Raw genomic sequence first — 55998 nt, forward strand, 5'->3', positions numbered from 1 at the left:
TCCCCCGCCCCACCCCCGACCCCGCCTTCTCCTGGAGCGAGCCCCTGCACCCCGGCGAAGGACGCCCGGTCGTGTCGTTCGGGGAACCCGAGGGGTACGACGAGCGGGCGCGGCCGCGGCCGTTGGGGGCGCGGATGCGGTCGCGTACCGCCGCTGTCGGTGTCTGTGTCGTGCTCGGTCTCGGGCTCATCGGCGGTGCGGTGACCGGGAGTTGGCTGACCGGGGACGACGGAGCGGACAGCGGCGCCACTTCCTTCGCCGCCGCCGGGCAGCTGTGGCACAGCGTGCCCGTCGACCAGCTGTTCCCGCCCACCGTGGAAGGGCAGGGGGCCGGCCCCGGCGGCGCCGACCGCACCTGGACGCGGATCGCCGTCGCCCCGGACACGGGGTGCGCCGGTGCCTTCGACCCGCTGCTGAGCGACGTGCTCGCCCCCGTCGGCTGCCAGCGGCTCCTCCGCGCCACCTACACCGACGCCACCCAGAGCTACGTCACCACCGTCGGCATCCTCTTCACCAAGGGCGACCTCGCCGCGATGACCGCCCTCTCCACCCGGTTCAAGAACGAGAACCTCGGCAACCGCACCGACCTCATGCCCCGCTCGTACGCAGCCAAGGGCACCCTCGCCGCCGCCTTCGGCGACAAACAGCGGGCCTCGTGGACCGTGTCCGTCCTCACCGACGCCCCCGTCGTCGTCTACGCCGTCTCCGGCTGGGCGGACGGCCGCAAGGTCGACGTACCCGAACCCGCCGACCAGGCCGTCACGTCCGGCGGCACCGAAGCCCCCGCCCAGGCCGGTCTCGGCAACGAGGCGCAGGGGCTCGCCGACCGCGTCGAGCGGAGCCTGCGCAAGACCGTCGACTCGCCCTCGGGGGCCTCGACGACCTCTGAGAGCTCGGAGAAAAAGACCTCATGAGCGTCATCGTCCGCCGGGCCGGTCTGCTGAGCGGTCTCCTCGCCGCCTCCCTCGCCCTGGTCCCGTCCACCGTCGCGCACGCCGACGGCATACGCGCCCAGGAGTGGGCCCTGGACGCCATGCACACCCAGGAGGCCTGGCAGACCACCAAGGGCAAGGGCATCACCGTCGCCGTCCTGGACACCGGCGTCGAGGCCGACCACCCCGACCTCACCGGCAACGTCCTCGCAGGCAAGGACATGGTCGGCTTCGGGGCCAAGCCGGGCGACCGCGCCTGGGCCCGGCACGGCACCGCCATGGCCGGGATCATCGCCGGCCACGGACACGGCCCCGGCGACACCGACGGAGTCATCGGCATCGCCCCCGAGGCCAAGATCCTCCCCGTCCGCGTGATCCTCGAAGACGGCGACTCCGCCCGCGGCAAGGCCCGCACCACCCGGGGCAACGCCCTTGCGGACGGCATCCGTTGGGCCGCCGACCACGGCGCCGACGTCATCAACCTCTCCCTCGGCGACGACTCCGCCTCCGCCCACCCCGAGCCCGCCGAGGACGAGGCCGTGCAGTACGCCCTGAAGAAGGGCGTCGCCGTCGTCGCCTCGGCCGGCAACGGCGGCGAGAAGGGCGACCACGTCTCCTACCCGGCCGCCTACCCGGGCGTGATCGCCGCGACCGCCGTGGACCGCTTCGGCACCCGCGCCTCCTTCTCCACCCGCCGCTGGTACGCCACGGTCAGCGCCCCCGGCGTGAACGTCGTCATCGCCGACCCCGACCACAAGTACTACGAGGGATGGGGGACCAGCGCCGCGTCCGCCTTCGTCTCGGGCGCCGTCGCGCTCATCAAGGCGGCCCACCCTGGACTGACCCCGGCCCAGATCAAGAAGCTCCTCGAGGACACCGCGCGCAACCCCCCGGCCGGCGGCCGCGACGACTCCCGCGGCTACGGCTTCATCGACCCCGCCGCCGCCATCAAGGCCGCCGCCGCCCTCAAGCCCACCGGCCTGCGCTCCGCCGCCTACGGCAAGAAGTACTTCGGCTCAGGACCGGACGTCGCCAAGACCGACAGCAGTACGTCCGACTGGGCGGCCCCCCTCGCGGGCAGCGTCGGCGGAGTCCTCCTCGTCGCCGCGGTCGTCCTGTGGCGCGGACGGCGCCGACGCCCCGCGGCCTTCTGAACACAGGGGTGAGCAGCGGGAGTTGGCCGCGGACGTCAGACGGCCACTCAGTCGGTCGCCGACGCCGAAGCCGCCGTAGACGAACCGCTGTCCTCGCCGAACGCCGCGACCCCCGCCTTCGCCGCCGCCTCGATCAGCGTGATGCCCTTGGTCTGTGTCGTGCTGCCCTTCGACAACACGGCGACCAGGTACGTGTCGCCGTCCGTGCCGGTCACCCGGCCGATGCTGTTGACGTCCCACAGTCCGGTCGTGCTGCGCGCCAACCACCCGTTCTTCAACGCCCACTTGGAGCCGTCGGCCGCGGCCGACACCCCCCACTGCTGGTCGGCCTCTATCTCCTTCATCAGACCCTGGATGTACGACTGCGACGCCGAGCTCAGCTTCGAGTCGTCCCCGAACACCTGCTGGAGCAGGGTGAGTTGGTCGGCGGCCGTGGTCTGGGTCAGGCCCCAGAGCGGGCCCGCGCCACCCGTGGTGCCGGTCAGTCCGAACGTCTTGTTCGCCTTGCCGAGCCCGTCCGCCGTGCCGATGATGTTCCACAGCGCCGTGGCGGAGTCGTTGTCGCTGTTCTGGATCATCGTGGTGGCGTGCGACTTCTCCGTCGCCGTCAACTGCCGCCCCGCGTCCTGCGCTTGGAGCAGCAGTGTCGCGAGGATGTCGACCTTGACGATGCTCGCCGTGTCGAAGGCGGCACTGCCGTACGTGGCGCTCTCGCCGGAGGTCAGATCGAGCACCGCCACCGACACCTTCTGGTCGCCGGTCGGAGTCACCGAACCCATCGCCTTGGCCAGCAGCGCGTCGTAGTCGACCGTCGGCTGCGTCACAGGTTCCACCGTCGCCTCCTGGCTGCCCGACGCCGACGCCGAGGCCGACGGTGCCGCCGACGAGGATACGGCGCCGGAGTGAGCGTGTGCCTTCACATACACCGTGCCCGCCGCCGTAGCACCCACGACGGCCACGGTGGCGAGGGCGATGTAGGGGAGCGGGCGGCGCCGGGAGGGACGCGCGCGGTGGTTTCGGCGGGCGGCTCTGGAAGACTCCATGCCCGCGATCGTGGTGGCGGCGACTGTGCGACACGTGAGATGAAAGTTAGATGTCTGTCAACTGTGTCTGAGAAACGTGTGAAAGCTGTGTCCTCCGCGTTTCAGGACCCGCACAAGCCCTGCAGCATCCCCCCGATAGGGTCGGTCACCGTGGCGAACAAGAACATTCCCGACTCCGGCTACTCCGACGACGACGGCACGGCCGACCCCGCACTGAGCGCGGCGCTCGCCGCCTGGGCCGAGGACCGCACTGCCGTAGGGCCCGTCCTGGCGGCCCTCAAGGGCGCCCGGCTGCTCGTGCCCGTGGTGGCCGTCCTCGGTGAGGTCGAGGAGGACGAGAACGGGCTGCGCCGCGAGAAGACCAGCGACATGGCCGTGCCGACGCTGAAGGCCGGCGGCCGTACCGCGCTGCCCGCCTTCACGTCCACCGAATCGCTGGCCCGCTGGGATCCGGCGGCCCGGCCCGTGGCCGTACCGCTGCACCAGGCCCTCCAGGCCGCCGTGCACGAGAAGGCGGACACGATCGTGCTGGACCTCGCCGGGCCCGTGCCGTACGAACTGAGCGGGTCCGCGCTGCTCGCGGTGGCGGAGGGGCGCACGACCGCCGATCCGCTCACCGATCCGGCGGTGGTGGAGGCGGTACGGACCGCGGTCGCCGCCGAGCCCGCCGTGCTGCGCGCCCACCTCGGTCCCGGCCAGGCCGACGGCACCCTCGCCCTCGTGCTCGACCCGGCCGCGCCCGCCGCCGAGGCCGCCCGCGCGGTGGCCCGGCGGCTCGCCGACGACGAGACGCTGAGGGCCCGCCTGGTGCGCGGCCTCGACCTGGCACTGCTGCCGGCCGGGGCGACGCCTCCGGGCGAGCCCTTGTACGTACGTATGGGGTGAGCTGCTAGCCGTAGATCGGGCCCGTGTACTTCTCGCCCGGGCCCTGGCCCGGCTCGTCGCGGACGAGGGACGCCTCGCGGAAGGCCAGCTGGAGGGACTTCAGGCCGTCGCGCAGCGGGGCCGCGTGGAACGAGCTGATCTCGGTGGCGCTGGCGTCGAGGAGGCCGGCCAGGGCGGTGACCAGCTTGCGGGCCTCGTCCAGGTCCTTGTACTTGTCGCCCTCCTCGGTCAGCCCCAGCTTCACGGCGGCGGCGCTCATCAGGTTCACGGCGACCGTCACGATCACCTCGACCGCCGGGACCTCCGCGATGTCGCGGGCCATGGCGTCGAAGTCGGGGGCGTCAACATTCGGGGACTCGGGAGGCGTGTCACTCATGCCCCACACGATAGGGCCCGGTGTACGGCGGTTCGCACCACCCCCGGGGAGCTGCTAACCTTGTGTGATGACCGGCCAGGCACTGTGGTGCCCGGCCAACAAGTGGAGGCTCCGATCTCCCACCTGACTGTCCTCACGGACGGCGGGTCACCCCGGTCAGGCGGTCACCATCGTTCCGTACGGACGATGGAGTCGCCCGAAAGCGCGCCCCGCGATCATCGCGGCGGTGCTCCGGCAGTGTTTTGGAGCCCCGTCTTGTGATCGTCCGGGGCATTTTTTGTGTTCCGGCGCGGTTAGGTCTGTCTACCGAAGACAAACGCGGCCGTCCGCCAGATGGCCGTGTTGGTGCTAACCGAGGAGGATCCATCAGCACCGAGCCCCGTATCAACGACCGGATTCGCGTTCCCGAAGTGCGACTTGTCGGTCCGAGCGGCGAGCAGGTCGGAATTGTTCCGCTTGCCAAGGCCCTTGAGCTTGCGCAGGAGTACGACCTGGACCTGGTCGAGGTTGCGGCGAGTGCACGTCCGCCGGTCTGCAAGCTCATGGACTACGGGAAGTTCAAGTACGAGTCGGCCATGAAGGCCCGTGAGGCGCGCAAGAACCAGGCGCACACGGTCATCAAGGAGATGAAGCTCCGGCCGAAGATCGACCCGCACGACTATGACACCAAGAAGGGTCACGTCGTCCGGTTCCTCAAGCAGGGCGACAAGGTCAAGATCACGATCATGTTCCGTGGTCGCGAGCAGTCCCGGCCGGAGCTCGGCTACCGACTGCTGCAGCGTCTCGCGGAGGACGTGGCCGACCTCGGGTTCGTCGAGTCGAACCCGAAGCAGGACGGCCGAAACATGATCATGGTGCTCGGCCCGCACAAGAAGAAGACCGAGGCGATGGCCGAGGCCCGTGAGGCCCAGGCCGCCCGCAAGGCGGAAGCGAAGGCCAATCCGGGCAAGTCGCAGAACGCCGCGGAGTCCGAGTTCGACGACGAGAACCTCGTGGACGAGGACACCGTCGACGAGGTCGAGACCGTCGAGGCCCCGGCCGAGGCTCGCGCCGACGCCTGATCCCCGGACGCCAGTCCAGGGAAGTAACCGATACAAGAGCGACGCTCCACCTGTGCCCGGTTTCACGACCGGGCACCGGAGCGCCACCGACGAGGAGATACGGCGCTATGCCGAAGAACAAGTCGCACAGCGGTGCCAGCAAGCGCTTCAAGATCACCGGCTCCGGCAAGGTGCTCCGCGAGCGTGCCGGCAAGCGCCACCTGCTCGAGCACAAGTCGTCCCGTGTGACGCGTCGCCTCACCGGCAACGCCGAGATGGCCCCGGGCGACGCCAAGAAGATCAAGAAGCTTCTCGGCAAGTGACGTACGCGGCGCTCCCGTCGAGCGCCGTACGTCTGGACCGGGACCCCATCGATTCCGGGCCGTGTGAGTCCAACCACGGCCCCGCTACAAGGAGTTAAACAAGTGGCACGCGTCAAGCGGGCAGTCAACGCCCACAAGAAGCGCCGGGCGATCCTCGAAGCGGCCTCCGGCTACCGCGGTCAGCGTTCGCGCCTGTACCGCAAGGCCAAGGAGCAGGTCACCCACTCGCTGGTCTACAACTACAACGACCGCAAGAAGCGCAAGGGCGACTTCCGTCGGCTGTGGATCCAGCGCATCAACGCCGCTGCCCGCGCCAACGGCATCACGTACAACCGCTTCATCCAGGGTCTGAACGCGGCGAACATCGAGGTCGACCGCAAGATCCTCGCCGAGCTGGCTGTCAACGACGCCGGTGCGTTCGCCGCGCTGGTCGAGGTTGCGCAGAAGGCTCTGCCGAGCGACGTCAACGCGCCCAAGGCCGCGTGACGCTGCGCTGGTTTGAGCGGTGACTTGAAGGACCCGCAGGTTTTTGCCTGCGGGTCCTTTGTTGCTGGGGCGGCCCGGTTCGTTGTCGGGTGCGGGTGCGTTGTGGCTGGTCGCGCAGTTCCCCGCGCCCCTAAAAAAACACGGTCGGCCTGAGATTGAAGGTGAAGCGGAGTATGTCCCCGAACGGTCCCGAGCTTATTTCTCCCCGTTCCGCTCGTGTTGCCGCTGCTCGGCGGCTCGGCAAGCGGAACTTTCGGAGCAAGGAGCGGCTGTTTCTTGCCGAGGGGCCGCAGGCTGTGCGGGAGGCTGCCGGGTACAAGGACACGCTCGTTGAGTTGTTCGCGACCGTTGAGGCTGCCGAGCGGTATGCCGACATCGTCGGTGAAGCCCGTGAGGCCGGTGCCCGGGTGCATCTTGCGGACGAGCAGGTCATCGCCGATATCTCTACGACGGTCACTCCGCAGGGGCTCGTCGGGGTCTGTCGGTTTCTCGACACTTCCTTCGAGGAGATTCTCAAGGCGCGGCCCAAGCTCGTTGCCGTGCTTGCCAATGTGCGCGACCCCGGGAACGCCGGCACCGTTCTGCGGTGTGCTGATGCGGCCGGGGCCGAGGCCGTCGTACTGACTGACGCTTCTGTCGATCTCTACAACCCGAAGGCTGTACGGGCGTCCGTGGGCTCCCTGTTCCACCTTCCCGTCGCTGTCGGGGTGCCCGTTGAGCAGGCCGTGGCCGGGCTCAAGGGGATCGGGGTGCGGATTCTTGCCGCTGATGGGGCCGGGGACGATGACCTCGATGACGAGTTGGATCAGGGGACCATGGGTGGGCCCACCGCCTGGGTGTTCGGGAACGAGGCGTGGGGGCTTCCGCAGGAGACTCGGGGGCTCGCGGACGCCGTTGTGCGGGTTCCGATCCACGGGAAGGCCGAGAGCCTGAACCTCGCCACCGCCGCCGCCGTATGTCTCTATGCGTCGGCGCGTGCACAGCGCGCCTCCGGAGGGTGCCGCTCTGTCACCGGCAGCTAGTAGGGTGACCAGCTCGGGGGCCACCTGCGCCGTATGAGAAGAGGTGGGGTACGGGGATGACTGTCGGCACGAGCAGCGCGCCGGGAGCACGGGGTGTGCCCCGGCCGTCCGAGGCCCGGCACGACGACCTCGGCATCGATCCCGACGAGCTGGCCGACGGTCTCGTGATCGCCGATGAGCACGGGCATGTCGTCTGCTTCAACGCCGCCGCCGAGCGCATCACCTCCCTCGCCGCCTCCGACGCCCTTGGGCAGCGGTTGGAGAAGGCCCTTCCGTTAGAGGACCTGGAGGGTCGCCGGTGGTGGCAACTGACCGATCCGTATGGCGGGTTGGCCATCCGGGTGCGGCAGCCCGAGCGGAACTTGCTGTTGCCGGGCGGGCATGAGGTTCTTGTCACCGCGCGTTACGTCCGTACCGAGCCTCTCGGGCCTGTTCGGCGGGTTGTCGTCTCCCTTCGTGACACCGAGGCCCGGCGTCGTACCGAGCGCAGTCACGCCGAGCTGATCGCCACCGTCGCGCACGAGCTGCGTTCTCCGCTCACCTCCGTCAAGGGGTTCACCGCGACCCTGCTCGCCAAGTGGGAACGTTTCACCGACGACCAGAAGCGGCTGATGCTGGAGACCGTCGACGCCGACGCCAACCGCGTCACCCGGCTCATCGCCGAGCTGCTCGACATCTCCCGCATCGACTCGGGGCGGCTGGAGCTGCGCCGCCAGCCCGTCGACATGGGGGCGGCCGTCGGCCGTCACATCCAGGCGTACGTCGCCGCGGGGCAGACCGCCGACCGGTTCCTGCTCCGGGTGGAACAGCCGCTGCCCGATCTGTGGGCCGACCCCGACAAGGTCGACCAGGTGCTGAGCAACCTGCTGGAAAATGCGGTGCGCCACGGCGAGGGAACCGTCACCATCGACGTCACGGCCTCCGCGTCCCCGCGCGAGGGCGAGGAGACCGGCACCTCGGTGACGGTGAGCGACGAAGGCCCAGGCATCCCGGAGGAGTCCATGAACCGCGTGTTCACCCGCTTCTGGCGGGGCAGCAAGCGCGGCGGCACCGGCCTCGGGCTGTACATCGTCAAGGGCATCGTCGAAGCCCACGGCGGCACCATCACGGTCGGCCGCGCCCCGGGTGGCGGCGCCGAGTTCCGATTTACGTTGCCCGTGGGCACCCCGGCGTATCTGCAGTAGCCCTGCAGCAGTCGCCGACGAGGGCCCACGGGCGAGGTCACCTGCCTCACCCCCGTTAGACTCGGCCTTTGGCACCTTTGCGTCCCCGTTTCAGGGACGACGACGCGTCCCCCGAGTCGAGTCGGGACGGGGACCATCCGCCAGCCAACCGGAAGCACGGGAAGAGATGTCGGCACCGAATAAGTCGTACGACCCTGTAGAGGTCGAGGCCTTGAAACCGGAAGAGATCGAGCGCATGCGGGACGAGGCGCTCGCCGCCTTCGCCGCCGCCGGTGACCTCGACGCGCTCCAGGAGGCCAAGGTCGCCCACACCGGCGGCACCTCGCCCCTCGCCCTCGCCAACCGCGAGATCGGCGCGCTGCCCCCGCAGGCCAAGGCCGCGGCCGGCAAGCTCGTCGGCCAGGCCCGGGGCGCGGTGAACAAGGCCCTCGCCGCCCGCCAGGCCGAGCTGGAGGCCGACCGCGACGCCCGCGTCCTGGTCGAAGAGGCGGTGGACGTCACGCTGCCGTACGACCGCGTCCCGGCCGGCGCCCGGCACCCGCTCACCACGTTCATGGAGCGCGTCGCCGACGTCTTCGTGTCCATGGGGTACGAGATCGCCGAGGGCCCCGAGGTCGAGGCGGAGTGGTTCAACTTCGACGCGCTCAACTTCACCCCGGACCACCCGGCCCGGCAGATGCAGGACACCTTCTTCGTCCAGGGCCCCGAGGGGACCGAGGGCGACGAGTCCGGTGTCGTGCTGCGGACGCACACCTCGCCGGTGCAGGCCCGCGCCATGCTGGACCGTGAGCCGCCGGTCTACATCGTGTGCCCCGGCCGCGTGTACCGCACGGACGAGCTGGACGCCACGCACACCCCGGTCTTCCACCAGATCGAGCTCCTCGCCATCGACGAGGGCCTGACCATGGCCGACCTCAAGGGCACCCTCGACCACATGGTCCAGTCGCTCTTCGGCGCGGAGATGAAGACCCGGCTGCGGCCGAACTACTTCCCCTTCACCGAGCCGTCCGCCGAGATGGACATGCTCTGCTACGTCTGCAAGGGCGAGTCCGTCGGCAACCCCGACCGCCCCTGCCGTACCTGCTCCTCCGAGGGCTGGATCGAGCTGGGCGGCTGCGGCATGGTCAACCCGCGCGTGCTCGTCGCCTGTGGTGTGGACCCGGAGAAGTACAGCGGATTCGCGTTCGGGTTCGGCATCGAGCGGATGCTGATGTTCCGCCACAACGTCGAAGACATGCGAGACATCGTCGAGGGCGACGTCCGGTTCACCCGGCCGTTCGGGATGGAGATCTGATGCGCGTCCCGCTTTCTTGGCTGCGGGAGTACGTCGACCTGCCGGCGACGGAGACCGGCCGAGACGTCCAGGCCAAGCTCATTTCCGTAGGCCTTGAGGTAGAGACTGTCGAGCAGTTGGGCGACGGCCTCAAGGGCCCGCTCGTCGTCGGCAAGGTCCTCACCATCGAGGAGCTGGAGGGCTTCAAGAAGCCCATCCGCTTCTGCACGGTCGACGTCGGTCAGGCCAACGGCACCGGTGAGCCCCAGGAGATCGTCTGCGGCGCCCGCAACTTCGCCGTCGGCGACAAGGTCGTCGTGGTCCTCCCCGGCGCGGTCCTGCCGGGCGACTTCGCGATCGCCGCGCGCAAGACGTACGGCAAGACCTCACACGGCATGATCTGCTCCGGCGACGAGCTGGGCATGGGCGACGACGGCTCGCACGGCATCATCGTGCTGCCGCCCGAGCACGAGGTCGGCACCGACGCGATCGAGCTGCTCCAGCTCGTCGACGAGGTCCTCGACATCGCCGTCACGCCCGACCGCGGCTACGCCCTGTCGATCCGCGGCGTCGCCCGCGAGACCGCCACCGCGTACGGCCTCCCGCTGCGCGACCCGGCGCTCCTGGACGTCCCGCAGCCGAACGCCTTCGGCTACCCGGTCCAGGTCTCCGACCCGATGGGCTGCGACCGCTTCACCGCCCGCACGGTCACCGGCCTCGACCCCGACGCCCGCTCCCCGCTCTGGCTCACGCGCCGCCTCCAGAAGGCGGGCATGCGCCCGATCTCGCTCGCCGTCGACATCACCAACTACGTGATGCTGGAGCTGGGCCAGCCCCTGCACGCCTACGACCGTTCCCGCGTCCAGGGTCCGATCGGCGTGCGCCGGGCCACGCAGGGCGAGAAGCTCACCACCCTCGACGGCGCCAAGCGCACGCTGGACGCCGAGGACCTGGTGATCACCGACGACCGGGGCCCCATCGGCCTCGCGGGCGTCATGGGCGGTGCCAACACGGAGATCGACGACACCGAGGGCACCACCACCGAGGTCGTCGTCGAGGCCGCGCACTTCGACGCGCTCTCCATCTCGCGTACGGCCCGCCGCCACAAGCTGGCCTCCGAGGCGTCCAAGCGCTTCGAGCGCGGAGTCGACCCGCAGGCCGCGTCGGCCGCCGCCCAGCGCACGGTGGACCTCCTGGTCCTCCTCGCGGGCGGCACGGCGGACGCGGGCGTCACCGAGGTCATCGCGCCCTCGGCCCCGCACACCATCACCATCCCGGCGGACCACCCGGACAAGGTCGCGGGTGTCGAGTACGGCCGCGAGACCGTCGTACGGCGTCTCCAGGAGGTCGGCTGCGACGTGTACGGGCAGGACGAGCTGATCGTCACCGTCCCGTCCTGGCGCCCCGACCTCACCGACCCGAACGACCTGGCCGAAGAGGTCATCCGCCTGGAGGGCTACGAGAACCTGCCCTCCACGCTCCCCAAGCCCCCCGCGGGCCGGGGCCTAACCGACCGCCAGCGCCTCCACCGCCGGATCGGCCGCGCGCTGGCCGGTGCCGGTTACGTCGAGGCGCCGAACTACCCCTTCATCGGCGAGCACGTCTTCGACCAGTTCGGCCTGACCGCCGACGACCCGAACCGCAAGGTCGTCAAGCTGGTCAACCCGCTCTCGGACGAGGAGCCGGCGCTTCGTACGACGCTGCTGCCGGGGCTGCTGGGTGCCTTGCGGCGCAATGACGGTCGGGGCTCGCATGATCTCGCGCTGTTCGAGACCGGGCTGGTCTTCCACCCGCGTGAAGAGCTGAAGATCGCGGTACGGCTGCCTGTCGACCGGCGTCCCACCGACGAGGAGATCGCTTCTCTCACCGAGGCGCTGCCCGTTCAGCCTCGGCATGCCGCCGTCGTCCTCGCGGGCGCGCGTGAGCAGGCCGGGTGGTGGGGCAAGGGGCGGCCGTCCGACTGGGCCGACGCGGTCGAGGCGGCGCGGGTGCTGGCGCGTGAGGCCGGGACCGAACTCCTTGTGCGGGGTGGGCAGTACGGGCCCTGGCATCCGGGGCGGTGTGCGGAACTCGCCGTTGTCGTCGAGGGTGTTGAGCAAGTCATCGGGTACGCGGGGGAGTTGCACCCGGGTGTGCTGAAGACGCTGGGGTTGCCTGCGCGTACCAGTGCGATGGAACTCGACCTGGATGTCCTTGAGTTGGCGTCTTCGGGGGTTCCCAAGGGGCCGAAGATCTCTACGTTCCCTGTTGCTACGCAGGATGTCGCGCTCGTTGTTGATGTGGCTGTGCCGCATGCGGGGGTTGAGGCTGCGTTGCGTGAAGGGGCGGGTGAGCTGCTGGAGTCGATCCGGTTGTTCGACGTCTATGAGAATGCTGCGCAGTTGGGCGAGGGCAAGAAGTCGCTGGCGTATGCGTTGCGGTTCCGGGCGGCTGATCGGACGTTGACTGTCGATGAGGCGTCGGCGGCTCGGGATGCGGCGGTCGCGTTGGCTGGAGAGCGGGTCGGGGCCGTGCTTCGCGGCTAAGGGGTGGGGAGCTGTTGTTGTTTGCCGGCTGCGGGCTCGTTGTGGCTGGTCGCGCAGTTCCCCGCGCCCCTTAACGGCACCCCCGTCGGCCTGTGTTTGAGGTCCCACCTGCATAAATGCGGGTGTCTCAGGTCGGCTCACTCGTTCGGGTGAGAAGTCTGGGTGATGTGGCCCGATCGGGGCATGTGGTCGACAGAATCGGACCGGCCTTTCGGGGTCGGTCCGATTGCGCTGTCGGGGCCTATTTGGGGGGCCACAGGCATGATCCGCATCAAGGCTGGGGTGCCCCGCAGGACGCGCCCGAGGACGCGTGCTCGCCGTCCGCTGCGCAGGGCGCTCGCCCTGGGGCTGCCCACGGTCTGGGGCGCCATAGCGATCACCTACAAACTCACCTGCCCGCTCGCCCAGCAGAACAGCCTGGGCGCACGCATCGTCACCAGCGCGGTGTTCTTCGCGGTCGGCACCGGACTCATCGTCCAGGTCCGCCGTTCCCTGCTCCGCGAACTCCGGCAGATCCGCCAGATCGCCGGTGCCGCGCAGAACGCCCTGCTGCGGCCACTCCCACCCCGCCTCGACGGGCTGAACATCGCCGCCGCCCAACTGTCCGCGGAGCGCGGTGCGGTGGTCGGCGGTGACCTGTACGAGGTGATCGCCACCGAGCACGGCGTCCGGGTCGTGATGGGCGACGTCCGCGGCCACGGCATCTCCGCGATCGGCACGGTCGCCGCCGTCCTCGGCAGTTTCCGCGAGGCCGCCCACGACGAACCCGATCTCGAAGGTGTCCTACGACGACTGGAGCGGGCCCTCGCCCGCCACCTCCGCGAACGCGCCCGCGCGGAACACCCCGCCTCGGGCGGCCTCGACCCCGACAGCCCGGTCGCCGAGGAGTTCGTCACCGTACTGCTGCTGGAGATTGGGAGGGACGGGGAGGTGCGGGGGCTGAACTGCGGTCATCCGTGGCCGTATTTGTTGAGTGGGGCGAATGTCGAACCACTTGCCCGCGCCGATCCCCTTCCGCCCCTCGGCCCGTTCCCGCTGCCGACCGAGCTGCCGTTCGTCTGCTGTGGCCAACTCCTTCCGGGTGAGGCCCTGTTCCTCTACACGGACGGAGCGGAGGACGCCCGTGACACGAGGGGCCGCTTCTTCCCGCTGAGGGATGCGTTGACCGCCGCTGTGGCCCAACATCCGCTCCCCGTACCCCAGTCGGTTCTGGGTTCGGTCTTCACGGCGTTGCTCCGCCACGCGGGCGGCACCCCGACAGATGACGTGGCGATACTCATCCTGCGCAACGATCGCAGGCCCACTCCCACCCCCTCAGGGGCGCGGGGAACTGCGCGACAAGCCACGACGGCGCAGCACCCGACCAACTACCCACAACACAACGGCGTTTAGTCGCACTGTTCCGAACCCCACCGCAAAGCCAGGCCGCCGCACTTACGAGGGGGAGCCGGCGGCCCGGCCGGCCTCTTGCGAGGCAATCCAGTCAACCGGTTCGGAACTCTCCGCAACAGCGCGCACACACCACGGATTCGCGCACTCCGTTCACACCCGGTGTGAACCGAACCGCACTACTCTGTCCGCACCGAGTCACCGGGGGGCCTCCCATGCAGCCCAACACACTCCTCGACGCGATCCTGGACGAGGCGGGAATCTCGCACGCGGGACTCGCCGCCCACGTGAACCAGGCCGGACGGGCCCGAGGGCTCGCGCTACGGTACGAACACACCGCCGTGGCAAGGTGGTTGAAGGGTCAGCGGCCACGGGGGCAGGTCCCGGACCTGATCTGTGAGGTGCTCGCGACCCGCCTCCACAGACCCGTGACCCTCGACGACATCGGCCTCGGCGTACCGGGCGAACCGTCCACCCCGCACGGCACCTCCCTCTCCGGCTTCGTCGAACGGGCCACCGCCCTGTGGCGCTCCGACGAACAGCAGCGCCCGCACATCCTCGGCGCCCCCGCGGTCACCGGCACCCCCGCCGTGATGCCCGTATGGGAGTGGGAGAACCCGCCCGACGACGTCGACGTCTCGCGCGGCGGCCGGCACCGGGTGAGCATGGCCGACATCGAGATGCTGCGCGCGGCCCGAGCCCACTACGAGCAGATGTACCGCAAGGCCGGCGGCGTCGCGACCCGCACCCGCATCGTCGGCTTCCTCAACTCCGAGACCGCACCCCTGCTGCGCGGCAGCTACACCGACGCCACCGGCCGCCAACTGCACCGCGCCACCGGCGGGTTGGTGGCCATCGCGGGCATCTGCGCCTACGACTCCGACGCGCACGGACTCGCTCAGCGTTATTTCCATCAGGCGCTGCGGCTCGCAAAAGCCAGCAATGACCGGGGACTTGGTGCCTACGTCATCGCGCTGCTGGTCAACCAGTCTTTGTTCATGCGGGAGTTCCGCCAGGCCGTCGCCTTCGCGGAGGCCGCGCTGCGGGCGGCGGGACGGCAGATCACCCCGGCGCTCGCCTCCGACCTGTACGCGATGCAGGCGAAGGCGTACGCGCACCTCGGCGACGGCACGAGCGCCCTGTCCTGCATCCGGCGTGCCGAGCAGGCCGCCGAACGCATCCGGCGCGGATACGAACCCGACGAGACCGGCTATGTCCAGCCGGGCCTGGTCAACGTCCAGGTGGCGGAGGCGCTGCTCAGCCTCGGCGATCTGACGGCGGCCGGGGAACACGCCCACGCGGCCGTGGACACTCCGGCGCACGACCGGGGCCGGGTGCACCGGCTGGCCATGCTCAGCCAGATCGAACTGCGCCAGGGAAACGCCGACAAAGCGGTGGCCACGGCGGTGCAGATGGCCGAGCAGGCACGGGGGATGGAGTCCCAGCGGCTGCGCGACAGACTCCGCGCGGTCCGCGAGTACCTGGTGCGCAGCGACTGCGCGGGTACCACCGAGGCGGCCGAACTCATCGACGGGGCACTGCGCGTACCGCTGTAGAGAGCGCCCGGGAGAGCGCCGTAGACCACACCACAGTCCCTGCTGCGATATTGCCACTTACTCGACGGAAGGTGGCAGAACCGTGCAGTGGACGAAACAGAACGAACAAACTGTGTACTCAAACCGCTGGTTCAGCGTCAATCTCGCGGATGTCGAACTACCCGACGGCCGACACCTCGACCACTTCCTCATACGGCTGCGCCCGGTGGCCGTGGCGACGGTGGTCAACGAGGCGAACGAAGTTCTCCTGCTCTGGCGGCACCGTTTCATCACCGACAGCTGGGGGTGGGAGCTCGCGGCCGGCGTCGTCGAGGACGGCGAGGACATCGCGCGGGCGGCCGCCAGGGAACTGGAGGAAGAGACCGGCTGGCGGCCGGGGCCCCTGCACCACCTGATGAGCGTGGAGCCGTCCAACGGGCTCACGGACGCCCGGCACCACATCTACTGGGCCGACGAGGGCGAGTACACCGGACACCCCGTGGACGACTTCGAGTCGGACCGCCGGGAATGGGTACCACTCAAACTCGTACCCGACATGGTCGCCCGCGGGGAGGTCCCGGCCGCCAATATGGCGGCCGCGTTAATGCTGTTGCACCACCTGAGGGGCGCCCCGTAGGGGCGCGGGGAACTGCGCGACCAGCCACGACGAACCCGCAGCCAACCGACCGCCCTTCGGGCTCTAGCGTCCCAAGGCCTGCCAGATAGTCACGACAAGCGCACCCACGGCGGTCATGGCCGCAATAGCCGGCAGCGGCCACCGCGTGTGCTCCAGTGCAACGATTCGCGCGCTCAGATCGTCCAGTTCCTTGTCCGTCTCCTCGGTGCGATGACTGAGCAGGGCCAGCCCACCCTCGACACGCGCGTACGCGACGTCGAGGCGGCGGCGTAACTCTGCGAGTTCTCCATGGACCACGGGATGCTCGGGGTCGGCGGTCACGGGTCCGCTCCTTTCCGTAGTCGGAACATCCCTTGCATGCGCATGAAGAGTCAACTCGCCTGGTGGACACCGGGGGAGAGTGTGCGAGCGGCATATGCGGGCCCGGCGCGCACACGGTGTGTGAATGGCGCGGGCCCGGCACTCCGAAGAGTGCCGGGCCCGCAACCGCCAAAGTATTACGGTGAGTTGCCGCGAGGGAAGTGCTCAGGCGTAGGTGTAGAACCCCGAACCGGACTTACGGCCCAGCCGCCCCGCGTCGACCATGCGCTGGAGCAGCGGGGGAGCGGCGTAGAGCGGCTCCTTGTACTCCTCATACATCGAGAAGGCCACCGACGCGACCGTGTCCAGACCGATCAGGTCGGCCAGCTTCAGCGGGCCCATCGGGTGGGCGCAGCCGAGCTCCATGCCGTTGTCGATGTCCTCGCGGCTGGCGATGCCCGACTCGAACATCCGGATCGCGGAGAGGAGATAGGGGATCAGCAGCGCGTTGACCACGAACCCGGAGCGGTCCTGCGCGCGGATCGCGTGCTTGCCGAGCGCCTTCTCGGCGAACAACTGCGCGCGGCTGAGCGTGCCCTCGGAGGTGGTGAGCGCCGGGATCAGCTCGACGAGCTTCTGCACCGGGGCCGGGTTGAAGAAGTGGATGCCGATGACCTGGTCGGGGCGCGAGGTGGCGACCGCGAGCCGGACCAGCGGGATCGAGGAGGTGTTGGAGGCGAGGATCGCGTCGGGGCGGGTCACGACCTGGTCGAGCACCTGGAAGATCTCGGTCTTCACCTGCTCGTTCTCGACGACGGCCTCGATCACGAGGTCGCGGTCGGCGAACTCGCCGAGATCGGTGGTGAAGCTGAGCCGCGCCTGCGTCTCCGCCAGCTCCTCGGCCGTGATCTTGCCGCGCTCGGCCGCCTTGGTCAGAGAGTTGAACAGCCGGGTCCGGCCGATCTCCAGGGCCTCGCCGGTGGTCTCGGCGACCTTCACGTCCAGGCCGGAGCGGGCACACACTTCGGCGATACCGGCGCCCATCTGGCCGCAGCCGACCACTCCGACGCGCTCGATGTCGGTCACATCGTCCCCTTCGCAGATCTACGGCTGTCGCAGGACCCCGTTGTTCGGCGCCTGCTCCGATCGTGCACGTTACCCGCAAGTATCGATGATCGATCGCCGGGGTCGGGCATTCTGGGGCGCGGAGACGATCCGTGACGGCACGGATCCACAGCGTATGGGGGTGTGCAGATGGGGCGATTGTCACGTCGGGCGTTCGCGATGGCAGCGCTGTCGACGCTGGCCACGACGGGCAGCGCGGCGGCCGACACCGGGTACGCGCGGAGGCCGCCCGGGCGTCCGCGCGGGGTCACCGAGATGCGGGGCGTGTGGCTGGCGACGGTGGCCAACCGCGACTGGCCCTCCCGCCCGGGCCTCACCGCGGCGCAGCAGCGCACCGAACTGATCGCCCACCTCGACACGGCCGTCCGCGACCGCCTCAACACGGTGATGTTCCAAGTACGGCCCACCGCCGACGCGTTGTGGCCCTCGCCGTACGAGCCCTGGTCGCAGTACCTGACCGGCACCCAGGGCCAGGACCCCGGCTGGGACCCGCTTGGGACGGCCGTAGAAGAGGCGCATGTACGAGGGTTGCAGCTGCACGCGTGGTTCAACCCGTACCGGATCGCCAACAACACCGACCTGTCGAAGCTCGTCGCCTCGCACCCCGCGCGCAAGCACCCGGACTGGGTGGTGGCGTACGGCGGGAAGCTCTACTACAACCCCGGGTTGCCGCAGGTCCGCGCCTTCGTCGAGGACGCGATCCTCGACGCGGTGAAGAAGTACCCCGTGGACGGGGTGCACTTCGACGACTACTTCTATCCGTACCCGGTGGCCGGACAGACCTTCGACGACGACGCGGCCTACGACAAGTACGGGAGCGGATTCGCCGACCGGGCCGCCTGGCGCCGCGACAACATCGACAAGCTGATCCGCGAGACCGCGGCCCGCATCCAGCAGATCCGGCCGGGCACGCGCTTCGGGATCAGCCCCTTCGGCGTGTGGCGCAACGTCGCGACCGACCCGCGCGGCTCCGACACCCGGGCGGGGGTGCAGACGTACGACGACCTCTGCGCGGACACCCGCAAGTGGGTGCGCGAGAACTGGATCGACTACATCGTCCCGCAGCTGTACTGGAACATCGGCTTCGCCGCCGCCGACTACGCGAAGCTGGTGCCCTGGTGGGCGGAGGTCGCGCGCGGCACGAAGACGCGGTTGTACGCGGGTGAGGCGCTGTACAAGGCGGGCGACCCGGCACAGCCCGCGGCCTGGCAGGACCCGGCCGAGCTGTCCCGGCACCTCACTCTCGCCGCGAAGTACCCCGAGGTCGGCGGGCATGTGTTCTTCGCGGCCCGGGATGTGGCCGTGGACTCGTTCGGGGCGATGGCTCGAGTGGTCGCCGATCACTACCAGGAGCCCGCGAAGGCTCCGCGCTGAACTCCCTTTCCGGAAACGGGATTTGTGCCTTTCAACTCCGGGCCCGTTGCGTGACGGCGATGCACACCAGCACCGCCGCAGCGGTCAACGGGGCCGCCACGGGCAGGTGTTCGCCGAGGAGCAGGACCGACCACACCAATGTGAGGAGCGGTTGGGCGAGTTGGAGCTGGCTCGCCTTCGGGACGCCGATCGCCGCCATGCCCCGGTACCAGACGACCAGCCCGAGGAACTGCGAACCGGCGGCGACCCACAGCAGCCCGGCCACGCTGTGCGCGGTGAGGTGCGGGGTGTCGTACGACAGGGCGAGCGCGGCGGCGGGCACGGTGAGCGGCAGGCAGAGGACCAGTGCCCAGGCGATGACCTGCCAGCCGGGCATGACCCGGGCCAGTCGGCCGCCCTCGGTGTAACCCGCCGCGCAGACCAGCAGCGCGGCGAGGAGATACAGGTCGGCGCTGGTCACGGCGCCGCCGCTCTGCTGGACCGTGAAGGCGAGCACCGCGCCGGCGCCCGCGAGCGCGGCCGTCCAGAAGGTGCGCGAGGGGCGGATGCCGGTGCGCAGCGCGGACAGGGCGGCGGTCGTCAGCGGCAGCAGACCGACAACCACCGCCGCGTGGGCGGTGGTTGAGGTCTCCAGCGCGAGTGTGGTGAGCAGCGGGAAACCGACCACCACTCCGGCGGCTACGACGGCCAGCCCGGCCCAGTGCCGACGGCCGGGCACGCGGACGCGCAGCGCCAGCAGACAGCCGCCCGCGATGACCGCGGCGAGGACGCTGCGCACGGCCACCAGCGACCAGGCGCCGAAGCCTTCGAGCCCCCAGGCGGTGGCGGGGAAGGTGAGGGAGAAGGCGATCACACCGAGCGCGGCCTGGACCGTACCGGCGCGGACCGTCGCTGTCGTGCTGGGGGAGGTGCTGACCGCTATCGGGCTCGGGGCAGTAGCGCTATCGTGTGCTCTCATGCAAGAGCGTAGCAGTGTCGGTGAACTGGCGAATCACCTGCGACAGGAACTCAACCGCTACTCTCCCGGTGGAAAGCTGCCGTCGAGCCGGGCGCTCGTCGAGCGGTTCCGGGTGAGCCCCGTGACCGTCTCGCGCGCCCTCGCGCAGCTGGCCGCCGAGGGGCTGGTGGTCACCCGGCCCGGCGCCGGCGCGTTCCGGGCGACGCCCCGCCCCGCGACCGCCGCCTCGGGGGACACCTCCTGGCAGGAGGTGGCGCTCAGCGCGGACGGCACCGCCGACTTCGTCCCGCGCACGGTGGACGCGTCCGCGGTCCTGGCCACGCTGGCCGTGCCGCCGCCGGGCGTGATCGAGTTCAACGGCGGCTATCTGCACCCCTCCCTGCAGCCCGAGCGTGCGATGGCCGCGGCCCTGTCCCGGGCAGGCCGTCGCCCCGGGGCTTGGGGCCGACCGCCGATGGAGGGCCTGCCGGAACTGCGCGAGTGGTTCGCGCGCAGCATCGGCGGAGCGGTGACGGCCGCCGACGTCCTGGTCAGCGCGGGCGGCCAGACCGCGCTCACCACCGCACTGCGCGCCCTCGCCCCGCCCGGCGCACCGGTCCTGGTCGAATCCCCCACCTACCCGGGCATGTTGGCGATCGCGCGGGCAGCCGGTCTGCGCCCGGTCCCGGTACCGGTGGACGCGGACGGCGTGAAACCAGCCCTGCTCGCCGACGCGTTCCGTGCCACCGGCGCCCGTGTCTTCGTCTGCCAGCCCCTGTTCCAGAACCCGACCGGCGCGGTCCTCGCCTCCGCCCGCCGCCCGGAGGTCCTGCGCATCGCCCGGGACGCGGGCGCGTTCGTCGTCGAGGACGACTTCGTACGACGGCTGGTGCACGAGGACGCGGGCCCCTTGCCGCGTCCGCTCGCCGCCGACGACCCCGACGGAGTCGTCGTCCACGTCGGCTCGCTCACCAAGGCGACCTCGCCCAGCTTCCGGGTCAGCGCCCTGGCCGCGCACGGCCCGGTACTGGAACGGCTGCGCGCCATCCAGGTCGTCGACACCTTCTTCGTCCCCCGCCCGCTCCAGGAAGCGGCCCTCGAACTCGTCGGCTCCCCGGCCTGGCCCCGCCATCTCCGCGCGATCTCAACGGAGTTGAAGACCCGCCGCGACACGATGACGGCCGCCCTGCGCCTCGAACTCCCCGCCTTCTCCCTCCCGCACATTCCCTCCGGCGGCTACCACCTCTGGCTCCGCCTCCCTGACGGCATGGACGAGCAGTCCCTGGCGATCGCGGCCCTCCGCGCGGGCGTCTCCATCACTCCCGGCCGCCCCTACTTCAGTGCCGAACCCCCGGCCGCCCACGTCCGGTTGAGCTTCGCGGCGGTCGCCGGGACGGGGGAGATCGTGGAAGGGGTACGACGGCTTCGGGCAGCCTGCGAGGAGGTGCTCTAGCGCTCAGGTACCGGCACCAGGGCGCCGGTGAACTCCAGGGACGCGAACAGCTCCGGCGTCAGGTGGACGCCCGTGAGGCGATGGGCGAGCGCGAAGGCGGCCTCGTTGCACAGGTCGTAGCTGCGCTCCTCGCCCTCCCTCAGATCGAAGCCCGACTCCCGCATCCCGGCGAGGAGTTCGGGGTCGTCCGCGTGACTGCCGTCCCGGGAGTAGGCGAAGAGCGGCTCGAAGCGCAGCCGTGTCTCCCCGTCCTCGAACCAGTAGAAGCGGTCCACCGCGTTCACGTTGCGGAAGTGGGAGACCACCGTGCGCCCGCGCGAGACCGGGAGCATGGCCGCGCTGGTGACGCCCAGATAGCCGTTGTGCTCGACCATCAGCGACCAGTCGCCGACCGCGGCGACACCGACGAACAGCGGGTCCCCGTAATGCTCGCCCCAGGTGATGTACGACGGCTCGCGCAGGGGCTCGACACCCTTGACCCTTATCAACTCCGGCTCCGCGCCCAGCTCATGGAGCAGCCGGTCCGGTGTGATCTCCCGGACCAGCGTGACGCAGTAGGCGTGCATCAGCGGGGAATGCTCCGTCTGGAGCCAGGTGTAGTCGGCGGCGGTCGTCATCCGGGTCATGTCTCGAAGCCTGCCACGCACCACTGACAACGCCCGTTCCACCGGTGAAAACCGCTCGACACCCCACCCTCCGACCTGTGATTCTCCGGCCATGAACGACATCCCGAGCCTTCCCGACGGCTATGAGTTCTCCGCCGACTCCGCCCGCGTCGACATCGACCGCACCCACCGCTGGCTGTCCACCGACGCTTACTGGGCGAAGGACCGGCCCCGCGAGAAGCACGAGCGCGCGGTCGCGTCCTCGATGAACTTCGGGGTGTACGACACGGCTTCGGGGGAGCAGGTGGCGTACGCGCGCGTGGTCACCGACCACGCCGCGTTCGCGTGGCTGTGCGACGTGTACGTGGACCCGTCGGCGCGCGGCAAGGGCATCGGCACGGCCTTCGTCGGCGCCGTGTGCGAGGAGCTGCGGCCGTTCGGGCTGCGGCGGATCCTGCTCGCCACGCACGACGCCCACGGGGTGTACGAGAAGCTCGGGTTCAAGCCATTGGAGCGGCCCGACCGGTGGATGGCCCTCGGTTTGGAGTGAGTTGTCCGCCTGGTCCCGACCCTCGACGTGAGGTTTCGCCCACCCTGGGTAACTCTCATCCGGCCCCCCTTGACCTGCGTACTTCGGCGGGATCACGATCGCGGCATGCAACTTCGGGTCACGTTTGTCGCCGCCGCGCGCAGCTCCCCGTTGCTCGCGGAGCGCTTCGAGGACGACCGCCCGCTGGACCAGGCGGGCTGGGACGAGGTGCAGCGCGCTGCCCCGGTCCTGCTGCCGCTGGCGGCGGCGGAGCTGCGCTACTGCTCACCGACCCCGCGCAGCCGCACCACCGGCGACGGCCTCGGTTACACCCCGCTGGTGCAACTCGCCCTGCGGGACTGCGACATGGGCCGTTGGCGCGGCCTGACCCTCGGCGAGGCGATGGCCCGCGAACCGGCCCTGGTCGACGCCTGGCTCGCCGACCCGCGCTCCACCCCGCACGGCGGCGAGTCCCTGCTGGCCTTCATCGCCCGCGTCGGCGGCTGGCTGGACACGCGCCCGGACGACGACGGCGGCCGCATCGTCGCCGTAGCCGAACCCTCCGTCATCCGCGCCGCGTTGGTCTACGCCCTCAAGGCACCCCCGTCGACCTACTGGAACTTCGACGTACGCCCCCTGTCGACGACCACGGTCACGGGGCATGCGGGGCGGTGGAACCTGCGGTTCGACGGGGCGGGGGTTCAGTCGAGGCGGGTGTAGGGCGGGCCGCCACCGCTCAACTCCCGCGCGCATACTCCGTACTCAGCACCAGATCCTTCGCCGGTCCGCCCACCCGCCACACCGTCCGCCAGTGGTCCGCGTCCAGAACCGTGAACTCGCCCCGGTACAGATCCGCCGAACAGGGATGGTCGGCGACGTGGTGCCCCGAGGTCAGATCCAGGTCGTGGAACGGCCGCCCGTCGCCGAAGCGGACGTCGGCCACCGCGGGGGCCCCGCCCGGCAGGAACCGTAGGGTCCGTTCGGCGGGGCGGGCCACGCCCTGCCAGGTGAAGGTGCCCAACTCCGTGTGCAGCAGGCCCCCTTCGGGCAGGGCGCTGAAGACGGTCGTACCCGTGAAGTCGCCCTCGTCCCCGCTCGACAGGTCCCGTACCGACCGCCGCACCCGCCAACTCCCGGACAGATACGCCAATACGTCGGGCACCGGCCAGAACTCGCCCATCGTCATCCCTTCCCGCGCCGCCGCCGACGACGCAGGCCGTCCGGCGAGTCGGTGGGCGCCTTGCGTTCGCCCTGGGCCCGGATCTCGTAGTGCGACGCGTGGCTCGTGGCCCGGAAGGCCTCCTCGTACGCGGCCAGGGCGCCGCCCATGGCGCCCCCGGCGGTGCCGCGGCGGCGGATCCGCCGGGCCAGCCAGGTGAAGAAGCCCAGTACGGCGCCGAGGAAGCCGAGCAGGGCCAGGTACGGGAACAGCGCATGCATGCCTTCGACCCTACGTCCCTCCCGCGCCGATCCCATTGACGTGCTCACGCCGCTTCCCTATCTTGCCGTTCGAAGTGCTGACCGACGTTTGGTATTTCGAACGACCTCGGGGCGCCCCCTCAGGGCGACTTTCCTCGGGGCAACTTCAGAGCACCTTCAAGAGCCGCGGAGTATCCATGTCACGCACCAGCCGCACCCGCCTGAGACTTGCCTTAGGGGCAAGCGCTTTCCTGCTGGCGACGGCCGTCGTCCCCGCACCCGCCCACGCCGAGGACGTCACGGACGTCACCGACTACGCGATCACCGTCGATCCGTCGGCGCGGGGCGCCGCGATCGACAAGACGATGTACGGCGTCTTCTTCGAGGACATCAACCGCGCGGCGGACGGCGGCCTGTACGCCGAGCTCGTGCAGAACCGGTCCTTCGAGTACTCCACCGACGACAACAAGTCGTACACCCCGCTGACCGCTTGGACGGTCGCCGGTACGGCCCAGGTGGTGAACGACGCCGGCCGCCTCAACGAGACCAACCGCAACTACCTCTCCCTGGCGGCGAGTTCGTCCGTCACGAACGCCGGTTACAACACCGGCATCGCTGTCGAGGACGGCAAGAAGTACGACTTCTCGGTCTGGGCCCGCGCCGACAGCGGTACCACCCTCACCGTGAGCCTCCAGGACACCGGCGGCACCCTGGCGACGGCACGTCAGGTGCGGGTGAAGAAGGACGGCTGGGCGCAGTACAGGGCGACCTTCACCGCGACCCGCACCAGCACCACTGGCCGCCTCACCGTCGGCACCTCCGACGCGTCCGCCCTCGACATGGTGTCCCTCTTCCCTCGCGACACCTACAAGCACGAGCCGAACGGCCTGCGCCAGGACCTCGCCGAGAAGATCGCCGCACTACACCCGGGCTTCGTGCGCTTCCCCGGCGGCTGCCTGGTCAACACCGGTTCCATGGACGACTACAGCGCCGCCTCCGGCTACCAGCGCAAGCGCTCGTACCAGTGGAAGGACACCGTAGGCCCGGTCGAGACCCGTGCCGTGAACTCCAACTTCTGGGGATACAACCAGAGTTACGGCCTCGGCTACTACGAGTACTTCCGCTTCGCCGAGGACATCGGCGCGATGCCGCTGCCCGTCGTACCGGCCCTGGTGACCGGCTGCGGCCAGAACAAGGCCGTCGACGACCCGGCGCTGCTCCAGCGGCACATTCAAGACACCCTGGATCTCGTCGAGTTCGCCAACGGGCCGGTGACGTCGAAGTGGGGCGGGCTGCGCGCCGAGATGGGCCATCCCAAGCCCTTCCACCTCACCCACATCGAGGTCGGCAACGAGGAGACCCTCCCCGCCGAGTTCTTCGCCCGCTTCACCCAGTTCCGTACGGCGATCCAGGCCAAGTACCCGTACATGACCGTGATCTCCAACGCGGGCCCGGACGACAGCGGTTCGACCTTCGACACGGCCTGGCAGCTCAACAAGGACGCCAAGGTCGACATGGTCGACGAGCACTACTACAACAGCCCGCAGTGGTTCCTGCAGAACAACGACCGCTACGACTCCTACGACCGCACCGGCCCGAAGGTCTTCCTCGGCGAATACGCCTCCGGTGGCAACGCGTTCAAGAACGGCCTCGCCGAGGCTGCCTACATGACCGGCCTGGAACGCAACGCCGACGTCGTCAAACTCGCCTCCTACGCACCGCTGTTCGCCAACGAGGACTACGTCCAGTGGCGCCCGGACCTGGTGTGGTTCAACAACCACGCGTCCTGGGGCTCCGCCAACTACGAGGTCCAGAAGCTGTTCATGAACAACGTCGGCAGCCGGGTGGTGCCCTCAACTGCCACCGGCACACCGTCACTTGTCGCCCCGATCTCCGGCGCGGTCGGCCTGTCGACCTGGGCGACGAGCGCGGCGTACGACGATGTGCAGGTGACGGCGGCGGACGGTTCGGCGCTGCTCTCCGACGACTTCTCCGGTGACGCGGCTCAGTGGACCCATACGGGAGGCGGGAGTTGGAGCCTCCAGGACGGGCAGTACGTCCAGACCGACACCGCCGCCGAGAACACCATGGTGTCGGCGGGCGACCCGGCCTGGCACGACTACGACCTGCACGTGAAGGCCACCAAGAAGGCAGGAAAAGAAGGCTTCCTGGTCGCGTTCGGGGTCAAGGACACCGGCAACTACTACTGGTGGAACCTGGGCGGCTGGAACAACACCCAGACCGCGGTCGAACAGGCGGTGGACGGCGGCAAGTCGACGCTGATCGCCAAGCCGGGGACCATCGAGACGGGCCGCGCCTACGACGTCGACATCAAGGTGAGGGGCCGTCAGGTCACCCTGTACCTCGACGGCGAGGAGTGGGGCAGCTTCGCCGACGACAAGCCGGCCGAGCCGTTCCGTCAGGTCGTCACCAAGGACGCGAAGACCGGCGACCTGATCGTCAAGGTAGTCAACGACCAGTCTTCGGCGGCCCGTACGGCGATCGACCTGGGCCGCGCCAAGGTCGCGTCCAGGGCGAAGGTGACCACGCTCGCCGCCGCGCCCGACGCGGTGAACAGCGAGACGGCGACCGCGGTCGCGCCGGTCGTGTCCACCTTCAACGGGGTTGCGGACAGGTTCAGTTACACCTTCCCGGCGAACTCGGTCACGTTCCTCAGGATCAAGCAGAGGTAGCTTCCGCTTGAGCGTCCGGCGCGGGCTGCTGTCCCAGCGGCAGCAGTCCGCGCTCGGCGAAGACCTTCTTGGCGGCGAAGGTGGCGTTGAGCGCCTTGGGGATGCCGCAGTACACGGCGGAGTGCGTGAGGGCCTCGATGATCTCCTCGGGCGTGAGGCCCACGTTCAGTGCCGCGTTCACGTGCACGTCGAGCTGCGCCTCGCAGCCGCCGAGCGCGGTGAGCATGCCCAGCGTCACCAACTGGCGGTCGCGCGGGGCGAGTCCGGGACGGTCGTAGATCTCGCCGAAGGCCCAGGCGACGACCTGGTGGCCCAGTTCGGGGTTGATGTCGGCGAGCGAGTCGACGACGCGCTGCCCGGCCTCGCCGTCGACCCGCTTCAGGACCTCCAGGCCGTGGGTGAAACGCTCTTCACGGGTGGTGCTCGCGCTCATGTCGGTTCATCCGATCCCGGCCGCTCGTGCTCGACCTCGTCGAGGAGCAGCTGTTCGTAGTGGTCGATCTTGTCGTCCAGCGCGGACGCGTTGCGGCGCAACGCCCTGATCCGGTCGGCCAGTTCGGCACGGTGCTCACGGAGCATCGCCAGCCGGTCGGCGACCGTGACATTCCCCGCCGCCCGCAGCCCCGCGAACCGCTGCATGTCGGCGATCGACATACCCGTCCCGCGCAGCCGCAGCAGAAACTCCAGCCAGGCCAAGTCCGCCGCCTGGTACCGCCGTTGGTTGCCGGTGGTCCGCCCGACCCGCTCGATGAGGCCGGCCTTCTCGTAGTAGCGCAGCGTGTCGTGCGAGAGACCGGTGCGCTCGGCGACCTGGGCGATGGTGAGGGTGGGTTCCCGGTCCCGGGGGAGGGGTTCCGGGGGCTGTCCGCTGCTCATGGACACAACCGTAGAACCTGGAGCGCGCTCCAGGTCAAGCGGACCGGGGGCCACTGCGGGCGCGGGACCCGGATCCGAACCGTAGAACGGCGCTTGACCTGGGGATTACCCGCCCCGCACACTTGTCCGGCTCCCGGGGAGGGAGTTGGCGAGGGGGATTCCACATGAGCGGGACGACCGCGGTCGACGTGTACCAGGACCGCTGCGAGCAGCTGTTCCTGGCCGGGGGGGAACGCGGCCGTCCGGCGTGCCGCGCAGGAGGGGCTGGACGAGCTGGGGCCGCAGCCCGATCTCTACTGCTGGCTGGCCCTCGGGCATGCCGTCGAGGACGACGACGACCACGACGACCGTGCGGAGGAGGCGTTCCGGGCGGGGCTCGGGCTCGACGCCGACCATCTCGGGCTCCTCGCCGGTTACGCCGAACTGTGCCTGCGCGCCGACGCGTTCGAGTACCCCGGCCGTGCCGCGCGTGCCTCCGTTCTCTCCCGGCGCCTGAAGGAGCCGGCACCGGAGTCCGCCGAGGCCGAGCGGCCCGCCGCCGAGCGCTGGGCCCGGCGCGGTTACTGGGACGACATCAGGATGAGGGCGGTGGTCGGTGCGCTCCAGGGCCGTGACACCGAGGCCCAGGCCCGCGCCCTGGCCGAGGACCTCCGGCAGCGGGACGGCGACGGCGGCGACGGCGCGATCACGCGGGGCGCCGGGAGCGTGGACCGGGCCGCCACCGTGCGTGCCACGACCCTGGAGGCGCTGTCCGGCCCGTGGAACGCGCCGGTGCGCCTCCTCGGCCGGTACCGGACGGCCGCGTGGGCGGTCAGCCTCATCCTGTGCTTCGCCACCAACACGGCGCTGCGGCGGACGGGAGTGGTGGACCACTTCAGCCTGTGGGGCTACCTCTGGCTGATTCCCCTGCTGATCGTCGACCGCCGTTTCGCCGCCGTCCGCAAAGAGGCCGAGGCCCGCCACGTCGCCCACCTCGAAGCCGTACTCGCCGAGCGGTCCTGACCGAGCGGGAGGTGTCAGTCCCGCGCGGGCCGGCGCCGGTAGTGGCCGAGGGCGTAGTGCGCGGGGACGAGCGCGATCCAGAACCACATGGCGGCCTTCGTGTTGAGGAAGGCCAGGGGGATGGACAGGCCGAACACCAGGACGCTGGAGCCGAGTTGGGCGGTGAAGCGACGGCGGGCCCTGGCGGCGGGGGAGTCGGGTGAGGGGTGCACCTGGCGCTGCGTGAGCAGCAGGAGCGCCGCGTGCACCGCGTGGATCGCGGCCATGGCGCTCGCGTAGAGGGCCACGGCGTCGGGCTGTGAGGCGTACTCGGCCAGGAGCCCGGTGGGAAAGGGCAGGAGGGCGACCAGGCCGAGTCCGAGGAGGGTGAGGCGGGTGACCACGCCCGTCTCGACGGGCACCGCGGTGAGGATGCGGCGGTGGTCACGCCAGAACCCGGCGATGAGGGTGAAGCTGAGCGCGAAGGCGCCGAGGCTGGGCAGGGCGTCGCTCAGGGCCTTGTGGAAGGCGGCGTCGCCCAGGTTCGAGGGGACCGCGACGTTGATGACGAGCAGCGTCATCGCGATGGCGTATATCCCGTCGGACAGAGCGATCAGGCGTGCCGTGCCGGGGGAGTGCTCGGGTGTGCGCATCGCTGCGACGGGCTCCGTCATGCCGACGACAGTAGGGCGTCGCGTCCTTGAGCGGTGGTGTCGAACCGTCGGGTCCGCTTACGGTCGGTCCGTGATGATCAGATGTGACGAGCCGCGCGGACTCGGCGTCCCGGACGCCGAGGCGCGGTTGCGCTTCGAGGCGGAACCGCAGCGGAGCGGGGGTCGGACCGGGCGGAGACTGCTCGTGGTCGACGGGGAGCCCGCGTTCGAGCTCAGCTACTGGTGTGGGACATGCCCGTTGCTGTTCCGCCGGTTGGTGACCGCGAATCAGAAGCTGTCGCTGGAGGACCTACGGGAGCAGCTCACCGGGACGCTGGCCGAGCCCGGTGACGGCGGTGTGATCGACGCGTTCGGCGCGTTGCTGCCACAGGGCGAGTACCTTCCGGTGCTGCTGCGGGTGGAGCCCCGGCTGGTGATCCCGGGCCGCGAAGGCGACTACTTCAGCGGCGAGCAGGTGGACTCCTCGGGGATCGACCAGTTCTGGGGCCTCCCGGAGTACCCGCACACGCCGTACTACCGGACCTTCGAGACCGCGGTCGACGCGTCCGCCCACCTGTACGAGTTCGTCGTGCCGATGGTTCCGCCGACGTGGAACGACCGGGAGCGCGTCGAGGAGTACGTCGAGCTCATGGACCGGGGTGCGGTCCCGACGGCCGTGGCGGTCTCGACGCTGGACGTGTGCGAGCCCGCCATCGCCTTCGGGGACGACCAGTCCCAGCACTGGGGTCTGACGCACTTCCTCCTCGACGGCCACCACAAACTGGAGGCCGCGGCCACCGCCGGCCGCCCGGTGCAACTCCTCTCGCTGCTGGCCCTGGGCGAGGGACTGGCGAGCGCTGACGACTGCGCCCGGCTGCCCGCCCTGCGTGCTCAGCCCCGCTCGGCCCGTACGCAGGGCCCGGCAGCACAGGGATCTTCCCCCGCGGATCCACGGTGACGGTTTGCCCGGTTTTCAGCCCGTCCCGGGACACGTAGACCGTCCCTCTTGTTTCGAGGTCCGACGTGCCGGCCTGGTTCACACCTGCGGTGCATGTCCAGGCCGGACGTCGCGTCTCCTTGCCGTCCGCCGTACCAGTCGGGCTCTTTTGGACCGGGCAACCTCTTTGATCCAGCCACCTGCAAGTCTGTAAGACCGGAAAGTTCTCAATGTCCGCAGACCGCCGTGCCAAGTTTGGACGAGGTGGTCTTTTCTGGCAGCTCGCGGCATGCGATCTTAGGGGTATGAGTGGAGGCAGAGGGCGAATGCTCACGGGGACGCTCAGGGTGCTGCTCATCCGTCGAGGAGTGTTGCGGGCCGGTCGGTCGGTGCCGCGCGAAGGCGGTGCGTCGACACCCGGCGACCTGCGCCCCGGGCGGCCGCTCCATGAGCTGGCCGCGGGCGTGTTCCGCAGGGCCAGGGGCTTCGGATCCGGGCGACAGAGTCGACGCGGTGGAACGGCGCACGCGCATGCGGACGGATTCGATGCCGCGTACCCCTGGGAAATGCCGGGCGGTACCCAAGAGTTGATCAGCGGTTACGAGGTCTGTCCAGCCGATTGCGATTCGCTGGACGTTTCCATGCGGACATTGAGCGAACTCGAGGAACCCCGTGCCTGCCCAAAGAATTGCGGCAATAATCTAGAATGGGTGACATTGAAGGTTTCTCGTATTGAACTGCCGTAAGCCCCTCGAAGGTGGCAACCCATGAACGACCATCGCGCAGAGAATATGCGGCCTCGGCGTCCGCAGCAGCGTGCGCCGGAGACAAGGTCCCGGATTCTCGACGCGGCTGGTCAGGTTTTTCTGGAAAAGGGTCTAATGAGCCTGCCCTGGTAGCGGCAACTGGCGGAATTAAAAGAGCAGGGTGAGCTGAGGCCGCATATCGTCCTGGAGGATCACGCCGTCCAAATCGCTGGAACGTGGTCCGGTCGAAAAGCGCAGCAATGAGGCTGACACCGAGACGACATAGTTCCTCCAAGTCCCGTCAGGCCTCCCCCAGTTGACCAACGCTGTTCGTCCCGGCCGTCCGCTGGATGAGGTGGGCGGGCCACGCCCCGCCTGACGTGCATTTACCTGCGGCCAGACACTTTGGCGGGGGCTGAATGCCCGCGACTTCCTGTGAAAGTCCACTGCGGTCTTGCCTGCGGCGCACGTCCGTGCCTCGCGCGTCACCGGCAGTCGCTTCCCTGGAAATAGGGGCGCGCAGACGAACCGGGGGAGGTCGTTCTTGGCAGGTCAGATTCGATGATGAAAGCCTGAATCGGTCAAACGTGATCCGCACAACAGCAGCCACCGCGCATGAACGTTTAATCACAGGGGTATGCAGGCCTGCGGTTACGTCCTGGCTGCTAAAGGAAGAGTTGCTTTGGAATCCATAGTTGCTTCTAGCAACGTCGACCGACGCGCACTGGTTTCGCTTTTCGCTCGTCTTCGCAGGAGTGAAGGACAGTCCAATCCGCTACCCATCTACGATCAGCTCAGGTCGCTTGGCGAAGTGATCCCGGCGCCGTGGGGAGGGCATTTGATAACCTCCTATCGGCTGTGTCACAGCATTCTACGAGATAAGTCGTGGAGGGTTCCCGATCGTCAATGGCGCGCCAGCCAGACGGGCTCGAATCGATGGAATTCAGCCGCATCGTTCCAGATGGCTTCCACCCTGCCGATGCTGAATCCTCCGCTCCACACGCAGACGAGGGAAATCCTTGGTCGCGTGTTTCACAAAGGCCTACTCCCGCAGTTGGGTTCTTCGATACAAAAGACGGTCGACCGTCTCCTCGACCAATTCTTCGAGGAGCTGAGTCAAGGGCCGGCGGATTTCGTGAAGAGCGTCGGTGAGGAACTTCCCGTAATCGCGATCGGTGAGTGGCTGGGCCTGCCTTCCTCCGACTACGGCCTCCTGCGCACCCTGACCCACGACCAGGTCTTCACCCAGGAGTTGTTTCCGTCCGCGACCGAGCTGTCACTCTCGGATGCCGCGACCGCTCAACTCCGGTCCTACTTTTCCGCACTGATCAATGACCGCCGGGAGAATCCTGGCACCGATCCCATTTCGAACTGGCTCAGGATCTGGGATGAACGAGAGCGCGACCGGGCCACCGTCGACGAGGCCGTCCACTCCATAGCCCTGTTCATGATTCTCGCGGCCTTGGAGACGACGAGCCACGTGCTGTCCGCGACGCTCCGCCTCGTGCTCAGCCACCGCGAGCAGGAGGACTGGCTGCGCCAGCTCCCTCACCTCGTACCGGACGCGGTGGAAGAGGCCCTGCGCTACGACCCACCGATTCACATGATCAGCCGCATCGCCGGCACCACCACCGACCTTGGCGGAATCCGTGTGCCCGCAGGCGGGATGGTCCAACTCATGGTGGGAGCAGCGCATCACGACCCGGCCCAGTGGACGGATGCACACCACTTCGATGTCCGTCGTCGTCAGACGAAGACGGCGGGACCCCCGCACCTGAGCTTCGGCGCCGGAATCCACTACTGCCTTGGCAGCCAGCTCGCACGCCTGGAAGCGACAGTCCTTCTCGAATCCCTGCTCAAGCGCCCCGGGCGCCTTCGCATCAACGCACCTGTCCAGTGGGCATCGCGGATCGCCTTCCGGCGCACGACCTCGCTGGAACTCGTCCTCGAATGACCTCCACCCACTCCAAGGAAGCTGACATGCCGACCGACTTCAAGAGCCTGCGCGTGGTCGAAGAGGGCCCCATCCTCCAGGTGCAGCTCAACCGGCCCGAGAGCGGAAACGCCCTGTCCGGAGAGGTTCTCACCGACCTCCTGGAGGTGCTGAACAGGCTTCAGGAGGACACCACGATTCGCGTCATGGTGCTTTCCGGGGCAGGAGATGACTTCTGCCAGGGAGGCGACCGCAGCGAGTTTCCCGCCCTGCTGGCCGAAGACCCCTCCGGTGGCTCGCTTCGCGCGCTCGCCGCCAAGGCTGAGCGTGTGTGCGCCGCACTCTCCAGACTGGAGGTGGTCACCATCGCCCGGCTTCACGGAGACGTCATAGGGGCCGGCTTGGGACTCGCCATCTATTGCGATCTGCGCGTCGGTGCCGACACCTGCCGCTTCCGGATGCCAGAGCTAGGGCTCGGGCTCCCGCCCGCTTGGGGAGGAGTCCTGGACCGTCTCCCCACGGAGGTGGGGCAGTCCTGGGTCCGCTACCTCCTGCTGACCTCGGAGGCTTTCGGTGCGGACCGGGCCCGGGAACTCTCCGTCCTCCACAACGTCGTTCCACGTGACGGCCTGGACGCGGCCGTCAGCCGTCTGGCCAAGACGATGGCACGCCGGGACCCCGCGGCCATCCGAATAACGAAGCGCATGCTGAGCGCACGCGCCAACGCCGCCCAGCTCTCCATCGGCGGCTACTTCGACGGAGAGCTGCTCACATCCGCGGTGACCCGGGCGGTCAATGCGCGTTCGTCGAGAGGACAGACGAGTTCCGACCCGAGCTGACGGCTCCCCCCCCGGCCGGTCCAGCGAAACCAGCCCCCGCGCCGGGCGGATGGAACTCGGCTGGACCTTCCGCGACCTCTGCCGGACGGATCCCTTCGCCGAGAGGTCCCCCGAACAGGCGGCGTGGCCTTCCCGACGGGGGAGACCACGCCGTCGGCGGAAGTCACGGGCACCACTGGAGGCTTCCCCTTCGCCGGGCCCGTCGCGTCCGGGCTCTGGTACGCGTGCGAGCGCTGCCGCCAACACGTCAAGGCCGACCGGCGGGCCGACCTGGCCCCCGAGTGCGGCCACCCCGCGGGCAGCGACCGAGCCGACACCTGGCAGGCCTTCCGCGGCGCACGCCTTCCCGGGCCGGGCCATGCCTGGCCGCTGGTGACGCACTCTCGGCCACACCGACGTGAGTGCATACCCACCCCCTCGGATTGCATAAACGTGCAGCGAAACGTATAGTCATGCCATCGAAGAGGAGGGTTCCATGGCGGTACGTGCGGCAGTGGCCGGAGCGAGTGGATACGCGGGCGGGGAACTCCTGCGTCTGCTCCTGGCGCACCCCGAGGTCGAGATCGGTGCCCTGACCGGCAACTCCAACGCCGGACAGAAACTCGGCGCGCTGCAACCGCATCTGCTGCCGCTCGCCGACCGGGTCCTCCAGGAAACTACCCCCGAAGTCCTCGCCGGACACGATGTCGTCTTCCTCGCGCTCCCGCACGGCCAGTCCGCCGCCGTCGCCGAGCAGCTCGGCCCGGACGTCCTCGTCGTCGACATGGGCGCCGACTTCCGGCTGAAGGACGCGGCCGACTGGGAGAAGTTCTACGGCTCCGCGCACGCCGGCACCTGGCCCTACGGCCTGCCCGAACTCCCGGGCGCCCGCGCCGCGTTGGCGGGATCCAAGCGCATCGCCGTGCCCGGCTGCTACCCGTCGGCCGCCTCGCTCGCGCTCTTCCCGGCGTACGCCGCCGGACTCGCCGAGAACGAGGCCGTGATCGTCGCCGCATCCGGGACCTCCGGTGCTGGCAAGGCCCCCAAGGCTCACCTGCTCGGCAGTGAGGTCATGGGGTCCATGTCGCCCTACGGCGTCGGCGGTGGGCACCGGCACACCCCCGAGATCATCCAGAATCTGGGCGAGGCAGCCGGTGAGACCGTCACCGTCTCCTTCACGCCCACCCTCGCGCCGATGCCCCGCGGCATCCTCGCCACGTGCAGCGCCAAAGCGCGTGAAGGGGTCACCGGTGAGTTGCTCCGCGCCGCGTACGAGAAGGCCTTCGCCGACGAGCCCTTCGTCTTCCTCCTCCCCGAGGGGCAGTGGCCCGCGACGGCGTCCGTCTACGGTTCCAACGCCGTTCAGGTGCAGGTCGCGTACGACGAGGCCGCGGGACGGATCATCGCGATCAGCGCCATCGACAACCTGACCAAGGGCACCGCGGGCGGTGCCGTACAGAGCATGAACCTCGCCCTCGGGCTCGACGAGTCCACCGGGCTGACCACGATCGGAGTCGCGCCGTGAGTGTGACGGCAGCACAGGGATTCACGGCCGCGGGAATCGCCGCCGGGATCAAGGAGAACGGCAACCCGGACCTGGCCCTCGTGGTCAACACCGGGCCCCGCCTCGCCGCCGCGGGCGTCTTCACCTCCAACCGCGTCAAAGCCGCGCCGGTCCTCTGGTCCGAGCAGGTGCTGAAGGGCGGCAAGGTCTCCGCCGTCGTCCTCAACTCCGGTGGCGCCAACGCCTGTACGGGTCCGAAGGGCTTCCAGGACACGCACGCCACCGCCGAGAAGGTCGCCGACACGCTCGGGCTGAACGCCGCCGAGGTCGCCGTCGCCTCGACCGGTCTCATCGGTCTGCTCCTCCCGATGGACAAGCTGCTTCCGGGAGTCGAGGCCGCCGCCGGTCAACTCTCCCCGCACGGCGGCGAGAAGGCCGCCATCGCCATCAAGACCACGGACTCCGTCCACAAGACCGCCGTCGTGACCACCAAGGACGGCTGGACCGTCGGCGGTATGGCCAAGGGCGCCGGCATGCTCGCCCCGGGCCTTGCCACCATGCTCGTCGTCCTCACCACCGACGCCGATGTCGCAAGTGACGTACTGGACACGGCACTTCGGGCCGCCACGCGCACCACCTTCGACCGTGTCGACTCCGACGGCTGCATGTCCACCAACGACACCGTGCTGCTGCTCGCCTCCGGCGCCTCCCAAGTCACCCCGGACCAGGCCGAGTTCGCTGAGGCCGTGCGTGCCGTCTGCGACGACCTCGGGCAGCAGCTCATCCGGGACGCCGAGGGCGCCAGCAAGGACATCAAGGTCGAGGTCGTCAACGCCGCGAGTGAGGACGAGGCCGTGGAGGTGGGCCGTTCCATCGCCCGGAACAACCTCCTCAAGTGCGCGATCCACGGCGAAGACCCCAACTGGGGACGGGTGTTGTCCGCGATCGGGACCACCAAGGCCGCCTTCGAACCCGACCAGCTCAACGTCGCCATCAACGGTGTGTGGGTCTGCAAGAACGGGGGCGTCGGCGAGGACCGCGAGAAGGTCGACATGCGCTACCGCGAGGTGCACATCGTCGCCGACCTGGCCGCCGGGTCCGAGACCGCGACGATCTGGACCAACGACCTCACCGCGGACTACGTCCACGAGAACAGCGCGTACTCGTCATGAGCACTACCCGCAAGCACACCGCGCTGCCCAAGGCGCAGATCCTCATCGAGGCGCTGCCCTGGCTGACCCGGCACAACGGCAAGACCGTCGTCATCAAGTTCGGCGGCAACGCCATGATCGACGAGGACCTGAAGGCCGCCTTCGCCCAGGACGTCGTGTTCCTGCACCACGCCGGGCTCAAGCCCGTCGTCGTGCACGGCGGCGGCCCGCAGATCAGCGCCGCCCTCGACCGGCACGGCATCGTCAGCGAGTTCAAGGCCGGCCTGCGTGTCACCACCGAGGACGCCATGGACGTCGTACGGATGGTCCTCGCGGGGCAGGTGCAGCGCGAGTTGGTCGGGCTGCTCAACCAACACGGGCCGCTCGCCGTCGGGTTGACCGGCGAGGACGCGCACACCATCACCGCCACCAAGCATCTGCCCGAGATCGACGGGGAGTTGGTCGACATCGGGCGGGTGGGCGAGATCACCGCGATCGACACCGGCGCGATCGAGGCACTGCTCGCGGACGGCCGTATCCCGGTCGTCTCGTCGATCGCCAGGAGCGAGGACGACGGACATGTCTACAACGTCAATGCTGACACGGCTGCTGCGGCTCTCGCTGCTGCGCTGGGGGCCGAGACTCTCATGGTCCTCACGGACGTCGAGGGTCTCTACGAGGACTGGCCCAACAGCGACGAGGTGATCAGCCGCCTCACCGCCACCCAACTGGAGAAGCTGCTCCCGGAGTTGAGCTCCGGGATGGTGCCGAAGATGGAGGGCTGTCTGCACGCCGTGCGCAACGGCGTGACCACCGCGCGCGTCATCGACGGCCGGGTCCAGCACTCGATCCTGCTGGAGATCTTCACCGACGAGGGCATCGGCACGATGGTCGTGCCGGACGAGCTGCCCGACGCGAAGCCCGCAAAGAAGAAGAACGCCAAGAAGGCCGGCAAGAAGCAGGGGGATGCCGTATGACCGCCAATGAGGAGCTGACCCAGCGCTGGCAGGGGTCGCTCATGAACAACTACGGCACCCCGAAGCTCCCCCTCGTCCGCGGCGCCGGTGCCAAGCTGTGGGACGCCGACGGCAACGAGTACGTCGACTTCGTCGGCGGGATCGCGGTCAACGCCCTCGGGCACGCCCACCCGGCGATCGTCGAGGCCGTCAGCACGCAGATCGCCCAACTCGGCCATGTCTCCAACCTGTTCATCGCCGAACCGCCCGTCACCCTCGCCGAACGGCTGCTTGAGCGGTTCGGCCGGGACGGCAAGGTGTTCTTCTGCAACTCCGGCGCCGAGGCCAACGAAGGCGCCTTCAAGATCGGCCGGTTGACGGGCCGTCAGCACATGGTCGCCACCCAAGGCGCCTTCCACGGACGGACGATGGGCTCCCTCGCCCTCACCGGCCAGCCCGCCAAGCAGGAGCCGTTCCTGCCGCTGCCCGGCGATGTCACACACGTGCCCTACGGCGACGCGCAGGCGCTGGCCGCCGCCGTCACCGAGGACACCGCGCTCGTCATCATCGAGCCGATCCAGGGCGAGAACGGCGTCGTCGTACCGCCCGCCGGCTACCTGAAGGCGGCCCGCGCCATCACCGCCGCGCACGGCGCGCTGCTGGTCCTGGACGAGGTGCAGACCGGGGTCGGCCGTACCGGGCACTGGTTCGAGTACCAGGCCCACGAAGGCGTGCTGCCCGATGTCGTGACCCTCGCGAAGGGACTCGGCGGCGGGCTGCCGCTCGGCGCCACCGTCGCCTTCGGTCGTGCGGCCGAGCTGCTCCAGCCGGGCCAGCACGGCACGACGTTCGGCGGCAACCCGGTCGCCTGCGCCGCCGGACTCGCCGTACTCGACACCATCGCGAACGAGGGGTTGCTGGAGAACGTCAAGCGGCAGAGCGAGAAGCTGCGGGACGGAATCGAGTCGCTGGGCCACCCGTTGATCGATTATGTCCGGGGTGCGGGTCTCCTCCTGGGTATCGTGCTCACCGAGCCGCTCGCGCCCCAGGCGCAACAGGCGGCTCAGGACGCCGGCTTCCTGGTCAACGCGCCCGCCCCCGATGTCGTACGGCTGATGCCACCGCTGAACCTCGGCGACGACGAGGCGGACGCGTTCCTCCGGGCGCTGCCCGGTGTTCTGGACGTGGCCAAGGGGGACGGATGATCCGGAGAATGAGTCGACGATGAGCCAGGCGCAGGAGCACGAGCACACCGCGGGGCCCGCCGTGCCGCAGACCCGCACCGCCCGCCACCGCCGGATCGTGGACATCCTCAACCGGCAACCGGTGCGTTCCCAGAGCCAGTTGGCGAAGCTGCTGTCCGACGACGGGCTGAGTGTCACGCAGGCGACGCTCTCCCGGGACCTGGACGAGCTGAACGCGGTGAAGATCCGCAACAACGACGGCGACCTCATCTACGCGGTCCCGAGCGAGGGCGGTTTCCGCACCCCGCGCGTGCCGCTGGGGGAGTCGGCGAAGGAGGAGCGGATGCGGCGGCTCTCCTCCGAGCTGCTGATCTCCGCGGAGGCCTCCGCCAACCTCGTGGTCCTGCGCACCCCGCCGGGCGCCGCCCAGTTCCTCGCCTCGGCGATCGACCAGGCCGAACTCCAGGACATCCTCGGCACCATCGCCGGCGACGACACGCTCCTGCTGATCAGCCGGGACCCGCTCGGCGGCCAGGCCCTCGCGGACCATCTGCTGCGGCTGGCGCAGAACGACCACTGACGTAGCCGTACGGCCAACGAGTCGGGGGTGCACCGGAGTTGTCCGGTGCACCCCCGACTCGCATGGGGCTTCAGCCGAGTCTGGCCGCCAGGCCGCCGGTGCAGCGCACCTCGTCGCCCGCCGTGATGAGCAGGGCTTCTACGTCCGGCAGCGACTCCAGCCAGGCAAGGCCCTCCCGCGAGCCCATCGCGAACGCGGCCGTGGCCCAGCAGTCGGCCCAGGTCAGACGCGGTGCCACGACGGTGACCGCGACCAGGTCGGTCACCGCGGACTTGCCGGTGCTCGGGTCCACGATGTGCGCCCCGCGCTCCGCCGTACCGGAGGTCGCCACGGCCAACTCATCAGCGCCCGCAGCGGAGATGACGGCCGCGAGACCGCCCGGGCGGAGCGGGTCGGAGACGCCGACGCGCCAGGGCCGGTGCGGTCCCGGGGTGCCGAACATCTGGACGTCGCCGCCGCCGTTCACGCTGACCCCGCTCACCCCGGCCGCCGCCGCGATCAGCTCGGCCGCGCGCTCGGCGGCCCAGCCCTTCACGACGCCGGTGGGGTCGAGGGGTCCCTCGTACTTGGTGCTGAACCAGCCGGCGCTCACCCGCTCCGCCTCGGCGCCCAGCTCCAGCACCTCGGCGACCTCGGCGTCGCACTCGGCCAGGGTCAGCTCGCCGCGGGCCAGCCGGGAGACCTGGCTGTCGTCGCGGTAGGTGCTGAACACCTCGTTCACGCGGTGCAGTTGGGCGATCGCCTGCTCCAGCGCGGTGCGGACGGCCTCGGGCTCCCCGCCGCGGATGTCGAAGGAGAACACCGTCCCCATGACCTCCTCGGCGTGCCGCAGTTCGGCGGGTGCCGCCGCGGGATCGGTCACCGTGTCAGCCACCGGCCTTGTCCAGCGCCGACTGCAGGGACTTCTTGTAGCCGCCGCTCGTGTACGAAGCGCCCGACACGGAGTCGATGTTCGCGTTCCCGGCGGCCACGGCCTCCTGGTTGAGCTTGGGGACCGCCAGCGCCGTCTTCTGGTCGCTGGTGCCGCCGCTCGGGGCCTGCACCGCGTCGGCCTTGGTGATCTTGCCGCCCGCGACCGTGATCCTGACCTGGACGGGCCCGTACTCGGTCGTCACGACATCACCGGTGACGGTCTTGGCCTGGGCGGCCTGACCCGACCCGGCGGCCGAACTCTGGGACGGGGCGGCCGTGTTGGTGCCGGCGGCCTTCATCTTGTCGATGGCCGACTGCAGCGACTGCTTGTAGCCGGCGCTGGTGTAGCTCGCCCCGGACACGGACGTGATGTCCGCGCTCTGGGTGGCCACGACCTCCTGGTTGAGCTTGGGCACGGACAGCGCGGTCTTCTGGTCGCTGGTGCCGCCCTTGGGCGCCTGGACCGCCTCGGCCTTGGTGATCTTGCCGTTGGCGACCGTCAGGCGCACCTGGACGACCCCGTACTGGGTCTGGGCGACGGCGCCCGTGACCGTCGAGGTCCCGGCCGCCGCGGCACCGCCCTGGGGCGACTCCTGTGCGGCGGCGGTCTCCTGGGCCGCCGCACCCTGCGCGGACGCCGACGAGGAGTCGGTCGCCGGCTTCAGGGAGAGCAGCAGCACGATCCCGGACACGGTGGCGGCGCTCGCAAGCAGAACACGCCGGATGGGGTGGCTCTTCTTCATCGCTCCTGACTCCCGTCGCTCACATCTCGAACGACTCGTGATGGATACGGCGGGCGGGAACCCCGGCGCCGCGCAGTGCTTCGTAGACCGACTGCGCGAAGCCGGGCGGCCCGCACATGAAGACGTCGTGGTTGTCGATGTCCGGCAGCTTCCGGCGCAGGGAGTCCGCCGAGATGTCGGGGCGCTCCCCGCCGGGGCTGTTGACCGCGTACATCAGGCGGGCGCCGCGCTCGTCGGCGATCTTCGCCAGCTCGTCCCACAGCGCCAGGTCCTGGGTGGTGTTGGCGCGGTAGAGCAGCGTGATGTCACCGGCGCCCCCGGGCAGCGTCTCGAACAGGGCCCGCATCGGCGTGATGCCGACGCCGCCCGCGACCAGCAGCACCTTGCCGCGGGTGCGCCGCTGCGAGGTCATCGCGCCGTACGGGCCCTCGGCCCACACCTTGGTGCCGGGGCGCAGCTCGCGCAGCCGGGCGCTGTGGTCGCCGATCGCCTTGACCGTGATCCGCAGCATGTTCGGGCGGGGTGCCGCCGACAGCGAGTACGGGTGCGAGCTGAACCGCATGCCCGGCGCCAGGAACCGCCACCGGAAGAACTGCCCGGCCTCCGCGCCGATCCGGTGCAGCTTGCGCCCGCTGATCAGCACGGACACGATGCCGGGCGTCTCCTCGATGACCGCCTCGACCCGCATCCGGTGCCGCATGTTGAGGCGGATCGGGGTGAGGATCCGGTACCAGACGACCAGCGCGGTGACCGTGCCGTAGAGCCCGTACCAGACGGTCTTGGCGATCGGCGTCAGCGCGAAGTCGTTGCCGGTGCTGATCTGGTGCCAGAAGGTGAAGAACACCGCCGCGTACGTCAGCAGATGCACGTGGTACCACAGGTCGTACGGCAGCCTGCGGCGGACGGCGCCGATCGACGAGAGGCCGATGAGCAGGAACAGGCCGGTGCCGATCGCGGCCTTGCCCATGTCGGGCAGCTGGTTCACCGAGTCGATGGTCTGCTGGACGATGTCGCTCAGCGTCTTGCCCGCCTGGAGGGCGTAACCCCACATGATGAGGAAGACGTGCGCGAAGACCAGGCAGAGCGTGTAGCGGCCGCTCATCGCGTGCCAGCGGGCGACCCGGTCGGAGCCGACCCGGCGTTCCAGGGCGGGCACGCGGGCCATCTGGAGCACGACGAGTGCCATCAGATAACCGGCCAACAGGCCGGTGATACGGCCCGCGTTGAGGATCTTGCCGTTCTGGTCGGCGATGGACGGCGTGTTGTGCCACCACAGCCACAGCACCCCGACCGCGCCCGCCCAGACGGCGAGCAGCAGCAGGGTCGCTGGGGAGCGGCGCGGGCGGATGCGGCGCATCGTCTGTCGGCGGGCGGCACGTCCGCCTGCGAGCGTGGTGGTCACGGTTCCTCCGTGGACGGGGCAAGGGGGGTGGGCTGGTCCCTTGGCCCTGAAGTACGTGCCGTTGCGCCTGTGCGTTCAGAGTCCCGCGGAGTCCAGTGCGGACTGGAGTGACTGGCGGTAACCGTCACTTGTGTAGGTGGCGCCCGACACCGTGTCGATGCTCGCGCTCTGCGCGGACAGCACCTCGCGCCTCAGCTCCGGCAGGGCATAGGAGTTGATCTCCTGGTCGCGCGGATTGTCCGACGGCGACTGGACCGCGGTGGCATCGGTGATCCTGCCGTTCTTGACGGTGATCTTCACCTGCACGGGACCCCAACGGGTCTGCGCGGTCTCGCCGGTGACGGTCTTGGTGCCGGTGGCGCTCGAACCGCCGGACCCCGTACCGGTACCGGCACTGGAGCTGCTCGACGGCGCGGTCGCGGGGGACGCCGCTATCGCGGGCGCCGTGTGCGGCTTCAGCGCCAGCAGCATCACCAGACCGGACGCGGTGACCGCGCTCGCCAGCACGATCCGGCGCAGCGGCCGGCTCTTCTTCAACGGATGCACGACGGCCTCACAGCTCGAACGACTCGTGGTGGATACGGCGGTCCGGCACACCGGCGGCGCGCAGTGCCCCGTACAGCTCCTGGGCGAACGCGTGCGGGCCGCAGATGTACACGTCGTGCCCGGCCAGATCGGGCACGGCCTCGCGCAGCGCCGCCGCGCCGAGCGAAGGGCGTTGCCCCTGCGGCCCGTTGAGCGCGTACAGCACCTTCGCCCCGCGCCACTGCGCGATGGCCTCCAACTCGGCGCCCAGCGCCAGGTCTTGGGCGGTCCGCGCCCGGTACAGCAAGGTCACCTCACCCGGCAGCGTCTCGAACAGCGCCCGCAGCGGGGTGATCCCGACCCCGGCCGCGATCAGCAACGACCGCTGCGCGGTGCGCCGTTCGGCGGTCAGCGAGCCGTACGGCCCCTCCGCCCACACCCGCGCCCCCGGCCGCAGCAAGGGCACGGCCGCGCTGTGGTCGCCGAGCGCCTTGACCGTGATCCGCAGCAGGTCCCGCCGGGGCGGCGCCGACAGGGAGTACGGCGTCGACGTCCACCCCATCCCCTCCCCGAAGAACCGCCAGCGGAAGAACTGCCCTGCCTGCGCGCCGAGTTCGTCGACATGCCGGCCGCGTACGACGACGGAGTACACGCCCGGCGCCTCCCGGTGCACGGACTCGACCCGAAGCCGGTGCCGCAGGTTGAGCCGCACCGGGGCGAGGATCCGGTACCAGAGGACGAGGGCCGCGACACCGAGGTACAGGCCGTACCAGGCGGCCGTGGCTCCGGCGTGGCCGTTGAACTCGTTGCCCAGGCTCAGTTGGTGGAAGAAGGTGAGGAACACGGCGACGTACGTGAGGAGATGGACGTAGTACCAGAACTCGTAGCTGACTCTGCGCCGCGCGGCCCGGGCCGAGGTGATGCCGACCGCGAACAGGATCACCGCGCCGAAGGTTGCCTTCAGCATGTCCGGATAGTCGAGTACGACAGTCACCGTCTCGTGCACGATCGAGGCGCGGTCCTGGGCGGCGTAGCCGAGCAGGATGAACACGACGTGCACGACCAGCAGGCAGACCGTGTACCGCCCGGCCATCGCGTGCCAGCGGGCCACCCGGTCCGAGCCGACCCGGCGCTCCAGCAGCGGGACCCGCGCCATCAGACCTACGAGAACCGCGCAGGCGTAGCCGCACAGCAGCCCGGCGATCCGCCCGATCCCGGTCAGCCAGCCCGCCGCCCCGACCACCGACCCGGTGTCCGCCCACCAGAGGGCGACCGAGGCAGCCGCTCCGGCCCAGATCAGCCCGAGCACCGCGCCCGCCGGTGAACGCCGGGGAGCCGGCGCCACGGGCGGTGCCGTCCGTCGTTCGTACACGGTGGTCATGTGTGTGTCCTCTCACCCGTCCTGCACACAACTGTGGGGGCCGAACTTCTGAGGGATCTCTGAGCGGACGGCTTTCTCAGCTTTCTCAGAGGAAACTCAGAGCGGTCCACGGCGGCCGACGGCGCCGCCAGGGGGGATGCTGGTAAACGCCATGAACACGACCCGCTCCGGCCGACCGGCCCTCACCCGCCCCGACGGCACCCCCGTGCGCGTCCTCGTCGTCGACGACGACCCCGACCTCGCCGAGGTGCTGTCCGGCGCCCTGCGCTACGAGGGCTGGGAGGTCCGCGCGGCCGGCGACGGCGCCGCCGCGCTCGCCGGGGCGCGCGAGCTGCGGCCCGACGCCGTCGTCCTCGACGTGATGCTCCCGGACACCGACGGCTTCGCCGTGCTGCGCTCCCTGCACGAGGTCAAGCCCGACGTCTGCGTGCTCTTCCTCACCGCCCGGGACACCGTCGAGGACCGCATCGCCGGCATCACCGCGGGCGGCGACGACTACGTCACCAAGCCCTTCAGCCTGGAGGAGGTCGTGGCCCGGCTGCGCGGACTCCTCCGCCGTGCGGGCATGGCCCGCCAGCAGGAGGAGGGCCCCCGGATGACCGTCGGGGACCTGGTCATGGACGAGGAGGCCCGCGAGGTCACCCGCGCGGGCGACCTCGTCGAGCTGTCGCCGACCGAGTTCGAACTCCTCCGCTTCCTCATGCGCAACCCGCGCCGCGTCCTCAGCAAGGCCCAGATCCTCGACCGCGTCTGGTCCTACGACTTCGGCGGCCAGGCCCATGTCGTCGAGCTGTACATCTCGTACCTGCGCAAGAAGGTGGACGCGGGCCGCGCCCCCATGATCCACACCGTGCGCGGGGCCGGGTACGTGCTCAAGCCGGTGCCCTGATGCGGGGACCGCGCTGGCCGCACACCCTGCGGGCACGGCTGACGGCGGGCCTGGTCGTACTCCTCGCGGTCAGCTGCGCCGCCGTCGGGGTGGCCGCGGTGATCGAGCTGGACGGGTTCCTCACCGGCCGCCTCGACCAGCAGCTGACCGAGGTCGGCACCCAGTTCCCGGCCAGCCTGGAGCACAAGGGCCAGACACTGACCGACCACGACGCCGACGACCGGGAACGCGGCGACACCCGCCGCCAGGCACCGGGCACGTTCGGCGCCCGCCTGGTCGACGGCACCGTCACCAACGCGGCGGTCGTGCCCGCCGACAAGGACGACACCACGACCGACCTGAAGGTCACCCTGACCGCGCGGGACCGGAGGGAACTCGCCGCCGTACCGGCCGACGGCAGGGCCCGCACCCTCCGCCTCTCCTCCCTCGACAGATACCGCGTCCTCGCCGCCCAGGGCCGGGACGGCGACGTACTGATCACCGGCCTGCCGCTGGAGTCGGTGGAGGCCACCGTCCACCGGCTGGAGACGGTCGAGGCGATCGTCTTCGGCGCCGCCCTCCTGATCACCGGCTTCGCGGGCGCGCTCTGGGTCCGCTGGTCGCTACGACCCCTCAGCCGCGTCGCCGCCACGGCCACCCGGGTCAGTGAACTCCCGCTGGCCAGCGGTGAGGTGACCCTGCCGCCCCGGGCACCCGAGTCCGACCCTCGCAGCGAGGTGGGCCGCCTCGCCGGTGCCTTCAACCGCATGCTCGGCCATGTCGAGGACGCGCTCACCCACCGGCACGCCAGCGAGGAACGCCTCCGCAGCTTCGCGGCCGACGCGAGCCACGAACTGCGCACCCCGGTGGCGTCGATCCGGGGCCACGCCGAACTCGCCCTGCTGCACCCGGACCCCGTCCCGCCCAAGGTCACCCGCGCGCTGGAACGCATCGCCGCCGAGTCCACCCGTATGGGCGTCATGGTCGACGAGATGCTCCTCCTCGCCCGCCTCGACGCCGGCCGCCCCCTGGAACGCAGCCCGGTCGACCTCACCCACCTCGTCCTCGACGCGATCTCCGACGCCCGAGCCGCCGGCCCCGACCACCGCTGGACCCTCCAACTCCCCGAGGAACCCGTCACGGTCACAGGCGACGCCCACCGCCTCCAACAACTCCTGGCCAACCTGCTGGCCAACGCCCGTCTGCACACACCGGCCGGCACAAAGGTGACGGTGACCGTGGAGACGGGCGACGGCGTGACCTACTTGGTGGTCCACGACGACGGCCCGGGAGTCCCGCCCGAGATCCAACCAGGAGTCTTCGAACGCTTCACCCGAGCGGACCGCCGCCGAGCGGACAGCGGGGGAGGAGGAGCGGGCCTGGGCCTGTCGATCGTGTCGGCGGTGGCGGAGGCACACGGGGGAAGCGTGACCCTGGAGAGCCGCCCGGGCTCAACAACGTTCACGGTCCAACTCCCGCCGGCCTGACCCCCTCAGGGGCGCGGGGAACTGCGCGCCCAGCCACAACGGGCCCGCACCCGCCGTACAACCGACACCTGAACGACGCGATCGCGCATCAGTACCGAGCAATAGCCGTAGCCCCACTCACAGTGCCGATAGCAATATGCGGCCCCCGCCCAGGAACAACCCACGCAAGAAGCCGACGCATCACATCCCCCGCCACAGACACACAACCGGCGGTAGCCCCACGCCCGTTGACATGCAAAAAGATCCCGGCCCCCCGCCCCTTCACAGGCTTGGCGTAGTTGAACCCAACGACAAACCCGTACGCATACTGGGTCGGATACGAGATCAACCGCTCGGACTCGGACGCCCTGCAATCACTCGCCAGGGGCTCACTCCACCGGTTGTAGACCCGAGACCGAGTGTCCTCACACCACCACGAACTCCCGCCCACCCGCCGGTACTTGACGCGGGTCCCACCCGGAGCCGCCTTGATCCCGAAGGCATACGGCAGGTCGTACAACCCCGTGGGAGTCGTGTAGGACCCCTGCTTACGGGACCCACCCTCAACGAGCCCCTTCGCCCCGAACCGAGCAGCGGCAGAACCGGCCTCGACCCACACCCCACCCCGCCGCTCCCACCAACTCACCGTCCCGGCAGTGGAGTTGGCACGCGGCGCCTCCGCCAGGATCAGCTGACTCCCACCCCCGGTGTCCGCGAGCGACGAGGGCGACGGAGGCTCCACCGCATGCGCGGGCACCGCACCGAGCAGCAGAAGAAGGGACGCGGACGCAAGGGCGAGAACACCGGGACGCATGGTTCAGACGGTAGAGCGCGGACGGGGTGACGGCAGCTCAGTTGGGCCGAACAGGGAAGACACATCCGGTCCAGGCATGACCGTGGCCGCCCCGGCCGGCGTTCATCGGGGCGGCCACGGCTGCCTGTCACGTCACTTGGTGAGCGTGCAGGCGGCCAGGGAGTCGAGACCGGAGGGCTTGGTGCCCTGACGCCCGATGGCGATGGCGATCCGGTCAATGGTGGACACGCGCTTGTCCTTCAGCGGACCGAGGATCGCGTTCTGGACGAAGTTGGGGCCACCCTGTCCGACGGTGTCGACGAGCCGCTTGTTGGCCTCGGCGATCTGGGTGTCGAGAAGGGTGAGGTTGCGGTCGACCTCGGCCTGCGCGGAAGCCGGAACCGCGGGCAGCTGCGACTTCACGTCGGGGCACGAGATGGTCCCGGCCGCCGTGGTGGTGTCCGTCCCGCCGGCCGCGTCGGTGGCGGACGCCGTGGCACTCGGAGTCGCGGTGTCGGTCGCACCGGTATCCGTACCGGTGTTGGTCCCGGTCCCGCCGGTGTTGAGGGCGCAGGTGGCCAGCGAGTCGAGCCCGGTCGGCTTGGTGCCCTGACGCCCGATGGCGATGGCGATCCGGTCAATGGTGGACACGCGCTTGTCCTTCAGCGGACCGAGGATCGCGTTCTGGACGAAGTTCGCCCCACCCTGCCCGACCGTGTCGACGAGTCGCTTGTTGGCCTCGGCGATCTGGGTGTCGAGGAGGGTGAGGTTGCGGTCGACCTCGGCCTGCGCGGAAGCCGGGACGGCAGGCAGCTGCGACTTCACGTCGGGGCAGGAGATCGTCCCCGGGTCGGACAACGTCCGGGCGCTCTGCGCGGTGCTGCTCTTGTCCGGCGTCCCGGCGAGAGCGGACCCGGCGATGACCGCGCCGGACAGCACCACGGCGGCGGCACCGCCGATGAACACGACGCGACGCTTGTTGTACTTGGGGAGAGCCCTGGACATGCGAATGCCTCACTCGGGTCAGGGGTGAACAGGGGGTGACTCGTGGGGGAAACGCGGCGCCTGCGTTCGGCGAGAGGTACGGGAAAGCGGTTGCTGGCGTTCAAGGGCTCTTAAAATTGACGAAACATGCATGCCTCTGCATAATCATGCATGCCGGATAATGCGGTGACGACGACTCATCCACAGCCTTAGAGGAGCAGCGCAAGTGAGCAGCAACAGCGGTGACGTACGGCTCTGGGGCGGTCGTTTCGCCGACGGTCCCGCCGAGGCCCTGGCGAAGCTGTCCGCGTCCGTCCACTTCGACTGGCGGCTCGCGCCCTACGACATCGCCGGTTCCCGCGCCCACGCGCGCGTGCTGCACAAGGCGAACCTCCTCACGGACGACGAGCTGAACCGCATGCTCGCGGGCCTGGACCAGCTCGGAGCGAACGTCGCCGACGGCTCCCTCGTCGGCACGATCGCCGACGAGGACGTCCATACGGCCCTGGAACGCGGCCTGTTGGAGATCCTCGGCCCCGACCTCGGCGGCAAGCTGCGCGCGGGCCGTTCCCGCAACGACCAGGTCGCGACCCTCTTCCGGATGTACCTGCGCGACCACGCCCGCACGATCGGCGGCCTCATCGCCGACCTCCAGGACGCGCTGGTCGGCCTGGCGGAGGCTCACTCCGACGTGGCGATGCCCGGCCGCACCCACCTCCAGCACGCCCAGCCGGTGCTGTTCGCCCACCACATGCTGGCCCACGTGCAACCTCTGTCCCGGGACGCGGAACGCCTGCGCCAGTGGGACGAGCGCACGGCGGTCTCGCCGTACGGCTCGGGCGCGCTCGCGGGTTCCTCCCTCGGCCTGGACCCGGAGTCGGTGGCGAAGGACCTCGGCTTCGAGCACGGCTCGGTCGCCAACTCCATCGACGGCACGGCCTCGCGTGACTTCGTCGCCGAGTTCGCCTTCATCACGGCGATGATCGGGGTGAACCTCTCCCGGATCGCCGAGGAGATCATCATCTGGAACACGAAGGAGTTCTCCTTCGTGACCCTGCACGACGCGTTCTCCACGGGCTCGTCGATCATGCCGCAGAAGAAGAACCCGGACATCGCGGAGCTGGCACGCGGCAAGTCCGGCCGGCTGATCGGCAACCTCACGGGCCTGATGGCAACGCTCAAGGCCCTCCCGTTGGCCTACAACCGCGACCTCCAGGAGGACAAGGAGCCGGTCTTCGACTCCATCGACCAACTCGAGGTCCTGCTCCCGGCGTTCACCGGCATGATGGCCACCCTCACCATCCACCGCGACCGCATGGAAGAACTGGCCCCGGCCGGCTTCTCCCTCGCCACGGACATCGCAGAGTGGCTGGTCAGGCGGGGCGTCCCCTTCCGGGTGGCCCACGAGGTCGCCGGCGAGTGCGTCAAGGTCGCCGAGTCCGAGGGCATCGAACTCGACGGCCTCACCGACGACCAGTTCGCCAAGATCTCCCCCCACCTCACCCCCGAGGTCCGCTCGGTCCTCAACGTCCCCGGAGCCCTAGCCTCCCGCAACGCCCGAGGCGGCACGGCCCCAAGCGCGGTAGCCACCCAACTGGCGGAAGTAAAGCGCGACTTGGAAACCCAGCACGAATGGGCCGCTGCTAAGAACAAGCGGTAGGGGCGAGTCTTTTAGGGGCGCGGGGAACTGCGCGACAAGCCACGACGCACCCGCACTCGCCAGACCACCGCACAAACCGAGCTCTGGGGCGAAGGTCATCCCGGGTTACGTTGGTCGCAGCCGCACCACAGCCGACCAACCGGAGCCCGCGATGCCCTTCGCCCGACTGGCCACAGCAACAACCCCCACCAGCCACATCGGACTAGGCCTCGCCGCAGTAGGTCGCCCCGGCTACATCAACCTGGGCCGAGAAAAAGACCTCGGAGAGCACCGCACGGTAGAAGCCCTCCGCACCCGAACCCACGAACTCCTGGACGCCGCCTACGCCCAAGGCGTCCGCTACTTCGACGCAGCCCGCTCCTGCGGCCGCTCCGAGGAGTTCCTGGCCGACTGGCTGAATTCCCACCCCGACCTGGACGACATCGTGGTCGGCAGCAAGTGGGGCTACACCTACACCGCGGACTGGTCGGCGGACGCCGAGACGCACGAGGTCAAGGATCACAGCGTCCAGACCTACGACCGCCAGCGCGCCGAGACCGCGAACCTCCTCGGCGACCGCCTCGACCTCTACCAGATCCACTCGGTGACCCCGGACAGCCCGGCCCTCACCGACAAGGAACTCCACGCGAAACTGGCCGAGTTGGCGGCGACGGGCGTGACCATCGGCTTCTCGACCAGCGGCCCCGCCCAGGCAGACGCCATCCGAGCCGCCCTCGCCGTGACGGTCGACGGCGAGCCCCTCTTCCGTATCGTCCAGTCGACGTACAACGCCCTGGAGACCTCGGCGGGCCCGGCCCTGGCGGAGGCCCACGACGCCGGCCTCGCGGTGATCGTCAAGGAGGGCATGGCCAACGGCAGGCTCGCGGAGCCGTACGCCCCGGACGCCCTGAAGGCCGTAGCCGAAGAGACCTCACTCGGCACGGACGCGATCGCCCTGGCCCTGATCCTGCGCGAGCCGTGGGCGGGCGTGGCCCTCTCGGGCGCGGCGACGGCAGGCCAACTGGCCTCCAACCTGCACGCGGCGGTCGTGGACCTGGACGACGACCAGCTGGCCCGCCTCGGCGCACTGGCCGAGGACCCGCACGCGTACTGGGAGAAGCGCGGACAGCTGCCCTGGCACTGAGCCTCTTGGCGGCCGCCCTCGCCATGAGACAGCTGCGCCCACGGTGAGACGCGAGTGTCTCATGTGGGTTATGGTTGTCTCATGGCTCTCGACCGTGACCACGTACTCCGCGCCGCCGCGGCACTGCTGACCCGTAAATCCACCGCGACCATGGACGAGGTCGCCAAGGCGGCCGGGATCAGCCGGGCCACGCTGCACCGCCAGTTCGCGGGCCGCGACGCGCTCGTACGGGCCCTGGAGGCGCTCGGCATCGCGGAGTGCGAGGCCGCGCTGGAGGCGGCCAGGCTGGACGAGGGCCACGCGGAGGACGCCGTACGACGGCTCGTCCGCGAGGTAGAACCGGCCGCAGGCCTGCTCGCCTTCCTCTATACCGAGAACCAGCTGTTCGAGGGCGAGGAACAGCACGAGGGCTGGGCCCGGATCGACGACCGCATCACCGCCGTGTTCCGGCGCGGCCAGCAGCACGGCGAGTTCCGCATCGACCTGACGCCCGCCTGGCTCACCGAGGCGCTGTTCGGCCTGCTGGCCTCCGGTGCCTGGATGGTGCAGAGCGGCAAGGGCGCCCCCAAGGACTTCACGCGCATGATCGCCGAGCTGCTGCTCGGTGGCGCACTACGACGAGACGAAACGCAAGACGCACCACAGAGAGAGGAATCATGACCAGCACCCTGCGGCCGGCGATCGCGACGGAGACGGAGAAGCGCCCGGGCCGTTGGCTCGCGCTCTCCGTCCTCGTGCTCGCCGTGCTGCTGGTGGCCGTGGACGCGACCGTCCTCGGCCTCGCAACCCCGTACATCAGCGAGGACTTGAAGCCCTCCGGCACCCAACTCCTCTGGATCGGCGACGTCTACTCCTTCGTCATCGCGGGCCTGCTCGTGTCGATGGGCAGCCTCGGCGACCGCATCGGCCGCAAGAAGATCCTGCTGATCGGAGCGACGGCGTTCGGCGCGATCTCGATCCTCAACGCCTACGCCACGACACCGGAGTTGATGATCCTGGCCCGGGCGCTGCTCGGCGTCGCGGGCGCGACCCTGATGCCCGCCACCCTCGCCCTGATCCGCAACCTCTTCCACGACCCGCGCGAACGCAGCCTCGCCGTAGGCATCTGGGGCGCAACAGCCTCCGCGGGTACGGCAGTTGGCCCGGTGGCGGGCGGCTTCCTCCTCGAACACTTCTGGTGGGGCTCGGTCTTCCTCATCAACCTGCCCGTGATGGCGGTCCTGGTCCTGGTAGGCATCAAAACCCTCCCCGAGTCCAAGAACCCCAACCCGGGCCCGTGGGACCTGATCAGCGTGGTCCTGTCCCTGATCGGCGTGATCGGAGTGGTCTACGCGGTGAAGGAGGCCGCGACCCACGGCTTCGAGCTGCCCTCACTCGCGGTAGGCGCACTGGGCGCGGCGGCCCTGTACTGGTTCGTACGCCGCCAACTGACCCTCCCCGCCCCCCTGTTGGACATGCGCCTGTTCCGCAACCGAGGCTTCAGCGCGGCGGTCCTCGCCGACCTCCTGACCATCCTCGGCCTGTCCGGCCTGGTCTTCTTCCTCTCCCAGTACCTTCAACTGGTCCAGGGCAGGGGCCCGTTCGAGGCAGGCCTGGCCGAAATCCCCGCCGCCGTAGGCGCGGTGGCGGCCGGTTTGATCGCGGGAAGGGTGGCCCGCCGCTACTCGGTCCGAGCGGTGGTCGCCGGCGGCCTGGCAGCGGTGGGCCTGTCCCTGGCCGTACTGACAACCCTCAACCAGTCGACCGGCTACCCACTCCTGGGCGCCGCCCTCCTGGTGGTCGGCGTAGGCGCCGGCTTCTCCTTCACGGTGACGGCGGACGTCATCCTGTCCTCCGTACCGAAGGAACAGGCGGGCGCGGCCTCGGCGGTCTCGGAAACGGCCTACGAGTTGGGCGCGGCCCTGGGAATCGCCGTACTCGGCTCGATCGTGACAGGCGTGTACAGGGGTTTCGCGGCTCCGGCGGGAACACCGAGCGGTGCGCACGAGTCACTGGGCGGCGCGGTGGAAGCGGCAGCGGGAATGCCGTCTCACGCGTCCCAGGAAATGCTGACCTCGGCGAGAGATGCCTTCGTCGGCGGCCTCAGCGTGGCATCGGCGGTAGGCGCAACAGTCCTACTGGCAACGGCAGTTGCAGCATGGTTCATGCTCAAGGGACAGAACCTGGAAAACGCCGCCTAAAGGGATGCCTTTAGGGGCGCGGGGAACTGCGCGACCAGCCCCCACGTACCCGCACCCGAAAAACAGCGTTACGCAGCCTTGGCTTTAGTGGCGTACATGTCCACGTACTCCTGCCCCGACAACCGCATGACCTCAGTCATCACAGAGTCGGTCACAGCCCGCAACACATACCGGTCCCGATCCATCCCCTCATACCGAGAGAACTCCATCGCCTCACCGAACCGAACAGTCACCTTCCCCGGCCGAGGAAACCCCGCCCCACCCGGCTGCAACTTGTCCGTACCGATCATCGCGAAGGGCACGACCGGCGCCCCCGTCATCATCGTGAGCCGAGCAATCCCGGTCCGCCCCCGGTACAGACGCCCGTCGGGCGACCGCGTCCCCTCGGGATAGATCCCGAAGACCTTGCCCTCCTCCAGGATGCGCCGGCCGGTCATCAGGGCCGCGACCCCGCCGTTCGCGCCGTCGCGGTCCACCGGGATCATCCCGACCCCCGTGAAGAACCAGGCCATGAGACGGCCCTTGAACCCCTCACCGGTGACGTACTCGTCCTTGCCGATGAACAGCACCTGCCGGTCGCAGACCAGCGGAAGGATCATCGAGTCGATGAACGTGAGGTGGTTGCCGGCCAGGATCACCGGCCCGTCTCCCGGGATGTGCTCGATTCCCTCCACCTGGGGGCGGAACATCAGGCGCATGATCGGTCCGAGCACTGCCTTGATGAGCGCGAAGCGGGACAACGGGCCCTCCGGTGTCAAGGGGGTTCGATATAAATCTGTGCAGGTGAGGACGATACTCGCGGCCCCCGGGGTAATGCACATCGGGTTCACCGAGGTCTTACGCAGTGTTGACGCACGTTTACCTGCGGTGCCGCGCCAGGACCGTCCCGTAACCGGGCCGCCATGTTGTGACGCATCTCGCGTTCCTTGGTGACGGCGGGTCAAACCTGCCAGCCGGTACGACATCCAGCGTCACCGCCGTGTTCCGGCCGAGGTCTCCCGCCCGTCATCTACGCGCACCTACGATCGGCGCGCAGCGACGGGGCGACGCCAGGAGGTTTCATGGACACGCAGGGAACGCAGGGGCCGAACGAGCGAGCCAACGGCACCGGACGACGGGCGCTGCTCGGCGCCGCCGTACTCGGCGCGGGAGTGGCCGCACTCGGACCGGCGGGTACGGCGAGAGCCGCCGAGGCCACGTCGGCCCGTCACGGCGGCGGCCTCAAGGACCTGCCCAAGCCGACGATCGTCGGTCACCGCGGCACCAGCGGCTACCGCCCGGAGCACACCTTCGGCTCGTACAACCTGGCCCTCGACCTGGGCGCGGACATCGTCGAGGCCGGTGACCTGGTCCCCACCAAGGACGGCCACCTGGTGTGCCGGCACGAGCCGGAGATCGGCGGCACGACGAACGTCGCGGACCACCCCGAGTTCGCGAGCCGCAAGACCACCAAGCTGCTGGACGGCGTCTCCACGACCGGCTGGTTCACCGAGGACTTCACGCTCGCCGAGCTGAAGACCCTGCGCGCGATCGAACGCATCCCGGTCAACCGCCCGCACAACATGCTCTACAACGGCCGCTGGGAGATCCCCACCTTCGAAGAGGTCCTCAAGTGGCAGGACGAGCAGACCCGTAAGCGCGGCAAGCAGGTCTGGATCTACCCCGAGATGAAGCACCCCACCTACTTCCGCAAGCGCGGGTTCGAGATGGAGAAGCTGCTCTCGACGATCCTGCGCAAGCACGGCAAGGACCGTAAGAACTCGCCGGTTCTGATCCAGTCCTTCGAGCCGACCAGCATCGCGAAGATCAACAAGCTCGTCGGCAACCCGCTGGTCGTGCTGCTGTCCGGCACCGGCACGCAGCCCTTCGACTTCATCGACCAGGGCGACCCGCGCACGGTCGACGACCTGGTCACCCCGAAGGGCCTCGCCGAGATCGCGAAGTACGCGGACGGCCTCGGCCCGACGCTCGACCTGATCATCACGAAGAACGCGGACGGCAGCCTGAACAAGGAGACCACCCTGGTCGCCGACGCGCACAAGGCGGGCCTCATCCTGCACCCCTACACCATGCGCAACGAGAACCCCTTCCTGCCGCTGGAGTACCGCAAGGGCACGGCCGCGGACGCCTACGGCGACGCGTTCGGCGCCTTCAAGCGCTACTTCGCCACCGGCATCGACGGCGTCTTCACCGACAACGCCGACACCGGTCTGCTCGCCCGCGCGGACTTCGTCAACGGCTGAGCCCCGCGCCCCGTTGGAGTGACAGACGGCCGCCCCGGCAACCTCGTGCCGGGGCGGCCGCGTCGTGCCGCATATGACGCACCAACTTGTCGCCACCTTGCGCCCCTTGCTCGCCGCCGAGGCCTCGGCCGAGGCATATGCCTCCGGAACCGAGCCCGGCGACCTCGAACAGGCCGTCTGGCTCCGCCTCCTGGAGCTCCTCGACGCCTCCGGCCCCCCGGTCGACCCCCAGCGCTGGCTCCGCCGCGCGGTCCGCTCGGAGGCCCGCCGCACCCGCCGTACCGCCCGCATCGAGCAGTCGTACGGCGACGAGCCCGTCGACGACAGCGACCGCGGCCCCGAGCAGACCGCGATCACGGCCGCGAGGCATCGCGCGCTGCACGACGCGGTGCGCCGATTGCCGGGTCGTTGCCCGCGGCTGATGGAGGCGCTGCTGTCGCCCAAGGACCTCACCTACCGCGAGATCGCGGGGGAGTTGGGTATCTCACAGGGCAGTCTCGGCCCGGAACGTTCCAGATGTCTGGGATGTCTTAGGCGATTGCTGACGCCGGAGGTTGCGGCCCACGAAGCACGGGGATAGGAGTGAGGAATCAAGTGGCGATCAGGTGAGCGGGAGGCGTGCGCACATGGGCATGAGCGTGACCATCTCGGTGGCGACCGAGCAGGACTCAGAGCAGATCTTCAGGCTGCAGTACCTGTGCTTCCAGAGCGAGGCGGCGCTGTACGGCAACTACCGCATCGACCCGCTCGTCCAGAGCCTCGACTCGGTCCGGAGCGAGGTCGGCTCCGACTGCGTCTTCGTCGCCCGGCTGGGCGAGGAGGTGGTCGGATCGGTCCGCGGCACGGTGACCGAGGACGGCGCGGCCGCCATCGGCAAACTCTGCGTCCACCCGCGCCTCCAAGGGCACGGCATCGGCGCCCGCCTCCTCCGCGCGGCGGAGTCGGCCCTCGCCGGGGAGCGCGGCGCCAAGAAGTTCCGCCTGCACACCGGTCACCGCAGCGAGGGCAACCTCCGCCTGTACCGCCGCGTCGGCTACGAGACCGTAGGCACCTCCCAGGGCGACGACGGCGTACCGATGATCGTCCTGGAGAAGCCGGTCGAGGCGTACGTCGCTACGGCGTGACGGTGTCGGCGCTGTCGGCCGTGCGGTTCTTCCGCA

56 protein-coding genes (1 of these 56 only partly in view) are annotated in these 55998 nt (G+C 69.6%); 36 read left to right on the plus strand and 20 right to left on the minus strand.

The window, feature by feature from the left end:
* The first annotated feature begins 71 nt into the window (after positions 1 to 71).
* Positions 72 to 914, plus strand: a complete 843-nt coding sequence (locus OO69_RS20420) for a hypothetical protein (protein ID WP_033282391.1) — start codon at positions 72 to 74, stop codon at positions 912 to 914.
* Positions 911 to 2086, plus strand: a complete 1176-nt coding sequence (gene mycP / locus OO69_RS20425; protein WP_033282170.1) for a type VII secretion-associated serine protease mycosin — start codon at positions 911 to 913, stop codon at positions 2084 to 2086. The genes OO69_RS20420 and mycP overlap by 4 nt, the downstream gene beginning before the upstream one ends.
* A gap of 47 nt (positions 2087 to 2133) precedes the next feature.
* Here the strand turns inward: mycP and OO69_RS20430 are convergent, their stop codons facing one another.
* Positions 2134 to 3129 carry a serine hydrolase gene (locus OO69_RS20430; protein WP_033282171.1) on the minus strand — a complete coding sequence of 332 codons (996 nt, stop codon included), beginning with the start codon at positions 3127 to 3129 and terminating at the stop codon, positions 2134 to 2136.
* A 150-nt stretch (positions 3130 to 3279) separates the two neighbouring features.
* Between OO69_RS20430 and OO69_RS20435 the strand changes: the two genes are divergently transcribed.
* On the plus strand, positions 3280 to 4014 hold the full coding sequence (locus tag OO69_RS20435) for an SseB family protein (protein WP_033282392.1): 735 nt from the start codon (positions 3280 to 3282) through the stop codon (positions 4012 to 4014).
* A 4-nt stretch (positions 4015 to 4018) separates the two neighbouring features.
* On the opposite strand, the gene OO69_RS20440 is transcribed toward OO69_RS20435, so the two are convergent.
* A complete protein-coding gene (locus tag OO69_RS20440) occupies positions 4019 to 4390 on the minus strand; it encodes a DUF1844 domain-containing protein (RefSeq protein WP_033282172.1) in 372 nt (123 codons plus the stop codon).
* A 365-nt stretch (positions 4391 to 4755) separates the two neighbouring features.
* Between OO69_RS20440 and infC the strand changes: the two genes are divergently transcribed.
* The 10 genes from infC to OO69_RS20490 all read left to right on the plus strand — a co-directional run bounded on the left by infC (position 4756) and on the right by OO69_RS20490 (position 15804).
* Positions 4756 to 5451, plus strand: coding sequence for a translation initiation factor IF-3 (infC, locus tag OO69_RS20445; protein ID WP_078652516.1), 696 nt, complete (start codon positions 4756 to 4758; stop codon positions 5449 to 5451).
* Between the two features lie 107 nt (positions 5452 to 5558).
* Positions 5559 to 5753, plus strand: a complete 195-nt coding sequence (gene rpmI, locus OO69_RS20450; RefSeq protein WP_019065473.1) for a 50S ribosomal protein L35 — start codon at positions 5559 to 5561, stop codon at positions 5751 to 5753.
* Positions 5754 to 5855: 102 nt separating this feature from the next.
* Positions 5856 to 6239, plus strand: coding sequence for a 50S ribosomal protein L20 (gene rplT, locus OO69_RS20455; protein ID WP_019066261.1), 384 nt, complete (start codon positions 5856 to 5858; stop codon positions 6237 to 6239).
* 173 nt (positions 6240 to 6412) lie between these two features.
* Complete coding sequence (locus OO69_RS20460) at positions 6413 to 7261, plus strand: TrmH family RNA methyltransferase (protein WP_033282174.1); 849 nt, start codon at positions 6413 to 6415, stop codon at positions 7259 to 7261.
* Positions 7262 to 7317: 56 nt separating this feature from the next.
* Positions 7318 to 8445 carry a sensor histidine kinase gene (locus OO69_RS20465; protein WP_033282175.1) on the plus strand — a complete coding sequence of 376 codons (1128 nt, stop codon included), beginning with the start codon at positions 7318 to 7320 and terminating at the stop codon, positions 8443 to 8445.
* 166 nt (positions 8446 to 8611) lie between these two features.
* A complete protein-coding gene (pheS, locus tag OO69_RS20470; protein WP_033282176.1) occupies positions 8612 to 9739 on the plus strand; it encodes a phenylalanine--tRNA ligase subunit alpha in 1128 nt (375 codons plus the stop codon).
* The gene (gene pheT, locus OO69_RS20475) at positions 9739 to 12243 is read left to right on the plus strand and encodes a phenylalanine--tRNA ligase subunit beta (protein ID WP_033282177.1); all 2505 of its coding nucleotides are present in this window, start codon (positions 9739 to 9741) and stop codon (positions 12241 to 12243) included. Before pheS ends, pheT begins: the two co-directional genes overlap by 1 nt.
* A 261-nt stretch (positions 12244 to 12504) precedes the next feature.
* Positions 12505 to 13635, plus strand: a complete 1131-nt coding sequence (locus OO69_RS20480) for a PP2C family protein-serine/threonine phosphatase (protein WP_051801133.1) — start codon at positions 12505 to 12507, stop codon at positions 13633 to 13635.
* Positions 13636 to 13847: 212 nt separating this feature from the next.
* Positions 13848 to 15188, plus strand: coding sequence for a hypothetical protein (locus OO69_RS20485; RefSeq protein WP_033282179.1), 1341 nt, complete (start codon positions 13848 to 13850; stop codon positions 15186 to 15188).
* 82 nt (positions 15189 to 15270) lie between these two features.
* Complete coding sequence (locus OO69_RS20490; RefSeq protein ID WP_078652502.1) at positions 15271 to 15804, plus strand: NUDIX hydrolase; 534 nt, start codon at positions 15271 to 15273, stop codon at positions 15802 to 15804.
* Positions 15805 to 15867: 63 nt separating this feature from the next.
* Here OO69_RS20490 and OO69_RS20495 read toward each other — a convergent pair whose 3' ends face one another.
* Together OO69_RS20495 and OO69_RS20500 are read right to left on the minus strand one after the other, a co-directional pair.
* Positions 15868 to 16125, minus strand: a complete 258-nt coding sequence (locus tag OO69_RS20495; RefSeq protein WP_033282181.1) for a hypothetical protein — start codon at positions 16123 to 16125, stop codon at positions 15868 to 15870.
* A gap of 204 nt (positions 16126 to 16329) precedes the next feature.
* A complete protein-coding gene (locus tag OO69_RS20500) occupies positions 16330 to 17190 on the minus strand; it encodes a 3-hydroxybutyryl-CoA dehydrogenase (RefSeq protein WP_106971078.1) in 861 nt (286 codons plus the stop codon).
* A 198-nt stretch (positions 17191 to 17388) separates the two neighbouring features.
* Between OO69_RS20500 and OO69_RS20505 the strand changes: the two genes are divergently transcribed.
* Positions 17389 to 18603 carry a glycoside hydrolase family 10 protein gene (locus tag OO69_RS20505; RefSeq protein WP_051801134.1) on the plus strand — a complete coding sequence of 405 codons (1215 nt, stop codon included), beginning with the start codon at positions 17389 to 17391 and terminating at the stop codon, positions 18601 to 18603.
* A 31-nt stretch (positions 18604 to 18634) separates the two neighbouring features.
* On the opposite strand, the gene OO69_RS20510 is transcribed toward OO69_RS20505, so the two are convergent.
* Positions 18635 to 19561: a DMT family transporter gene (locus OO69_RS20510; protein ID WP_078652503.1), complete on the minus strand. Its 927-nt coding sequence runs from the start codon at positions 19559 to 19561 to the stop codon at positions 18635 to 18637.
* Between OO69_RS20510 and OO69_RS20515 the strand changes: the two genes are divergently transcribed.
* Entirely contained in the window at positions 19560 to 20993 is a 1434-nt protein-coding gene (locus OO69_RS20515; RefSeq protein ID WP_033282185.1) for a PLP-dependent aminotransferase family protein, read from the plus strand. The genes OO69_RS20510 and OO69_RS20515 overlap by 2 nt on opposite strands.
* Here OO69_RS20515 and OO69_RS20520 read toward each other — a convergent pair.
* The gene (locus OO69_RS20520; RefSeq protein WP_158713408.1) at positions 20990 to 21619 is read right to left on the minus strand and encodes a DUF6461 domain-containing protein; all 630 of its coding nucleotides are present in this window, start codon (positions 21617 to 21619) and stop codon (positions 20990 to 20992) included. The genes OO69_RS20515 and OO69_RS20520 overlap by 4 nt on opposite strands.
* Positions 21620 to 21710: 91 nt before the next feature.
* Between OO69_RS20520 and OO69_RS20525 the strand changes: the two genes are divergently transcribed.
* Together OO69_RS20525 and OO69_RS20530 are read left to right on the plus strand one after the other, a co-directional pair.
* Positions 21711 to 22148: a GNAT family N-acetyltransferase gene (locus OO69_RS20525; protein WP_033282186.1), complete on the plus strand. Its 438-nt coding sequence runs from the start codon at positions 21711 to 21713 to the stop codon at positions 22146 to 22148.
* 105 nt (positions 22149 to 22253) lie between these two features.
* The gene (locus OO69_RS20530; protein ID WP_033282187.1) at positions 22254 to 22847 is read left to right on the plus strand and encodes a histidine phosphatase family protein; all 594 of its coding nucleotides are present in this window, start codon (positions 22254 to 22256) and stop codon (positions 22845 to 22847) included.
* A gap of 16 nt (positions 22848 to 22863) precedes the next feature.
* On the opposite strand, the gene OO69_RS20535 is transcribed toward OO69_RS20530, so the two are convergent.
* Positions 22864 to 23307, minus strand: coding sequence for a DUF6314 family protein (locus tag OO69_RS20535; RefSeq protein WP_033282188.1), 444 nt, complete (start codon positions 23305 to 23307; stop codon positions 22864 to 22866).
* A 2-nt stretch (positions 23308 to 23309) separates the two neighbouring features.
* The gene (locus tag OO69_RS20540; protein WP_033282189.1) at positions 23310 to 23567 is read right to left on the minus strand and encodes a hypothetical protein; all 258 of its coding nucleotides are present in this window, start codon (positions 23565 to 23567) and stop codon (positions 23310 to 23312) included.
* 176 nt (positions 23568 to 23743) lie between these two features.
* Here OO69_RS20540 and OO69_RS20545 point away from each other — a divergent pair, with 176 nt between their 5' ends.
* Entirely contained in the window at positions 23744 to 26239 is a 2496-nt protein-coding gene (locus OO69_RS20545; RefSeq protein ID WP_033282190.1) for an alpha-L-arabinofuranosidase C-terminal domain-containing protein, read from the plus strand.
* Here the strand turns inward: OO69_RS20545 and OO69_RS20550 are convergent.
* Positions 26226 to 26672 (minus strand): carboxymuconolactone decarboxylase family protein, encoded by a 447-nt coding sequence (locus OO69_RS20550; RefSeq protein WP_033282191.1) that lies wholly within the window; start codon positions 26670 to 26672, stop codon positions 26226 to 26228. The two genes, OO69_RS20545 and OO69_RS20550, sit on opposite strands and share 14 nt — an antisense overlap.
* Complete coding sequence (locus tag OO69_RS20555; protein ID WP_033282192.1) at positions 26669 to 27115, minus strand: MerR family transcriptional regulator; 447 nt, start codon at positions 27113 to 27115, stop codon at positions 26669 to 26671. Before OO69_RS20555 ends, OO69_RS20550 begins: the two co-directional genes overlap by 4 nt.
* A gap of 588 nt (positions 27116 to 27703) precedes the next feature.
* Between OO69_RS20555 and OO69_RS53020 the strand changes: the two genes are divergently transcribed.
* The gene (locus OO69_RS53020; RefSeq protein ID WP_078652504.1) at positions 27704 to 28117 is read left to right on the plus strand and encodes a hypothetical protein; all 414 of its coding nucleotides are present in this window, start codon (positions 27704 to 27706) and stop codon (positions 28115 to 28117) included.
* A gap of 14 nt (positions 28118 to 28131) precedes the next feature.
* On the opposite strand, the gene OO69_RS20565 is transcribed toward OO69_RS53020, so the two are convergent.
* Positions 28132 to 28770, minus strand: a complete 639-nt coding sequence (locus OO69_RS20565; protein WP_033282194.1) for a TMEM175 family protein — start codon at positions 28768 to 28770, stop codon at positions 28132 to 28134.
* Between the two features lie 73 nt (positions 28771 to 28843).
* On the opposite strand from OO69_RS20565, the gene OO69_RS20570 reads away from it, so the two are divergent.
* The 8 genes from OO69_RS20570 to OO69_RS20605 all read left to right on the plus strand — a co-directional run bounded on the left by OO69_RS20570 (position 28844) and on the right by OO69_RS20605 (position 38558).
* Positions 28844 to 29707 (plus strand): hypothetical protein, encoded by an 864-nt coding sequence (locus OO69_RS20570; RefSeq protein WP_033282195.1) that lies wholly within the window; start codon positions 28844 to 28846, stop codon positions 29705 to 29707.
* 1686 nt (positions 29708 to 31393) lie between these two features.
* Entirely contained in the window at positions 31394 to 32386 is a 993-nt protein-coding gene (locus OO69_RS20575) for a cytochrome P450 (RefSeq protein ID WP_324604563.1), read from the plus strand.
* Positions 32387 to 32412: 26 nt separating this feature from the next.
* Complete coding sequence (locus OO69_RS20580) at positions 32413 to 33204, plus strand: enoyl-CoA hydratase/isomerase family protein (protein ID WP_051801136.1); 792 nt, start codon at positions 32413 to 32415, stop codon at positions 33202 to 33204.
* Positions 33205 to 33679: 475 nt separating this feature from the next.
* Positions 33680 to 34708, plus strand: a complete 1029-nt coding sequence (gene argC, locus OO69_RS20585) for an N-acetyl-gamma-glutamyl-phosphate reductase (RefSeq protein ID WP_033282197.1) — start codon at positions 33680 to 33682, stop codon at positions 34706 to 34708.
* Complete coding sequence (argJ, locus tag OO69_RS20590) at positions 34705 to 35859, plus strand: bifunctional glutamate N-acetyltransferase/amino-acid acetyltransferase ArgJ (protein ID WP_033282198.1); 1155 nt, start codon at positions 34705 to 34707, stop codon at positions 35857 to 35859. Before argC ends, argJ begins: the two co-directional genes overlap by 4 nt.
* Positions 35856 to 36815 carry an acetylglutamate kinase gene (gene argB / locus OO69_RS20595; protein ID WP_033282199.1) on the plus strand — a complete coding sequence of 320 codons (960 nt, stop codon included), beginning with the start codon at positions 35856 to 35858 and terminating at the stop codon, positions 36813 to 36815. Before argJ ends, argB begins: the two co-directional genes overlap by 4 nt.
* Positions 36812 to 37999 (plus strand): acetylornithine transaminase, encoded by a 1188-nt coding sequence (locus OO69_RS20600; protein ID WP_033282200.1) that lies wholly within the window; start codon positions 36812 to 36814, stop codon positions 37997 to 37999. The genes argB and OO69_RS20600 overlap by 4 nt, the downstream gene beginning before the upstream one ends.
* Positions 38000 to 38018: 19 nt before the next feature.
* Positions 38019 to 38558 carry an arginine repressor gene (locus OO69_RS20605; RefSeq protein ID WP_019059868.1) on the plus strand — a complete coding sequence of 180 codons (540 nt, stop codon included), beginning with the start codon at positions 38019 to 38021 and terminating at the stop codon, positions 38556 to 38558.
* Between the two features lie 70 nt (positions 38559 to 38628).
* On the opposite strand, the gene OO69_RS20610 is transcribed toward OO69_RS20605, so the two are convergent.
* From OO69_RS20610 to OO69_RS20630, 5 genes are all read right to left on the minus strand, one after another.
* Positions 38629 to 39369: an FAD:protein FMN transferase gene (locus OO69_RS20610; RefSeq protein WP_234444494.1), complete on the minus strand. Its 741-nt coding sequence runs from the start codon at positions 39367 to 39369 to the stop codon at positions 38629 to 38631.
* A 55-nt stretch (positions 39370 to 39424) separates the two neighbouring features.
* The gene (locus OO69_RS20615; protein ID WP_199810993.1) at positions 39425 to 40213 is read right to left on the minus strand and encodes an FMN-binding protein; all 789 of its coding nucleotides are present in this window, start codon (positions 40211 to 40213) and stop codon (positions 39425 to 39427) included.
* 19 nt (positions 40214 to 40232) lie between these two features.
* A complete protein-coding gene (locus OO69_RS20620; protein WP_033282201.1) occupies positions 40233 to 41615 on the minus strand; it encodes a ferric reductase-like transmembrane domain-containing protein in 1383 nt (460 codons plus the stop codon).
* A gap of 75 nt (positions 41616 to 41690) precedes the next feature.
* Positions 41691 to 42161 carry an FMN-binding protein gene (locus tag OO69_RS20625; protein WP_033282202.1) on the minus strand — a complete coding sequence of 157 codons (471 nt, stop codon included), beginning with the start codon at positions 42159 to 42161 and terminating at the stop codon, positions 41691 to 41693.
* Between the two features lie 7 nt (positions 42162 to 42168).
* A complete protein-coding gene (locus tag OO69_RS20630) occupies positions 42169 to 43521 on the minus strand; it encodes a ferric reductase-like transmembrane domain-containing protein (protein WP_033282203.1) in 1353 nt (450 codons plus the stop codon).
* Positions 43522 to 43672: 151 nt separating this feature from the next.
* Here OO69_RS20630 and OO69_RS20635 point away from each other — a divergent pair, with 151 nt between their 5' ends.
* Positions 43673 to 44410 (plus strand): response regulator transcription factor, encoded by a 738-nt coding sequence (locus OO69_RS20635; RefSeq protein WP_033282204.1) that lies wholly within the window; start codon positions 43673 to 43675, stop codon positions 44408 to 44410.
* On the plus strand, positions 44410 to 45876 hold the full coding sequence (locus OO69_RS20640; RefSeq protein ID WP_033282205.1) for a sensor histidine kinase: 1467 nt from the start codon (positions 44410 to 44412) through the stop codon (positions 45874 to 45876). The genes OO69_RS20635 and OO69_RS20640 overlap by 1 nt, the downstream gene beginning before the upstream one ends.
* A gap of 88 nt (positions 45877 to 45964) precedes the next feature.
* On the opposite strand, the gene OO69_RS53025 is transcribed toward OO69_RS20640, so the two are convergent.
* Positions 45965 to 46669 carry a L,D-transpeptidase family protein gene (locus OO69_RS53025; protein ID WP_078652506.1) on the minus strand — a complete coding sequence of 235 codons (705 nt, stop codon included), beginning with the start codon at positions 46667 to 46669 and terminating at the stop codon, positions 45965 to 45967.
* Between the two features lie 132 nt (positions 46670 to 46801).
* Entirely contained in the window at positions 46802 to 47653 is an 852-nt protein-coding gene (locus OO69_RS20645) for a hypothetical protein (protein ID WP_033282206.1), read from the minus strand.
* A gap of 205 nt (positions 47654 to 47858) precedes the next feature.
* Here OO69_RS20645 and argH point away from each other — a divergent pair, with 205 nt between their 5' ends.
* The 4 genes from argH (at position 47859) to OO69_RS20665 (ending at position 52595) form a co-directional block, all read left to right on the plus strand.
* Positions 47859 to 49292: an argininosuccinate lyase gene (argH, locus tag OO69_RS20650; RefSeq protein WP_033282207.1), complete on the plus strand. Its 1434-nt coding sequence runs from the start codon at positions 47859 to 47861 to the stop codon at positions 49290 to 49292.
* Between the two features lie 151 nt (positions 49293 to 49443).
* Positions 49444 to 50415: an aldo/keto reductase gene (locus OO69_RS20655; protein ID WP_033282208.1), complete on the plus strand. Its 972-nt coding sequence runs from the start codon at positions 49444 to 49446 to the stop codon at positions 50413 to 50415.
* Positions 50416 to 50496: 81 nt separating this feature from the next.
* Positions 50497 to 51075 (plus strand): TetR/AcrR family transcriptional regulator, encoded by a 579-nt coding sequence (locus tag OO69_RS20660; RefSeq protein WP_033282209.1) that lies wholly within the window; start codon positions 50497 to 50499, stop codon positions 51073 to 51075.
* On the plus strand, positions 51072 to 52595 hold the full coding sequence (locus OO69_RS20665; protein ID WP_033282210.1) for an MFS transporter: 1524 nt from the start codon (positions 51072 to 51074) through the stop codon (positions 52593 to 52595). The genes OO69_RS20660 and OO69_RS20665 overlap by 4 nt, the downstream gene beginning before the upstream one ends.
* 68 nt (positions 52596 to 52663) lie before the next feature.
* Here OO69_RS20665 and OO69_RS20670 read toward each other — a convergent pair whose 3' ends face one another.
* The gene (locus OO69_RS20670) at positions 52664 to 53416 is read right to left on the minus strand and encodes a lysophospholipid acyltransferase family protein (RefSeq protein ID WP_078652508.1); all 753 of its coding nucleotides are present in this window, start codon (positions 53414 to 53416) and stop codon (positions 52664 to 52666) included.
* Positions 53417 to 53656: 240 nt separating this feature from the next.
* Between OO69_RS20670 and OO69_RS20675 the strand changes: the two genes are divergently transcribed.
* The 3 genes from OO69_RS20675 to OO69_RS20685 all read left to right on the plus strand — a co-directional run bounded on the left by OO69_RS20675 (position 53657) and on the right by OO69_RS20685 (position 55962).
* The gene (locus OO69_RS20675) at positions 53657 to 54838 is read left to right on the plus strand and encodes a glycerophosphodiester phosphodiesterase (protein WP_033282212.1); all 1182 of its coding nucleotides are present in this window, start codon (positions 53657 to 53659) and stop codon (positions 54836 to 54838) included.
* A gap of 73 nt (positions 54839 to 54911) precedes the next feature.
* Positions 54912 to 55418, plus strand: coding sequence for a sigma-70 family RNA polymerase sigma factor (locus tag OO69_RS20680; RefSeq protein ID WP_033282213.1), 507 nt, complete (start codon positions 54912 to 54914; stop codon positions 55416 to 55418).
* Positions 55419 to 55464: 46 nt separating this feature from the next.
* A complete protein-coding gene (locus OO69_RS20685) occupies positions 55465 to 55962 on the plus strand; it encodes a GNAT family N-acetyltransferase (protein WP_033282214.1) in 498 nt (165 codons plus the stop codon).
* Here OO69_RS20685 and OO69_RS20690 read toward each other — a convergent pair.
* A protein-coding gene (locus tag OO69_RS20690) for a hypothetical protein (protein ID WP_033282215.1) crosses the window boundary here: on the minus strand, positions 55952 to 55998 show its 3' end. 403 nt of this gene lie beyond the right edge of the window; 47 of the gene's 450 nt are visible here — the last part of the coding sequence; its start codon lies off the right edge, out of view; it ends in the stop codon at positions 55952 to 55954. The genes OO69_RS20685 and OO69_RS20690 overlap by 11 nt on opposite strands.

Source organism: Streptomyces sp. NRRL F-525 (assembly GCF_000716605.1).
Classification (GTDB): domain Bacteria; phylum Actinomycetota; class Actinomycetes; order Streptomycetales; family Streptomycetaceae; genus Streptomyces.

Coding starts and splice junctions, on each gene's coding strand:
- mycP (WP_033282170.1), top strand. CDS start 911: ATGAGCGTCATCGTCCGCCGGGCCGGTCTGCTGAGCGGTCTCCTCGCC.
- OO69_RS20615 (WP_199810993.1), bottom strand. CDS start 40,213: ATGAAGAAGAGCCACCCCATCCGGCGTGTTCTGCTTGCGAGCGCCGCC.
- OO69_RS20600 (WP_033282200.1), top strand. CDS start 36,812: ATGACCGCCAATGAGGAGCTGACCCAGCGCTGGCAGGGGTCGCTCATG.
- OO69_RS20675 (WP_033282212.1), top strand. CDS start 53,657: ATGGACACGCAGGGAACGCAGGGGCCGAACGAGCGAGCCAACGGCACC.
- argC (WP_033282197.1), top strand. CDS start 33,680: ATGGCGGTACGTGCGGCAGTGGCCGGAGCGAGTGGATACGCGGGCGGG.
- OO69_RS20430 (WP_033282171.1), bottom strand. CDS start 3,129: ATGGAGTCTTCCAGAGCCGCCCGCCGAAACCACCGCGCGCGTCCCTCC.
- OO69_RS53025 (WP_078652506.1), bottom strand. CDS start 46,669: ATGCGTCCCGGTGTTCTCGCCCTTGCGTCCGCGTCCCTTCTTCTGCTG.
- OO69_RS20680 (WP_033282213.1), top strand. CDS start 54,912: ATGACGCACCAACTTGTCGCCACCTTGCGCCCCTTGCTCGCCGCCGAG.
- pheS (WP_033282176.1), top strand. CDS start 8,612: ATGTCGGCACCGAATAAGTCGTACGACCCTGTAGAGGTCGAGGCCTTG.
- pheT (WP_033282177.1), top strand. CDS start 9,739: ATGCGCGTCCCGCTTTCTTGGCTGCGGGAGTACGTCGACCTGCCGGCG.
- OO69_RS20605 (WP_019059868.1), top strand. CDS start 38,019: ATGAGCCAGGCGCAGGAGCACGAGCACACCGCGGGGCCCGCCGTGCCG.
- OO69_RS20630 (WP_033282203.1), bottom strand. CDS start 43,521: ATGACCACCGTGTACGAACGACGGACGGCACCGCCCGTGGCGCCGGCT.
- OO69_RS20540 (WP_033282189.1), bottom strand. CDS start 23,567: ATGCATGCGCTGTTCCCGTACCTGGCCCTGCTCGGCTTCCTCGGCGCC.
- OO69_RS20520 (WP_158713408.1), bottom strand. CDS start 21,619: ATGACCCGGATGACGACCGCCGCCGACTACACCTGGCTCCAGACGGAG.
- OO69_RS20670 (WP_078652508.1), bottom strand. CDS start 53,416: ATGTGCATTACCCCGGGGGCCGCGAGTATCGTCCTCACCTGCACAGAT.
- argB (WP_033282199.1), top strand. CDS start 35,856: ATGAGCACTACCCGCAAGCACACCGCGCTGCCCAAGGCGCAGATCCTC.
- OO69_RS20440 (WP_033282172.1), bottom strand. CDS start 4,390: ATGAGTGACACGCCTCCCGAGTCCCCGAATGTTGACGCCCCCGACTTC.
- OO69_RS20665 (WP_033282210.1), top strand. CDS start 51,072: ATGACCAGCACCCTGCGGCCGGCGATCGCGACGGAGACGGAGAAGCGC.
- OO69_RS20545 (WP_033282190.1), top strand. CDS start 23,744: ATGTCACGCACCAGCCGCACCCGCCTGAGACTTGCCTTAGGGGCAAGC.
- OO69_RS20505 (WP_051801134.1), top strand. CDS start 17,389: ATGGCAGCGCTGTCGACGCTGGCCACGACGGGCAGCGCGGCGGCCGAC.
- OO69_RS20555 (WP_033282192.1), bottom strand. CDS start 27,115: ATGAGCAGCGGACAGCCCCCGGAACCCCTCCCCCGGGACCGGGAACCC.
- OO69_RS20640 (WP_033282205.1), top strand. CDS start 44,410: ATGCGGGGACCGCGCTGGCCGCACACCCTGCGGGCACGGCTGACGGCG.
- OO69_RS20580 (WP_051801136.1), top strand. CDS start 32,413: ATGCCGACCGACTTCAAGAGCCTGCGCGTGGTCGAAGAGGGCCCCATC.
- OO69_RS20655 (WP_033282208.1), top strand. CDS start 49,444: ATGCCCTTCGCCCGACTGGCCACAGCAACAACCCCCACCAGCCACATC.
- OO69_RS20535 (WP_033282188.1), bottom strand. CDS start 23,307: ATGGGCGAGTTCTGGCCGGTGCCCGACGTATTGGCGTATCTGTCCGGG.
- OO69_RS20530 (WP_033282187.1), top strand. CDS start 22,254: ATGCAACTTCGGGTCACGTTTGTCGCCGCCGCGCGCAGCTCCCCGTTG.
- OO69_RS20480 (WP_051801133.1), top strand. CDS start 12,505: ATGATCCGCATCAAGGCTGGGGTGCCCCGCAGGACGCGCCCGAGGACG.
- OO69_RS20610 (WP_234444494.1), bottom strand. CDS start 39,369: ATGGGGACGGTGTTCTCCTTCGACATCCGCGGCGGGGAGCCCGAGGCC.
- OO69_RS20645 (WP_033282206.1), bottom strand. CDS start 47,653: ATGTCCAGGGCTCTCCCCAAGTACAACAAGCGTCGCGTCGTGTTCATC.
- OO69_RS20685 (WP_033282214.1), top strand. CDS start 55,465: ATGGGCATGAGCGTGACCATCTCGGTGGCGACCGAGCAGGACTCAGAG.
- OO69_RS20570 (WP_033282195.1), top strand. CDS start 28,844: ATGATCAGATGTGACGAGCCGCGCGGACTCGGCGTCCCGGACGCCGAG.
- rpmI (WP_019065473.1), top strand. CDS start 5,559: ATGCCGAAGAACAAGTCGCACAGCGGTGCCAGCAAGCGCTTCAAGATC.
- OO69_RS20635 (WP_033282204.1), top strand. CDS start 43,673: ATGAACACGACCCGCTCCGGCCGACCGGCCCTCACCCGCCCCGACGGC.
- OO69_RS20575 (WP_324604563.1), top strand. CDS start 31,394: ATGGCTTCCACCCTGCCGATGCTGAATCCTCCGCTCCACACGCAGACG.
- OO69_RS20565 (WP_033282194.1), bottom strand. CDS start 28,770: ATGACGGAGCCCGTCGCAGCGATGCGCACACCCGAGCACTCCCCCGGC.
- OO69_RS20515 (WP_033282185.1), top strand. CDS start 19,560: ATGCAAGAGCGTAGCAGTGTCGGTGAACTGGCGAATCACCTGCGACAG.
- OO69_RS20525 (WP_033282186.1), top strand. CDS start 21,711: ATGAACGACATCCCGAGCCTTCCCGACGGCTATGAGTTCTCCGCCGAC.
- OO69_RS20460 (WP_033282174.1), top strand. CDS start 6,413: ATGTCCCCGAACGGTCCCGAGCTTATTTCTCCCCGTTCCGCTCGTGTT.
- OO69_RS20510 (WP_078652503.1), bottom strand. CDS start 19,561: ATGAGAGCACACGATAGCGCTACTGCCCCGAGCCCGATAGCGGTCAGC.
- OO69_RS20465 (WP_033282175.1), top strand. CDS start 7,318: ATGACTGTCGGCACGAGCAGCGCGCCGGGAGCACGGGGTGTGCCCCGG.
- OO69_RS20660 (WP_033282209.1), top strand. CDS start 50,497: ATGGCTCTCGACCGTGACCACGTACTCCGCGCCGCCGCGGCACTGCTG.
- OO69_RS20485 (WP_033282179.1), top strand. CDS start 13,848: ATGCAGCCCAACACACTCCTCGACGCGATCCTGGACGAGGCGGGAATC.
- OO69_RS20550 (WP_033282191.1), bottom strand. CDS start 26,672: ATGAGCGCGAGCACCACCCGTGAAGAGCGTTTCACCCACGGCCTGGAG.